Annotated in this window: 45 protein-coding genes and 1 pseudogene; 21 read left to right on the top strand and 25 right to left on the bottom strand. The window is 63.7% G+C overall.

Going from position 1 to position 52,795, the window contains the following annotated elements:
- Positions 1-225: 225 nt before the first annotated feature.
- Positions 226-1,701, bottom strand: a complete 1,476-nt coding sequence (locus QQL28_RS41610; protein WP_284275101.1) for an amidase — start codon at positions 1,699-1,701, stop codon at positions 226-228.
- Positions 1,702-2,120: 419 nt separating this feature from the next.
- On the opposite strand from QQL28_RS41610, the gene QQL28_RS41605 reads away from it, so the two are divergent.
- From QQL28_RS41605 to QQL28_RS41590, 4 genes are all read left to right on the top strand, one after another.
- Positions 2,121-4,457, top strand: coding sequence for a Tex family protein (locus tag QQL28_RS41605; RefSeq protein ID WP_284275100.1), 2,337 nt, complete (start codon positions 2,121-2,123; stop codon positions 4,455-4,457).
- 129 nt (positions 4,458-4,586) lie between these two features.
- Positions 4,587-5,123 carry a hypothetical protein gene (locus QQL28_RS41600; protein ID WP_284275098.1) on the top strand — a complete coding sequence of 179 codons (537 nt, stop codon included), beginning with the start codon at positions 4,587-4,589 and terminating at the stop codon, positions 5,121-5,123.
- A 98-nt stretch (positions 5,124-5,221) separates the two neighbouring features.
- Positions 5,222-5,914, top strand: a complete 693-nt coding sequence (locus tag QQL28_RS41595; RefSeq protein WP_284275096.1) for a response regulator transcription factor — start codon at positions 5,222-5,224, stop codon at positions 5,912-5,914.
- A complete protein-coding gene (locus tag QQL28_RS41590) occupies positions 5,901-6,977 on the top strand; it encodes a sensor histidine kinase (protein ID WP_284275093.1) in 1,077 nt (358 codons plus the stop codon). The genes QQL28_RS41595 and QQL28_RS41590 overlap by 14 nt, the downstream gene beginning before the upstream one ends.
- 103 nt (positions 6,978-7,080) lie before the next feature.
- Here the strand turns inward: QQL28_RS41590 and QQL28_RS41585 are convergent, their stop codons facing one another.
- Both QQL28_RS41585 and QQL28_RS41580 read right to left on the bottom strand, forming a co-directional pair.
- A complete protein-coding gene (locus QQL28_RS41585) occupies positions 7,081-7,446 on the bottom strand; it encodes a response regulator transcription factor (RefSeq protein ID WP_284275091.1) in 366 nt (121 codons plus the stop codon).
- Complete coding sequence (locus QQL28_RS41580; protein ID WP_284275089.1) at positions 7,443-8,309, bottom strand: S1C family serine protease; 867 nt, start codon at positions 8,307-8,309, stop codon at positions 7,443-7,445. Before QQL28_RS41580 ends, QQL28_RS41585 begins: the two co-directional genes overlap by 4 nt.
- Positions 8,310-8,493: 184 nt before the next feature.
- On the opposite strand from QQL28_RS41580, the gene QQL28_RS41575 reads away from it, so the two are divergent.
- Positions 8,494-9,459, top strand: coding sequence for a VOC family protein (locus QQL28_RS41575; protein WP_284275087.1), 966 nt, complete (start codon positions 8,494-8,496; stop codon positions 9,457-9,459).
- Between the two features lie 9 nt (positions 9,460-9,468).
- On the opposite strand, the gene QQL28_RS41570 is transcribed toward QQL28_RS41575, so the two are convergent.
- Positions 9,469-9,741: a hypothetical protein gene (locus QQL28_RS41570; protein ID WP_284275085.1), complete on the bottom strand. Its 273-nt coding sequence runs from the start codon at positions 9,739-9,741 to the stop codon at positions 9,469-9,471.
- A gap of 18 nt (positions 9,742-9,759) precedes the next feature.
- Positions 9,760-10,086, bottom strand: coding sequence for a YbjQ family protein (locus tag QQL28_RS41565; RefSeq protein ID WP_284275084.1), 327 nt, complete (start codon positions 10,084-10,086; stop codon positions 9,760-9,762).
- A gap of 161 nt (positions 10,087-10,247) precedes the next feature.
- Here QQL28_RS41565 and QQL28_RS41560 point away from each other — a divergent pair, with 161 nt between their 5' ends.
- The 7 genes from QQL28_RS41560 to QQL28_RS41530 all read left to right on the top strand — a co-directional run bounded on the left by QQL28_RS41560 (position 10,248) and on the right by QQL28_RS41530 (position 19,107).
- Positions 10,248-11,123: a dihydrodipicolinate synthase family protein gene (locus tag QQL28_RS41560; protein WP_284275082.1), complete on the top strand. Its 876-nt coding sequence runs from the start codon at positions 10,248-10,250 to the stop codon at positions 11,121-11,123.
- A gap of 160 nt (positions 11,124-11,283) precedes the next feature.
- Entirely contained in the window at positions 11,284-13,608 is a 2,325-nt protein-coding gene (locus tag QQL28_RS41555; protein ID WP_284275081.1) for a xanthine dehydrogenase family protein molybdopterin-binding subunit, read from the top strand.
- A 273-nt stretch (positions 13,609-13,881) separates the two neighbouring features.
- The gene (locus QQL28_RS41550) at positions 13,882-14,484 is read left to right on the top strand and encodes a LemA family protein (protein ID WP_284275079.1); all 603 of its coding nucleotides are present in this window, start codon (positions 13,882-13,884) and stop codon (positions 14,482-14,484) included.
- Between the two features lie 137 nt (positions 14,485-14,621).
- Positions 14,622-15,551 (top strand): TPM domain-containing protein, encoded by a 930-nt coding sequence (locus QQL28_RS41545; RefSeq protein WP_284275078.1) that lies wholly within the window; start codon positions 14,622-14,624, stop codon positions 15,549-15,551.
- Positions 15,552-15,554: 3 nt separating this feature from the next.
- On the top strand, positions 15,555-16,052 hold the full coding sequence (locus QQL28_RS41540; RefSeq protein WP_284275076.1) for a TPM domain-containing protein: 498 nt from the start codon (positions 15,555-15,557) through the stop codon (positions 16,050-16,052).
- 355 nt (positions 16,053-16,407) lie between these two features.
- Positions 16,408-17,478, top strand: coding sequence for a hypothetical protein (locus tag QQL28_RS41535; RefSeq protein ID WP_284275074.1), 1,071 nt, complete (start codon positions 16,408-16,410; stop codon positions 17,476-17,478).
- Positions 17,479-17,571: 93 nt separating this feature from the next.
- On the top strand, positions 17,572-19,107 hold the full coding sequence (locus QQL28_RS41530) for a hypothetical protein (protein ID WP_284275071.1): 1,536 nt from the start codon (positions 17,572-17,574) through the stop codon (positions 19,105-19,107).
- Between the two features lie 7 nt (positions 19,108-19,114).
- Here QQL28_RS41530 and QQL28_RS41525 read toward each other — a convergent pair whose 3' ends face one another.
- The 3 genes from QQL28_RS41525 to putA all read right to left on the bottom strand — a co-directional run bounded on the left by QQL28_RS41525 (position 19,115) and on the right by putA (position 24,303).
- Positions 19,115-19,762, bottom strand: a complete 648-nt coding sequence (locus QQL28_RS41525; RefSeq protein ID WP_284275069.1) for a glutathione S-transferase family protein — start codon at positions 19,760-19,762, stop codon at positions 19,115-19,117.
- 231 nt (positions 19,763-19,993) lie between these two features.
- The gene (locus tag QQL28_RS41520; protein ID WP_284275067.1) at positions 19,994-21,199 is read right to left on the bottom strand and encodes a CaiB/BaiF CoA transferase family protein; all 1,206 of its coding nucleotides are present in this window, start codon (positions 21,197-21,199) and stop codon (positions 19,994-19,996) included.
- A gap of 104 nt (positions 21,200-21,303) precedes the next feature.
- Entirely contained in the window at positions 21,304-24,303 is a 3,000-nt protein-coding gene (gene putA / locus QQL28_RS41515) for a bifunctional proline dehydrogenase/L-glutamate gamma-semialdehyde dehydrogenase PutA (RefSeq protein ID WP_284275065.1), read from the bottom strand.
- A 112-nt stretch (positions 24,304-24,415) separates the two neighbouring features.
- Here putA and QQL28_RS41510 point away from each other — a divergent pair, with 112 nt between their 5' ends.
- Positions 24,416-24,877 (top strand): Lrp/AsnC ligand binding domain-containing protein, encoded by a 462-nt coding sequence (locus QQL28_RS41510; RefSeq protein WP_284275063.1) that lies wholly within the window; start codon positions 24,416-24,418, stop codon positions 24,875-24,877.
- A gap of 174 nt (positions 24,878-25,051) precedes the next feature.
- Here the strand turns inward: QQL28_RS41510 and QQL28_RS41505 are convergent, their stop codons facing one another.
- The 4 genes from QQL28_RS41505 to QQL28_RS41490 all read right to left on the bottom strand — a co-directional run bounded on the left by QQL28_RS41505 (position 25,052) and on the right by QQL28_RS41490 (position 28,949).
- Entirely contained in the window at positions 25,052-25,252 is a 201-nt protein-coding gene (locus QQL28_RS41505) for a cold-shock protein (protein ID WP_027527932.1), read from the bottom strand.
- A gap of 210 nt (positions 25,253-25,462) precedes the next feature.
- Positions 25,463-25,768: a SorB family sulfite dehydrogenase c-type cytochrome subunit gene (gene sorB, locus QQL28_RS41500; protein ID WP_284275055.1), complete on the bottom strand. Its 306-nt coding sequence runs from the start codon at positions 25,766-25,768 to the stop codon at positions 25,463-25,465.
- A gap of 13 nt (positions 25,769-25,781) precedes the next feature.
- A complete protein-coding gene (gene sorA, locus QQL28_RS41495) occupies positions 25,782-26,981 on the bottom strand; it encodes a SorA family sulfite dehydrogenase catalytic subunit (protein WP_284275052.1) in 1,200 nt (399 codons plus the stop codon).
- Positions 26,982-27,218: 237 nt separating this feature from the next.
- Positions 27,219-28,949 (bottom strand): adenylate/guanylate cyclase domain-containing protein, encoded by a 1,731-nt coding sequence (locus QQL28_RS41490; RefSeq protein ID WP_284275051.1) that lies wholly within the window; start codon positions 28,947-28,949, stop codon positions 27,219-27,221.
- Between the two features lie 185 nt (positions 28,950-29,134).
- Here QQL28_RS41490 and QQL28_RS41485 point away from each other — a divergent pair, with 185 nt between their 5' ends.
- The 3 genes from QQL28_RS41485 (at position 29,135) to QQL28_RS41475 (ending at position 31,466) form a co-directional block, all read left to right on the top strand.
- The gene (locus QQL28_RS41485; RefSeq protein ID WP_284275103.1) at positions 29,135-30,709 is read left to right on the top strand and encodes a glycosyltransferase family 39 protein; all 1,575 of its coding nucleotides are present in this window, start codon (positions 29,135-29,137) and stop codon (positions 30,707-30,709) included.
- Between the two features lie 137 nt (positions 30,710-30,846).
- A complete protein-coding gene (locus QQL28_RS41480) occupies positions 30,847-31,281 on the top strand; it encodes a DUF3551 domain-containing protein (RefSeq protein ID WP_284275050.1) in 435 nt (144 codons plus the stop codon).
- Positions 31,278-31,466: a DNA ligase-like domain-containing protein gene (locus QQL28_RS41475; RefSeq protein ID WP_284275049.1), complete on the top strand. Its 189-nt coding sequence runs from the start codon at positions 31,278-31,280 to the stop codon at positions 31,464-31,466. The genes QQL28_RS41480 and QQL28_RS41475 overlap by 4 nt, the downstream gene beginning before the upstream one ends.
- Before the next feature lie 177 nt (positions 31,467-31,643).
- Here the strand turns inward: QQL28_RS41475 and QQL28_RS41470 are convergent, their stop codons facing one another.
- Together QQL28_RS41470 and QQL28_RS41465 are read right to left on the bottom strand one after the other, a co-directional pair.
- Positions 31,644-32,672 (bottom strand): YcjF family protein, encoded by a 1,029-nt coding sequence (locus tag QQL28_RS41470; RefSeq protein WP_284275046.1) that lies wholly within the window; start codon positions 32,670-32,672, stop codon positions 31,644-31,646.
- On the bottom strand, positions 32,669-34,138 hold the full coding sequence (locus QQL28_RS41465) for a YcjX family GTP-binding protein (RefSeq protein ID WP_284275044.1): 1,470 nt from the start codon (positions 34,136-34,138) through the stop codon (positions 32,669-32,671). The genes QQL28_RS41470 and QQL28_RS41465 overlap by 4 nt, the downstream gene beginning before the upstream one ends.
- A 196-nt stretch (positions 34,139-34,334) precedes the next feature.
- On the opposite strand from QQL28_RS41465, the gene trhA reads away from it, so the two are divergent.
- From trhA to QQL28_RS41450, 3 genes are all read left to right on the top strand, one after another.
- The gene (gene trhA, locus QQL28_RS41460) at positions 34,335-35,030 is read left to right on the top strand and encodes a PAQR family membrane homeostasis protein TrhA (RefSeq protein ID WP_284275042.1); all 696 of its coding nucleotides are present in this window, start codon (positions 34,335-34,337) and stop codon (positions 35,028-35,030) included.
- 34 nt (positions 35,031-35,064) lie between these two features.
- Positions 35,065-35,859, top strand: coding sequence for an SDR family oxidoreductase (locus QQL28_RS41455; protein ID WP_284275040.1), 795 nt, complete (start codon positions 35,065-35,067; stop codon positions 35,857-35,859).
- 393 nt (positions 35,860-36,252) lie between these two features.
- Positions 36,253-36,888, top strand: coding sequence for a tyrosine-type recombinase/integrase (locus QQL28_RS41450; RefSeq protein WP_284275038.1), 636 nt, complete (start codon positions 36,253-36,255; stop codon positions 36,886-36,888).
- Between the two features lie 185 nt (positions 36,889-37,073).
- Here QQL28_RS41450 and QQL28_RS41445 read toward each other — a convergent pair whose 3' ends face one another.
- The 11 genes from QQL28_RS41445 to QQL28_RS41390 all read right to left on the bottom strand — a co-directional run bounded on the left by QQL28_RS41445 (position 37,074) and on the right by QQL28_RS41390 (position 50,089).
- Positions 37,074-38,060: an ABC transporter substrate-binding protein gene (locus QQL28_RS41445; RefSeq protein ID WP_284275037.1), complete on the bottom strand. Its 987-nt coding sequence runs from the start codon at positions 38,058-38,060 to the stop codon at positions 37,074-37,076.
- A 222-nt stretch (positions 38,061-38,282) separates the two neighbouring features.
- Positions 38,283-38,663, bottom strand: a complete 381-nt coding sequence (locus QQL28_RS41440) for a carboxymuconolactone decarboxylase family protein (protein WP_284275034.1) — start codon at positions 38,661-38,663, stop codon at positions 38,283-38,285.
- 210 nt (positions 38,664-38,873) lie between these two features.
- On the bottom strand, positions 38,874-39,776 hold the full coding sequence (locus QQL28_RS41435) for an ABC transporter substrate-binding protein (RefSeq protein WP_284275032.1): 903 nt from the start codon (positions 39,774-39,776) through the stop codon (positions 38,874-38,876).
- A gap of 511 nt (positions 39,777-40,287) precedes the next feature.
- Positions 40,288-40,911 (bottom strand): glutathione S-transferase family protein, encoded by a 624-nt coding sequence (locus tag QQL28_RS41430; protein WP_284275031.1) that lies wholly within the window; start codon positions 40,909-40,911, stop codon positions 40,288-40,290.
- A gap of 28 nt (positions 40,912-40,939) precedes the next feature.
- Positions 40,940-41,641 (bottom strand): DUF899 family protein, encoded by a 702-nt coding sequence (locus QQL28_RS41425; protein WP_284275030.1) that lies wholly within the window; start codon positions 41,639-41,641, stop codon positions 40,940-40,942.
- 334 nt (positions 41,642-41,975) lie between these two features.
- Complete coding sequence (locus QQL28_RS41415) at positions 41,976-42,566, bottom strand: ABC transporter substrate binding protein (RefSeq protein ID WP_284275029.1); 591 nt, start codon at positions 42,564-42,566, stop codon at positions 41,976-41,978.
- A gap of 263 nt (positions 42,567-42,829) precedes the next feature.
- Positions 42,830-43,876, bottom strand: a complete 1,047-nt coding sequence (locus QQL28_RS41410) for a substrate-binding domain-containing protein (RefSeq protein WP_284275028.1) — start codon at positions 43,874-43,876, stop codon at positions 42,830-42,832.
- A gap of 223 nt (positions 43,877-44,099) precedes the next feature.
- Positions 44,100-45,083, bottom strand: coding sequence for an ABC transporter substrate-binding protein (locus QQL28_RS41405; RefSeq protein WP_284275027.1), 984 nt, complete (start codon positions 45,081-45,083; stop codon positions 44,100-44,102).
- 254 nt (positions 45,084-45,337) lie between these two features.
- Positions 45,338-46,690 (bottom strand): transposase, encoded by a 1,353-nt coding sequence (locus QQL28_RS41400; protein ID WP_284275025.1) that lies wholly within the window; start codon positions 46,688-46,690, stop codon positions 45,338-45,340.
- Between the two features lie 236 nt (positions 46,691-46,926).
- Positions 46,927-48,333 (bottom strand): FAD-dependent oxidoreductase, encoded by a 1,407-nt coding sequence (locus QQL28_RS41395; RefSeq protein WP_284275023.1) that lies wholly within the window; start codon positions 48,331-48,333, stop codon positions 46,927-46,929.
- Positions 48,334-48,442: 109 nt separating this feature from the next.
- Positions 48,443-50,089 carry an ABC transporter substrate-binding protein gene (locus QQL28_RS41390; RefSeq protein WP_284275021.1) on the bottom strand — a complete coding sequence of 549 codons (1,647 nt, stop codon included), beginning with the start codon at positions 50,087-50,089 and terminating at the stop codon, positions 48,443-48,445.
- 91 nt (positions 50,090-50,180) lie between these two features.
- On the opposite strand from QQL28_RS41390, the gene QQL28_RS41385 reads away from it, so the two are divergent.
- Together QQL28_RS41385 and QQL28_RS41380 are read left to right on the top strand one after the other, a co-directional pair.
- Positions 50,181-51,938, top strand: a complete 1,758-nt coding sequence (locus QQL28_RS41385) for a winged helix-turn-helix domain-containing protein (RefSeq protein WP_284275019.1) — start codon at positions 50,181-50,183, stop codon at positions 51,936-51,938.
- A 50-nt stretch (positions 51,939-51,988) separates the two neighbouring features.
- Positions 51,989-52,702, top strand: a pseudogene (locus QQL28_RS41380) (IS5 family transposase); the annotation flags it as partial.
- Between the last annotated feature and the right edge of the window lie 93 nt (positions 52,703-52,795).

Genomic DNA, 52,795 nt, shown 5'->3' with positions numbered 1-52,795 from the left:
TGACAGCCCTCAAGGCTTCGGTGGGTACCGATCCGATCGAACGGCGACCCAGCTCGGGCCGTCACCCGGGCTGGGCCATTCCTCACGGAACGGCACCCATCATAAGCGATCGCGCTAATACAAGGGTGGGTTAGCGAAGCGTAACCCACCACCTCTCTCGCCCCGTGGCATGGTGGATTACGCCTGCGGCTAATCCACCCTACGCAAGTTCAAGCAGTCGCCCGCTCACCCCTTCGTCACGTGCACCTTCGGTTTCTTGCCGGCATTCCACTTCCCGTCGATGGCGCGCTCGATTTGCGCGGCGAGTTGCAGCAGCAACCCGTCATTGGCCTGCTTGGCGATGGCCTGGATGCCGAGCGGCAGGCCGTGCTCGTTCTCGGCGAGCGGCAGCGAGATCGCCGGCATGCCGCAGAGATTGGCCAGCGGCGTGAAGGCGAAATTGCGCCAGAGATTGCCGAACCAGTCCAGCACATCCGGATTGTCGGAGATCGTGAGATATTCCTTTGTGCCGACCTTCGGCGTCGGCAGTGCGGTGACCGGCGTCAGGATGACGTCCCACTGCTCGAAGAAGCCACCGAAGCCGCGCGATGTCGTGTTGAACACCGCCTGCATCTTCGCCCGTTCGGCAAAGCTCGTATGGCGGCCCGCCTCCCAGATCCGGATGTTCATCGGCTCGATGAGATCCTCCGGCGGCCGCTCCAGCCCGCGCGCGGCGAGCATGTTTGAGATCACGACGGCGAAGTTGGAAATGTAGCATGTGGTCTGCGCGTCGAAGGCGGCGCGGAAATCGAGCTCGGGCAGGGCAAAGTCGACGTGATGGCCGAGGCCTTCGAGGAAGCGGCCGATCTTCTCCAGCTCGGCGGCGATGTGCGGCGTCGCGCGATAATCGCCCCATTGATGCGACAACGCGATGCGGAGCTTGCCGGGGTCGCGCTTGATCATCTCGGTGTAGGGTTGCGCCGTGGTCCAGAACGGCATGAACTCGCCGGGCGCCGGCCCGCGGGCATGATCGACGAAGGCCGCAGTATCGCGCACGCTGCGCGACTGGCAGCCCTGGATCGAGACGAGGCCGGTGAGATCGGACATGTGCGGTGCGAGCGAGAACACGCCGCGCGACACTTTCAGCCCGATATTGCCGTTGACCCCTGCGGGAATGCGGATCGAGCCGCCACCGTCGGTCGCATGCGCAATCGGCACGATGCCGGCCGCCACCGACGCGGCGCTGCCCGCCGACGAGCCGCAGGTGGTGTAGTCGGTATTCCAGGGATTGCGCGTGACATAGACGGCCGGATTGTCGGCCGAGCTGCACACGCCGAACTCCGGCGTTGTGGTGCGTCCGATCAGGTTCAATCCGGCCTGGCGGAATTTCGTCGTGAGGAAAGTGTCAGCGCCTGCGCGATTGCCGCGCATCAACAGCGAGCCCATCTCCTGAAGGCGGCCTTTCATGGTGGGTCCGAGATCCTTCATCAGGAAGGGCAGGCCGGCGAACGGGCCGCTGAGATTGGCGCCGTCCTTGGTGGGATCCGCGATCACGTCGTCGAACAGCTCGACCACGCCCGACAGCGCGGAATCGACCTTCGCCACGGCTGCCGCGGCCTGGCGCGCCAGTTCGGCAGGCGTGACCTCGCCCTTTTTGACGCACGCAGCCAGCCCCACGCCATCATGCTGCGCCCACTCATTCCAGCTCATCGGCAAAGTCATGTCGGTCCCTTTCGTGCGGGCGGCACCATAATTCCGCCGGGGACTCTGTCAACAAACCGGGCGCGCAGGGCTGCTGCGCTGAATTTGGAAGGCGCAGCCGCCTCATGACGTCCCATAGCCCGGATGGAGCGAAGCGTAATCCGGGGCGGCAAGCACCGGCCAATACGTCTTCCCGGATTGCGCTCCGCTCGATCCGGGCTACGATCCAATGTTTGCCCGACGCACTCCATGATCGTGGCGCGCGGAAATCGAACGAATGTGGCGGGAAGGCGGACCAATAAATCGACTCGGCGCAACAAAAAACCTCTGTCGACGGTTCCGCGCTGCACCTTGATGAATCAAGTCGGGTTGGTCCATAAGCGGCGTCCCGCGACCGGTGGTTCGGTTCGCGTCGCGTGCTTGGATTAGAGGAAACTGGCGTGGCAAACATCAACCAGAAGATTGCGCAGGAGCTCGGGGCCCGTGAGGAGCAGGTCGAGGCGGCGGTGACGCTGCTCGACGGCGGCGCCACGGTTCCCTTCATCGCCCGCTACCGCAAGGAAGCCACCGGCGCGCTCGACGACGCGCAGCTCCGCACGCTGGAAGAGCGGCTCGTCTATTTGCGCGAGCTCGAAGACCGCCGCAAGGCGATCCTCGAATCGATCCGCGAGCAGGGCAAGCTCGATGCGGCGCTGGAGGCCACCATCATGGCGGCCGACAGCAAGGCGCGCCTGGAAGACATCTACCTGCCGTTCAAGCCGAAGCGCCGCACCAAGGCTGAGATCGCCAAGGAGGCCGGCCTCGAGCCGCTCGCCAACCAGTTGATGGCGGAGCCCACCAACGATCCGAAGGTGGTGGCCGAAGCGTTCATCAACGCCGAGAAGGGCGTCGCGGATGCTGCCGCCGCACTCGATGGCGCCCGCGCCATCCTGGTCGAGCGCTTCGACGAGGACGCCGACCTGATCGGGAGCTTACGCGAGGAAATGTGGACCAATGCGCGCATGGCCTCCAAGGTGCGCGACGGCAAGAAGACCGAGGGCGAAAAGTTCGCCGACTATTTCGAGTTCTCCGAGCCGCTGACCAAGCTGCCGTCGCACCGCATCCTCGCGATGTTCCGCGGCGAGAAGGAGGAGATCCTCGATCTCCAGATCCAGGCCGAGGCCGAAGTGCCGCCGGCGGGCGTGCCGAGCGCCTATGAATTGAAGATCATGAAACGGTTCGGCATCGCCGACCTCAAGCGCGCGGGCGATCGCTGGCTGATCGACACCGTGCGCTGGGCCTGGCGCACCAAGATCCAGGTGCATCTCAACATCGATCTGCGGATGCGGCTGTGGAACGCGGCCGAGACCGAGGCTGTGCGCGTGTTCGCCTCGAACCTGCGCGACCTGCTGCTCGCGGCACCTGCCGGCACCCGCGTCACCATGGGGCTCGATCCCGGTTACCGCACCGGCGTCAAGGTCGCGGTGATCGATGCGACCGGCAAGGTGGTCGACACCACCGCAATCTATCCGCACGAGCCGCAGCGGCAGTGGAACGAGTCGCTCGCGATCCTCGGCAGGCTCGCGCTGAAGCATCGCGTCGAGCTGATTGCGATCGGCAACGGCACCGCCTCGCGCGAGACCGACAAGCTCGCGACCGAGCTCGTGAAGGGCCTGGCTGAGCTGAAGATGAACAAGATCGTGGTGTCGGAAGCGGGCGCGTCGGTCTATTCGGCTTCGGCCTTCGCTTCGGAAGAATTGCCGGGCCTCGACGTCACCCTGCGCGGCGCGGTCTCGATCGCGCGGCGCCTCCAGGATCCGCTCGCCGAGCTCGTCAAGATCGAGCCCAAGGCGATCGGTGTCGGCCAGTATCAGCACGATCTCGGTCAGGCCAAGCTCGCCAAGTCGCTCGATGCTGTGGTCGAGGACTGCGTGAACGCGGTCGGCGTCGACGTCAACACCGCCTCGGCGCCGCTGCTCGCGCGCGTGTCGGGCGTGGGTAGCGGCCTTGCGCAGAGCATCGTGCAGCATCGCGACGCCAACGGCCCGTTCAAGTCGCGCAAGGCGCTCAAGGACGTGCCGCGGCTCGGGCCGAAGGCGTTCGAGCAGTGCGCGGGCTTCCTGCGCATCCTCGGCGGGGAGGATCCGCTCGATGCCTCCGGCGTGCATCCGGAAGCCTATCCGGTGGTGCGCCGGATTCTCGCGGCCACCAAGAGTGACATCAAGGCGCTGATCGGCAGCAGCGAGATCGTGCGGACGCTGAAGCCGAAGGATTTCGTCGACGAGACCTTCGGTCTGCCGACCGTCACCGACATCCTGCGCGAACTCGAAAAGCCGGGCCGCGACCCGCGTCCGGCGTTCAAGGCGGCCGTATTCAAAGAAGGCGTCGAGGAGATCAAGCATCTCCAGAAGGGCATGATTCTCGAGGGCACCGTGACCAACGTCGCCGCCTTCGGCGCCTTCGTCGATATCGGCGTGCACCAGGACGGCCTCGTGCACATCTCCGCGATGTCGAAAAACTTCATCAAGGATCCGCGCGAGGTGGTGAAGCCGGGCGACATCGTCAAGGTGAAGGTGCTGGACTTCGAGGTCGCCCGCAAGCGCATCTCGCTGACGCTGCGCCTCGATGACGAGGTCGGCACCACGAAGGATGCGCCCGGCATGCAGCGCGACAATTCGCGCAACGCCGGCCGCATGACTTCATCGGCGCCGCGCAAGCAGGAATCCTCCGGCGGCGGCGCGCTCGCCGAAGCACTCCGCCGCGCCGCCGAAAAGAGCGGCCGCGGCAAGCCGGTGTAAGGCACTCTGGCAAACTAACATCCGCGTCAGAATCTGGCGCATTTGTAAGTTGAAGGATGGCCTCCCGTCACATCATCTGATCCTCCGAGTGCGGCGAGGCTACAGCCGCACTGCAAGGAGGATCTTCCGATGAACAACAGGCTTCTCACAGGCCTCGTCGCAGCGGCAGTCGCCGCGACGCTGGCGGTCGCGTCGCCCGTCCTCGCCCAGCGCGGTGGCGGCGGCGGACATGGCGGCTTCGGCGGCGGTGGGCATATGGGTGGTGGCGGCATGGGCATGGGTGGCGGCATGCGTGCTGGTGGCATGGGTGGCGGCATGGGCGGCGCTCATTTCGGCGGCATGGGCGGTGCTCGTTTTGGCGGAGCGAGCTTTGGTGGCGCGCGCTTCGCAGGCAGTCCGATGGCTGCCCGGGCAGCTTTCGTCGGGCCGCGTTTTGCAGGCAGCCCGATGGCCGCCCGCGCGGCCTTTGTCGGGCCACGCTTTGCCGGCGCCGGCTGGCACGGCAGGCCTTTCATCGGCCGCCACGCCTTCTTCCGGCATCACCATCGCTTCTTCTTCGGCGGCGCCCCCTTCATCTATGCCGGCTACTACGACGGTTGCTGGCGGCAGACCTGGACGCCCTATGGCTGGCAGTGGGTCAATGTGTGCGGGGACGATTGGTACTAGCATGACGTGACCGCACCGTTGTCGCGATCGCCGCCGGGCAGTTCCGCCCTGCCCCGGAACGGGATAGTCTGGTGGCGATCGTCGCGCGGAGTTAAACCATGACCGGAGGTCACCGCCGCATTCTCGTCGTCGAGGACGACCTGGAGACCGCAGGCCAGCTCGCCGAAGAGCTGACGACGAGCGGCTACGAGGTCGATCTCGCCGCGACCGGCCGCGAGGCGCTCAGCCGCGGCAGTGAGCGCGACTATGCCGTGATCACCATCGACCGCATGCTGCCCGACATCGACGGCATCACGGTGATGCGCCAGCTGCGCGACGACGGCATCGTCTCGCCCTTCCTGATCATCTCCGCGCTCGGCGAGGTCGACGACCGCGTGCGGGGCCTGCGCGCCGGCGGCGACGACTATCTGGTCAAGCCGTTCTCCTTCGTCGAGCTGCTCGCGCGCCTCGAGGCGCTCGGACGCCGCAGCGAGACGATCGCAAAGGAGACGATCCTGCGCGTCGGCGATCTCGCCGTCGATTTGATCTCGCGCAGTGCCAGCCGGCGCGGCAAGAAGATCCCCTTGCTGCCGCGCGAATTCCAGCTGCTCGAATATCTCGTCCGCAACGAGGGCCGCGTCGTCTCCCGCGCGATGCTGCTCCAGCACGTCTGGGACCTGCATTTCGATCCCTCCACCAACATCATCGACGTCTATGTCGGCCGCGTCCGCCGCAAGGTCGACGACAGCCAGGCCTATCCGCTGATCCACACCATCCGCGGCATCGGATATTGCCTCCGTGCTCCTGGCTAATACGCTTAAGTCATCGACGTTCCGCCTGGCGCTGATCGCGATCGCGATCTTCGGCCTGATCGTCGCCGCGATCATCGCCTGGGTCTATTACGGGACGCTGGCCTATGTGCAGAGCCGAGTCGGGGAGGTCGGCGATCACGAGGGCTTCACCGCGATGATCGAGCTCGCGATGATCGCGGTCGCCCTGCTGCTGCTGGTGCTTGCCGCGGTGGCCGCCGTGCTGGTGACGCGGCGCACGGTCGGCCGCATCGAGCAGATCAACGCCACCAGCCGCGCCATCATGCTCTCGGGCCTCGACCAGCGCATCCCCTTGCGCGGCAGCCATGACGAATGGGATCGCGTTGCGGAAAACCTCAACCAGATGCTCGACCGCATCGAAACCCTGATGGGCGAGGTCAAGCAGGTCAGCGACAACGTCGCGCACGATCTGCGCACGCCGTTGACGCGCATGCGCGGCCGGCTGGAAAAGGCCTATCATATCCCGCGCAACAGCGAGAATGATGCGGCGCTGATCGGCGATACCATCGCCGATCTCGATGCCGTGCTCGGCATGTTCGCTTCCATCACCCGGATCTCCGAGATCGAGACCCGCGCCCGCAAGGGCGCATTCCGCGAGCTGAACCTCGTGGAGATCGCCGGCGAGGTCGTCGAGCTCTATGATGCCGCGGCCGAGCAGGTCGCGACCCGCCTCAGCTTGACCGGCGACCGCGAGGTCAGGGTCACCGGCGACCGCGACCTGCTGTTCGACGCCATCGCCAACCTCGTCGACAACGCGATCAAGCACGGCCGCGCAAGCGGGCAGGTGAGCGTGACCTGCACCGCCAAAGACGGGGCCGCGAGCATCGCAATTGCCGACAACGGCCCGGGTATTCCGAGCGACCAGCACGACCAGGTGTTCAAGCGCTTCTATCGTCTCGAGCAGAGCCGCTACACGCCCGGCAATGGCCTCGGCCTGAGCCTCGTCGCAGCGGTTGCGCGCCTGCACGGCGCCGAGGTCTCGCTGCGCGATAATGCGCCGGGACTGACCGTCGCGCTCAGATTCCCGCCGCCGTCCGCGCTCTGATCCTAGAGCATGATCCGGAAAAGTGTGAAGCGGTTTTCCGAAGAGATCATGCTCAAACAATAACCTAAAGCGCGACGACAATTCATCGCAATCTCATCGCGCTTTAGAGATTGATAACGCCCCGCCGCGCGGCATGTGCGACCGCGTCGGTGCGGCCGGTGGCATCCAGCTTGTCGAGCAGCGAGCCGACGTGGAACTTGACGGTGTGCACGGAGATGCCGAGCTGGCGCGCGATCATCTTGTTCGAGGCGCCCTCGGCCATCAGCGCGAGCACGTCGAGCTCGCGCGCCGTCAGCTCGATATCGGCCGGCGAGGGCTGTCGGTCGCGTACGACCACCGCGGCAGGATCTCCAGGCGCGACGAGCCGCAGGCCGGCGACGCCGCCGAGCAGCGACGCCAGCCGGTCGGCGAGCGCGGGATCGCCGATCTCCAGCGCGATCGCGATGTCCTGCGTCGTGTCCTCGCTCACGCCTCCGGCCTTTCGCCGATCGTGACCTTGAAGCTCACCGGCTCGCCGCCGCGCCGCACCGCGACGTCGACGACGGAGCCCACGCTCGCAGGTCCGAGCGAGCGCGACAGCGCGCGGACGCCAGCGAGTTTCTCGTCATTGACGGCTACGATGACGTCGCCCTGCCTGATACCGGCGGCGGCAGATGGTCCGGACTTGTCGACATTCATCACCATCGCGCCGACGCCGTCATCGAGCCGCACCGGTTGCAGGCCGAGCCCGAGATAGCCGCGCGCGATCCGGCCGCGCGTCTCGAGCTGCGCCGCGACGCGCTCGATGGTCGCGGCCGGGATCACCAGCACGCGCCGCGGTCCCTGCACCGCCATGCCGAACGGTTCGCCCTGTGCATTCAGCGCGAGCCCGCCCTCATGGCTATGGCGTAGCCGCACGTCGAGCTCGATCCGCGCATCGATGTCGCCGCCGCGAAGGCTGCGCCAGCGCGGGCCAGCGAGCGACACCATGCCGAGAGATGCCGTGGGTGCGCCGCGGTCGGCTGCAACGACGATTGCGAGCGAACCGAGCGCTGGGGCGGCGGACGTCAGCTTCACCGGCGGGATGTCGGCATCGACGCGCAGCAGCGCGATGTCGGTGGTGTGGTCGCGGCCGGCAATCGTTGCCGTCCGGGTGCTGCCGTCGGCGAGCCTGATCTCGACTTCGCCCTCATCGGCCAGCGCCTCGTCGGCCGTGATGATGAGGCCTGCCTTCCAGACAAAGCCGGAAGCGCGCAACCGATGCGAGTGGACGGAGACGAGCGACGGCGCAGCACGCGCAGTGACATCGGAAAGCGCTGATGAGAGCGCGGCGAGGGGGGTAGGGTCGGTCATGGAGGGCTCCTGTCGGTTGTCCCAAATCTGGGATGCCGCGGCCGATCCGGAAACTGGCCTGATGGGCAGGAGCCTCCGTATTGTCCCGGCCGACGAACATGTGATTGGGAGGCGGTCACGGGAACGTGTAGCAATCGGCCCGCCATTGCGCCTCAGAGCCCCACGCATTTTCGGAAGACCCCGGATGACCATCGACCTGACCCGCCGCATGCTGCTCCATCTCGCCGGCGCCACTACGCTCGCGGCAGCCGCCGCGGCTGCGGCGCGTGCCGAGGGCAATCCGGTCAGCGTCGGGCCGACCTACGCCAGCCGCACGCCGATGCGCGTCGGCATGGTGACGCTGCGGGTCAAGAATCTCGATACCGTCGCCGACTATTATCGCGACGTGCTCGGCCTCACGGTGATGGAACGCTCGGCGGGTTCAGCGCAGCTCGGCGCCGGCGGGGTAACGCTGCTCGTGCTGGAAGCGTATCCCGATGCCACGATCGAGCCGCGCAACGCGGCCGGTCTCTATCACACCGCATTCCTGATGCCGACGCGCAAGGATCTCGCGCGCTGGCTGGTGCACGCCGCCTCGCATCGTGTGCCGCTGTCGGGGTTTGCCGATCATCTCGTCAGCGAGTCCGTCTATCTCGACGATCCCGAAGGCAACGGCATCGAGGTCTATGCCGACCGCGATCCCTCGCAATGGCAGTGGAGCGAGGGCTCGGTGAAGATGGCGACCGACGAGCTGAACATTCCGGACCTGCTGTCGCTCACCAATACCCGCGTCAGCGATTACGCCAAGGCGCCGGAGGGCTTGCGCGTCGGGCACATGCATTTGCGCGTCGGCGACCTCGCGAAGGCCGAAGGCTTTTATCACGGCACCGTCGGTCTCGATCCGACCCGCCGCCGCAACGGCGCCGCGTTCCTCTCCTCCGGCCGCTATCACCACCATCTCGGCATGAACGTCTGGCAGAGCCAGGGCGCCGGCCGCCGCGACGATACCACGACCGGGCTCGCCTGGTTCTCGCTGGTGACGGAGAAGCAGGACATCCTCGCCGCCCAGGACGAGCGCCTGCGCAAGGCGGGCGCGCAGGTTACGGCGCTTGCCAATGGCGTCGAGGCCGTCGATCCCTGGGGCACGCGGGTGCGGCTCATCAAGGTGTGAGGGCGCGAGCTAAAGCTCGATATATTCCCGCTCGCCGGTCTCGGGCCGCGTGAACACGGCCACGCGCCGCTTGGTCTCGGGATCGATGAAGCGCTCGCCGGTGTCGACCCAGCCGGGACCTGCCGGCCGCCTCGACGCCGGCTTGTAGCGGGTGTCGTAGATGAGGCTGAGGATGAGACCGACGCCAATGAAGGTGAGGGGAACGCCGAACGGAAAGAAGTGGCCTGCGATCAGGAGCACGGCGGCAACCACGAGTGCGGCGATCGCGCATCCCAAGGACATGTTTCTCTCCGCAAGTCGCTAGCGCGAGGCCGGCTCGATCTCGACCGCGGTGCCGTAGGCGACGATCTCGCTCATGGTCTGGCCGATCTCCGCGGAATCGAACCGCATCATCACGATCGCGTTGGCACCCATCGCGGTGGCGTTCTCGACCAGGCGGTCGATAGCGTGGCGGCGCGCATCTTCGAGCAGCCGCGTATATTCGGGGATCTCGCCGCCGACGATCGACCGCAATCCGGCGATGATATTGCCGCCGAGCCCGCGGCTGCGGACGACGATGCCAAAGCACTGGCCGAGCGTCCTGACGACGCGGTGGTTCGCTACGTTCTCCGTCGTGACGATCAGCATAGGGGCTTCCTGGTTGGTTCGCGGCGACGTCCCATTAGTCCCTCAATGCAGCAGGCCGGTTCATTCGCCGGCTTGCTTGTCGGCCTCACGGGCGCGTGTTAGCACCCGCGAAACCATACGGGCGGACCTGCAACGCCCGATCTGCCGCAGGGTTGCCCGACATGCCAGATTTCCACGGCGTCTTCCCCTATCTCGTCTCGCCCGTCGATGCGGACGGCACGGTGCGCACCGGCGTGCTCGCCCGGCTCTGCGACGACCTGATCGGCGCAGGCGTGCACGGGCTGACGCCGCTCGGTTCGACTGGAGAATTCGCCTATCTCGATGCTGTGCAGCGCAGGGCGATCGTGCAGACCACGATCGAGGCCGTGGAGGGCCGCGTGCCCGTGGTGGCCGGTGTCGCCTCGACCTCGACTGCCGATGCGGTCGCGCAGGCGAAGGCGTACCAGAAGCTCGGCGCCGACGGCATTCTGGCGATCCTGGAGGCCTACTTCCCGCTTACTGAGGCCCAGGTCGAATCCTATTTCCGTAGCATTGCGGACGCCGTGGATATTCCCGTCGTCATCTACTCCAATCCGCAATTCCAGCGCTCCGACCTCACGCTCGACGTCATCGCGCGCCTCGCCGAGCATCCGCGCATCGGCTACATCAAGGATGCCTCGACCAACACCGGCCGGCTTCTGTCGATCATGAACCGCTGCGGCGACAAGATCCGCGTGTTCTCGGCTTCCGCACATATTCCCGCCGCGGTGATGCTGATCGGCGGCCTCGGCTGGATGGCGGGACCGGCCTGCATCATCCCGCGCCAGAGCGTTCAGCTCTACAATCTCTGCAAGGAGGGACGCTGGGATGCGGCCATGGCGCTCCAGCGCAAGCTGTGGCGCATCAACGAAGCCTTCGCCCGCTTCAACCTCGCCGCCTGCATCAAGGCAGGGCTGGCGACCCAGGGCTACGACGTCGGCGACCCCGTCCCGCCTCAGGCCGCATTGACGGCCGAGCAGCGCAAGGTCGTCGAGGCGGCGTTGTCGGAGCTTGCATAGTCGTCATTCCGGGTTCGATGCTGCGCATCGCCCCGGAATGACGAACATATCTCGGGCATGACGAATCTGCAGGTCCTGCCCGCACAAAACGTCGGCTGGCCTCATGTGCCTCGATCCGCTAAAAGGCGGCCGCACTTTGAGGCTTAGAGGACCCATTGGAATGAACATTCTTCCCGGCAATTTGCGTTTCGGGGCGGGCAAGCCCGTCAAGCGTTTGGAAGACCAGCGACTGCTCACCGGGAAGGGACAGTTCATCGACGACAAGCCGGAGGACGGTGCGCTGTGGCTGCATGTGCTGCGCTCGCCGCATGCCCACGCCAGGATCGCGTCGATCGACACCAGCGCCGCGGCGGCGATGCAAGGTGTGACCGCGGTCTATACCGGCGCCGATCTGATCAAGGACAATATCGGCGAGATCCCCACGCTGAACATCTTCAAGCGTCCCGACGGCAAGCCGATGACGGTGCCGCCGCGCCGGCTGCTCGCCCATGAGGTCGTGCGCTATGCCGGCGAGGCCGTTGCGGCCGTGGTCGCCACCTCGCGCGTTCTGGCGCAGAGCGCGGCCGAAGCGATCGTGGTCGACTACGACGTGCAGCCCGCGGTCGTCGATCCCGTGGAAGCGGTGAAGCCCGGCGCGCCCGTGGTGTGGCCGGACGCACCCGATAACGTCGTCGGCGCGATGGCCTATGGCGACGCAGCCAAGGTGGATGAGGCCTTCGCCAAGGCGGCGCATGTGGTCGATCTCGATCTCGTAAGCCAGCGACTCGTGCCGTCTGCGATGGAGCCGCGCTCGACCATTGCCGAGATCGAGAAGAAATCCGGCCGGCTTCTCCTGCACGTGCAGTCGCAGACGCCGGCCTCGACCCGCGACGTGCTCGCGGGTGCGGTGCTGAAGCGGCCGGTCGAGAGCGTACGCGTGCTGGTCGGCGACATCGGCGGCGGCTTTGGCCAGAAGACCAACCTCTATCCGGAGGACGGCATCGTCGCTTATGCCGCGACCAAGCTGAACAAGAAGATCCGCTGGCGCGGCGACCGCACCGACGAATTCGTCGGCGGCACCCATGGCCGCGATCTCACCTCGACCGCCTCTTTCGCGCTCGACGAGAAGGGTAAGGTGCTGGCCTATCGCGTCAAGTCGATCGGCTGCACCGGCGCCTACTCGTCGGGTGCCGCCAACATCATCCCGCTCGTGCTCGGTCCCTTCGTGCAGACCGGCGTCTATGACCTGCCGTTGGTGCATTTCGAGATCAAGACGGTGATGACCCACACCGCACCCGTCGGTGCTTATCGCGGCGCAGGCCGGCCTGAAGCGGTCTTCATCGTCGAGCGCCTGTTCGACGCTGCCGCGCGAAAAATCGGCATGGATCCGCGCGCGATCCGCAAAGCGAACTACATCAAGCCGGCGCAGCTGCCCTACACCAACGCTGCCGGCCAGGTCTACGATTCCGGCGCCTTCGCGCACATGCTGGACCGCGCCGCGAAGCTTGCCGATTGGGACGGCTTTGCCGCACGCAAGCGCGTCGCGAAGAAGAAGGGCCTGCTCTATGGCCGCGGGCTCACCTCCTACATCGAGTGGACCGGTGGGCGCGCGCACACCGAGAAGGTCAGCCTGCATGCGACCTCGCAGGGCCGCGTCATCCTGCATTCCGGCACCATGGCGATGGGGCAGGGACTGCAGACCACCTACACCCAGATGATATCCGATACGCTCGGCATTCCCCTCGACAAGATCGACGTGGTGCAGGGCGACACCGACCTTGCGACCGGATTCGGCAGCGTCGGTTCGCGCTCGCTGTTCGTCGGCGGCACGGCGGTCGCGGTCTCCTCGAACGACCTGATCCAGAAGGCGCGCGAGAAGGCGTCGAACGTGCTGGAGACCGCGGTCGAGGACATCGAGTATCAGGACGGAATGCTCACCGTGGTCGGCACCGACCGCCGCATCAGTCTGTTCGAGATTGCTGAGAAGGAGCAGGGCGCCAAGCTCAGCGTCGATTCCGAAGGCGAGGTGGACGGTCCGAGCTGGCCGAACGGCACGCATGTCTGCGAGATCGAGATCGACCCCGAGACCGGCGTGTCACGCGTCGTGCGCTACACCACGGTCGACGACGTCGGCGTTGCCGTGAACCCGATGCTGGTCACCGGCCAGATCCACGGTGGCGTCGCGCAGGGCATCGGACAGGCGCTCTACGAGGGCGTGGCCTATGATGCCGAAGGCCAGCTCCTCACCGCGAGCTACCAGGATTATTGCATCCCGCGCGCCGACGACGTGCCGCCGATCGAGGTGACGCTCGACGACTCCGCGCCCTGCCGCACCAACCCGCTCGGCGCCAAGGGCTGCGGCGAATCCGGCGCCATCGGCGGCCCGCCTTGCGTCACCAACGGCGTGATGGACGCGCTCAGCGAACTCGGCATCACCCAGCTCAACACACCGCTGACGCCGCAGAAGATCTGGCAAGCGATCCGGGACGCGAAGGCGGGAGCGTAGGCCTGCATTGTTGCGTCGCATGTCGCCGCAAACTCAACTCGTCGTCCCGGGGCGCGCGTTAGCGCGAGCCCGGGACCCATAACCACAGGAAGTAGTTTGGCGGAGGTCGGTGATTGCCAGCCTCGCGTTACAACTTCTCCCTTGGGTTGGGTCCCGGCCTTCGCCGGGACGACACCGAATGTGTGCCGTTGAGATGCTCCGCCACCCCCGCCAGCATGTCCTCCGCGAGCGCAATCTGATATCTAGGCTCACGAGTCCACCGGGAGAAATATCATGCGCAAGATCCTGACCGTGCTGGCGGCGCTTGCCTGCCTCAGCCTGACCAATTGCGGCTACAACGCGATCCAGAGCCAGGATGAGCAGATCAAGGCCAACTGGTCGGAGGTGGTGAACCAGTATCAGCGCCGCGCCGATCTCGTGCCCAATCTCGTCAACTCGGTGAAGGGCTTTGCTCAGCAGGAGAAAGACGTGCTGCTCGGGGTCACCAATGCGCGCGCCAAGGTCGGCAGCATCCAGGCAACGCCCGAGGTGCTCAACGATCCCGCCGCGTTCCAGAAATTCCAGGCGGCACAAGGCGAGCTCTCCAGCGCGCTGTCGCGGCTTCTCGTCGTCACGGAAAATTACCCGCAGCTCAAATCGGATGCGCTGTTCAAGGACCTGATGTCCCAGCTCGAGGGCACCGAGAACCGCATCACGGTGGCGCGCAACCGCTACATCAAATCGGTGCAGGATTATAACGTCACCATCCGCTCCTTCCCGACCAACCTCACTGCAATGATGTTCAGCTACAAGGAGAAGCCGAACTTCAGCGTGGAGAACGAGAAGGAAATCTCGACCGCGCCGAAGGTCGATTTCAACCCGGCGCCGTCGAAGTAGACGCATTCGATTTTACGATGCGCTTTGCCCCACCCACCGCTGTCATTCCCCGCGAAAGCGGGGAATCCAGTACGCCGCGGCCTCTCCGCATCCGATCGGCGTCTCTGGAATACTGGATCGCCCGGTCAAGCCGGGCGATGACGGCGAGGTTGTTGCGCGTCTGTTCTGCCTTCGCATCGCGCGGCGTCCTCCTGATTGCACTTCTCCTCGCCTTTGTCTTTGCGGCCGCGGCCGACGTCGCCGTGCCGCAGCTCACGGGGCGCGTGGTCGACCAGACCGGGACGCTGTCGAGCAGCGACGTCGCGTCGCTGAGCTCGCGGCTGCGGGACTTCGAAAACCGCAAGGGCAGTCAGATCGCCATCCTCATCGTGCCGACCACGCAGCCGGAGACGATCGAGCAGTATTCGATTCGCGTCGCCGACGCCTGGAAGATCGGGCGCAAGAAGGTCGACGACGGCGCGATCCTCGTGGTTGCCAAGAACGACCGGCATCTGCGCATCGAGGTCGGCTACGGGCTCGAAGGTGCGCTCACCGACGTGACGTCAAGGCGGATTATCGACGAGGTCATCACACCGAAGTTCAGGAGCGGCGACTTTGCCGGCGGCATCGCCGATGGCGTCGACCGTATCGTGCGCGTGATCGACGGTGAGCCGTTGCCTGCGCCTCAGCGCAGCACGAGTTTTGGCAACGAGGTTGATGATCTCGGACCCCTCCTTCCCTTCGGCCTGTTCGCCTCGCTGTTCGTCGGCGGCATCCTGCGCACCATGCTGGGGCGCTTGCTCGGTTCGGCTGCGACCGGAGGCGTGCTCGCTGCGATAGCCTGGTTCCTGGCGGGATCGTTGGGCCTCGCGCTGGCCGTGGGCGCCATCGCCTTCGCGCTGGCATTCATCGTCGATCTCGTTCCGATGTCGACGGGGCCGGGTACGGGCCGCTCGCGCGGCGGCTCCTGGTCGAGTGGCTCCTCGTCGGGAGGCGGCTGGAGCAGCGGCTCGTCGTCGAGCGACAGCGGCAGCTTCAGCGGCGGTGGCGGCAGTTTCGGTGGCGGCGGCGCCTCGGGGAGCTGGTAGGTCATGGGCATCAGGCGCATCACCAGGCATCTGGTCCAGCACCATTGGCGGGCGAAGGTGGTGTTCACGCCCAGAGTGCTCGACCGCGTCGAGCAGGCGATCAAGCGAAGCGAGACCATGCATTCCGGCCAGGTCCGTTTCGTCGTCGAAGGCGCGCTCGACGGCGCCGCCCTGTTCCGCAACCAGCCGGCGCGCGAACGCGCGCTCGACGTTTTTTCGCATTTGCGGATCTGGGACACCGCGCACAACAACGGCGTTCTGATCTATCTCCTGCTCGCCGACCGCGACGTCGAGATTGTCGCCGACCGCGGCATCGATGCCAAGGTCGGCGCTGCGGGTTGGGAGAAAATCTGCCGCGACATGGAGGCCGACTTCCGCGCCGGCCGGTTTGAGCACGGCGTGATCAAGGGCATCGAGGCGGTCTCGCGCGAGCTGGCGCGCCACTTCCCACCGCGCGGCCCGCATCCCAACGAGCTGCCGGACAAGCCGGTGGTGATGTGAAGGCGAGTGGCCGCCACTCGCTCCGTCATTTGCGAGCGCAGCGAAGCAATCCAGAATCTTGCCGCGGAGATGGTCTGGATTGCTTCGCTTCGCTCGCAATGACGGTTAAGGCGACGTTAACGGGGAAATTCGTCAGGCAAACAACTTCCTGGCCCGATATCGAGGGCTGGCCCCGCCTCTGCCGAACGCAATTTTGCGCCCGGCCTGCCACGCCGGTTCCATGATCCCGGCCCAATTCGGCCGCGGATGAGTTCCTAAAATTTCGGTAAGCGGGTCCAAGGGTAAGGATTTCGCAAGCAATGAAAGTTACCAAAAGGTCAATCCTGACTGGAGTATTTGAGCCGTGAGCGAAGCAATGTCCGAACAGGCCGCTGAACCGCAGCCCGCCGAGGTTTCGTCGGAGGCTGGCCTTCAGACGCGCGCCGACGCCCCGACGATTATTGCCCCCGACCATGAGGCACCCAAGCCGGATGCGCCGATGCCGGATGCCCCCAAGGCCGAAGCGCCGAAGGTCGAGCCGCCGAGGCTGGTGGTGCCCAAGCTCGACGCGCCCGCGCCGGAAGAGCCCAAGCTGGACTCCCCCAAATTGGACGAGCCCAAGTTGGACGAGCCCAAGCTGGACGAATCCAAGGCTGAGCTGAAGCCCGGCAAGCTGATCGTCATGGCGCCCTCGGAACGCGCCTGGGATCACCCGGATCCGCAGGTCAAGGCAGAGGCAAAGGACACGGGCGGCAAGCGCCGGTTCTCGGCGATGGCGGCCGTCGTCGCGCTGGCGGCCGTCGTCGGCGCGATCAGCGGCGCGCTCGCGACCGCAGGCGTCACGCATTTCGCCGCCAACCAGGCCGCTGCGCCGGCACAGGTTGCCGATACCAGCGCGCTGGAAGCCTCCGTCGCGCGGATCGATGCCGACGTCGTCGCGCTGAAGGCCGGCCTCGATCACACCTCGAAGTCCACGACCGGCCAGTTCAACAAGACCACCGACCGCCTCGACAAGCTCGAGAAGGCGCAGGCTGAACCGGCCGCCAAGCTCGCAAAACTGTCCGATGCCGTCGACAAGCTGCGCTCGGCGCAGGCCGCTGCTCCCGCGCAGACCACTGCGGCGAAGGAGACAACCGGCTCGATCGCCCCGGCCCAGGCCCCTGTCCAGGTCGCCGCCGCGACGCCCGCCGCAGCACCGGCCGCGGCTCCTGCACAGGCCGCGGTACCGCTCCCGGTGCCGAAGCCCGAGATTGGCCGGCTGCCGACCATCGAGGGCTGGCGCCTGCGTGACGTCGCCAATGGCGGCGCGCTGATCGAGGGACGCAACGGGCTGTACGAGGTCTATGCCGGCGATCCCGTGCCGGGTCTCGGCCGGATCGATGCGATCCGCCGCCAGGACGGCCGCTGGGTCGTCGTCACCAGCAAGGGCCTGATCGTCGCGCGCTAGCCAAACGACTCCGAGCTCGAAGAAAGGCGCCTCACCACGATGTGAAGCGCCTTTTTGCTTGAATAGGCCTCTTCCCGCGGTGTTAGTGGAGGCATGAGCCATCGCTGTCTGCGAATTCTCGTTGCCCTCGTCACGCTATGCAGCGGCGCACTGTCGCTGTCGGCTGCGGAGAACGCAGGCCTCGATCGCGGCACGGCGATCATCAATCCGGATGCGCTGCGCAAGCTCGATCAGCATGACGTGCTGACGATCTCGCGACTGCTATGGAGCGAGCGGAACGCGAATTTTCCGCTCACAACGGACATTCTGTTCGCGCAGCTGCCGCAGCTTGCGCAGATCCGGCCCAAAATCGACGCGGAGTTCGATCGCTACATTGCGCGCCACAAGGTGGATGCGCCGAACGAGACCATCGGCGTCGGCGAAGGCTTTGACGTTCAACTGTTCGACCGGTCCGTCCTCGAGTCCCGCGACACCCGCTTCGTGCTGGCGGGCATCGTCAACCGCATGGACCGCGCCTACGTGTCGGAGGCCTCCTGCGGCGAGATCCGGCTGATCTATCGTCTTGCCCGTTTCGAGACGAATCCGGATGGCGGCCAGACCGCAACGCGCCTGCCGATGACGTTCAACCTGGTGCTGAAGGCGCGGGACGAGCGGCAGACCGTGCCGAGCGGAAAGCAGGTGACCTGCGCGGAGATCGCGCGGCGCTGGCTCGCCAACGACAATCCGCTCGATCTCGTCGAGCAACTTCCGTTTCCCTACGATGCGATGCTCGACCGCATCGAGACCAACATCCAGATCGCGGTCATGCCGAAATCGGCGAGCCACGATTTCCGCACCGACTATCTCCTGAAGGTGTTCAAATATAATTCCGATACCAAGCTGTTCGAGGAATCGACGCTGGAGAACCAGATTGACCGCGATCGCATTCTTGGCGATGACGCGCTCAGGCGTGACTTCAGGGACTGGCTGCTCGCGCCCGAGCATTTTGCCGAGTTCGATCGCGGCACGGTCCTGATTCCGGAAAAATTCCTCGCGAGAACCGCTCTCGCGCCGACGCCGGCCGGCCTCGATGCATCACAGCTCCAGCCCGAATTCGGCCTGATGCAGGGCGAGGGAAAAGGCGATGGCGTTTTCACCGGCAGCGACGTGGTCGGCGCGCTGAAGGCGGCGGCCGAGCGTGGCATCAGCTTGCAGAACATTCGCTCGGTTGCGGGCTTCCAGCGCCGGCTCAACGACATCACCTGCGCCGGCTGTCACCAGACCCGCGGCATCGGCGGCTTCCATTTCCCGGGTGTCGACTGGCTCGCGGACAAGCCGTCCACCATCGTGCCGGCCTCGCCGCATTTCTTCGGCGACCAGGTCCGTCGCCGCGACATCCTGACCGCGTTTGCGGAGGGCAGGCGTCCCGACTTCTCGCGCGGCTTTGCCAGCCGGCCGCAGCTCCGCGGCAGCACCGAGCTTGCAGGAACCGAATATCAGGACGGCTGGGGGGCACATTGTTATTTGCAGCCGCCGGGATCGGTCGGCGCTGACAAGAGTTTTTCGTCATGGACCTGCGCCAAGGGTCTCGCCTGCCAGGCTGCGGCCGCATCGAGCCCCATAGGCATGTGCTTTGTGAAGACGCGCTAGCTCTCGATCACGTCGCGTAGTGCGTCATCCGCGGTCCCGGCAGCAGATCATACGCCGACCGCCAGCCAGGCAGCGCGGCCATGCGGCCGAGCCAGGCGTGGATGGCGGGATGGCTCTCTCCGAAATCGTAGCCGTGCTCGTCGCTCGGATAATGCAGATAGGCCATCATCGAGATGTCGCCGATGGTCGGCTTCTCGCCGATCGCGAATGCATTCCGGGACAGATGCTGCTCGATAATGCCGAGGAAGTCGTCGAGCCGCCGGCGGAAATGCTTGAGCACTTGAGGGTCGCCGTTCGGCGTGAATGTCCGCATGAAGCGGTAGGTTGCCATGTAGCCGGTGAGCTTGTGGTTGTCCCAGAACAGCCAGCGCAGCAGCTCGAACTTCTCCTCGGCCGTCGTGCCGCCGAAGCGGCCATATTGCTCGGAGAGTTTCAGCAGGATCGGTGCGGTCTGCGTCATCTTCACGCCGTCGATCTCAAGCACCGGGATCTCGCCCATCTCGTTGACCGTCTGTCGCCACTCCGGAGTGCGCGTGACGCCGCCGGCAAAATCGGTCCAAACGGGCTCGAAGGTCTCACCGCACAGCGTGAGCATCAGCGCCAGCTTGTAGCTGTTGCCGGATTCGGGGAAGTAGTGCAGGCGGTAGCTGGGCATGGGACCTCACAGAGGACGCGATTTGTTGAAGCGAGTTACCTCACCGAGGGTCGTCCCGGACAAGCGAACGCAGTGAGCGCCGATCCGGGACCCATAACCACAGGGAGGAGTTTGGCGAAAATTGTGGCCACGATCTAACGTCACAACATCTGCCTGTGGTTGGGTCCCGGGCTCGCGCTACGCGCGCCCCCCGGGACGACACGGGAGTTTGCGGCGCCGGCGTGCCGCCCCTTACGCCACCGCCCCCGACGCGCGCAGCGTCTTGATCGTCGCCTCGTCGTATCCGGCATCGCGCAAGATATCGTCACTGTGCTCGCCGACCGCGGGCGGCTTGCGCGGCTGGACCTTTCTCGTGCCGTCGACCCAGATCGGGCTGTTGATGGTCAGCATGGTGTCGTTCTCGAACGGCACCAGCACCTCGTTGTCGAGCATCTGCTGGTCGTTCGGGATGTCGTCGAGAATTCCGACGACACCGAACACCAGCCCGTTGCCGTCGAGGATCTTGCGCCATTCGGCGAGATCCCTGGTGGCGAACACCTCGTCGAAGATCCTGATCAGCTCGATCGAGCGCGCATGGCGATCCGGCTTGCTGGCAAAGCGCGGATCGTCGATCAGGTCCTCACGCCCCATGCAGCGGGCGAGCGTCGGCCACTGCCGGTCCTCGTTCAACAGCGAGAGGATCAGCCAGCGGCCGTCCTTGCACTGGTAATGGTTGGCCACCGCGTTCAGCGCACGCTCGCGCGGCCGCCGCTCGCCGAACTTGGCGCCGCAGAGCTTTGCCTGCGCCAGCACGCTCGCGGCCCACACGCCGTTGGCCATCAGATTGGAGGCGACATGCGCGCCCTTGCCGGTCTTCTCGCGCTGATAGAGGGCGGTGACGATCGCGCTATAGAGCGCCATGGCGCAGGGATGATCGCCCATGCCCGCCACCGAACGCGCCGGCGTCGTGTTGGTGTCGGCGCGCACGAGGTCCATCAGGCCGGAGCGCGCCCAATAGGCGTTGCTGTCGAAGCCGGGCTTGTTGGCCTCCTCGCCCTTCTCGCCGTAACCGGTGAAGGAGGCGTAGATCAGCCGCTCGTTCAGGTGCGCGAGATGATCATAGGTGATGCCGAGCTTGGCGCGCACCTGCGGCGGCATGTTGGTGATGAAGACGTCGCTCTCGGCGACCAGCTTGTAGAGCACGGCTTGCGCGTCCGGCTTGGTGAGGTCGAGCGCGAGGCTCTTCTTGTTGCGCGCTTCCAGCAGCCAGGCGAAATTGTGCTCGCTCGCGGGATAACCCGGCAGGTTCGGCAGATTGCGGTAAGGATCGCCCATGCCGGGCGGCTCGATCTTGATGACATCGGCGCCGAAATCCGACAGCACGGTCGCGGCAGCGGGCGCCGCGATGAAGCTTGCGCAATCCAAAACCTTCAGGCCGTCGAAAATGCCCTGCTGCATCGTGCCGCCGCTCCCGCTTGTTTCCCGCACGCTGGAATTCGCGCGTGCTCATCTGTCAACCATTTGACCGATGTTTTGGCGGGATGCAACGCCGCAGGCCGTGCCTACTCCTCCCCCGCGAGCAGGGCAGCGTTGCCGCCGGCGGCGGCTGTGTTGATCGTGACCGTCTGCTCCGTCGCAAAGCGCGCGAGGTAATGCGGGCCCCCGGCCTTGGGGCCGGTTCCGGACAGGCCGTTGCCGCCGAACGGTTGCACGCCGACGACGGCGCCGATCATGTTGCGGTTGACGTAGACATTGCCGACCGACAGCCGTTCGACGATGGCATCGACAGTGTCGTCGATGCGCGAGTGGACACCGAGCGTGAGCCCATAGCCGGTGCGCGCGATCGCGGCCAGGATGCGCTCGAGATGTTCGGCGCGGTAGCGCACGACATGCAGGACGGGGCCGAACACCTCCTCGGTGAGCTTGCCGGCATCGGCGAGCTCGAAAATATGCGGTGCCACGAAGCAGCCCGCGGGCGCACTGCCTGCAAAATGCAGCCGCGCCTCCGTCTTCATTCGGGCGATGTGTGCGTCGAGCCGCTGCTTGGCCTCATTGTCGATCACCGGGCCGATATGGGTCGCGACGTCGCTGGGATTGCCGATTTTCAACTCTCGCGCGGCGCCAGCAATCATCTCGATCATGCGGTCGGCGACGTCCTCCTGCACGAACAGGAGCCGCAGTGCCGAGCAACGTTGGCCGGCGGAGCGGAAGGCGGAGGTGACGACGTCATCAGTGACCTGTTCGGGCAGCGCGGTCGCGTCCGCGATCATGGCATTGATGCCGCCGGTCTCCGCGATCAGCGGCACGATCGGGCCGTCCTTCGCGGCGAGCGTCCGGTTGATCGTGCGTGCGACCTCGGTCGAACCGGTGAAGACGACGCCGGCGATGTCGGAATGCGCGGTCAGCACTGCACCGATCCGGCCATCGCCGGTGACGAGGTGCAGCGCATTTGCGGGAACGCCCGCCTCGTGCAGCAGCCGCACGGCCTCGCGCGCGATCCGTGGCGTCTGCTCGGCGGGTTTTGCCACCACGCTGTTGCCGGCCATCAGCGCCGCCGTCACCTGGCCGAGGAAGATCGCGAGCGGAAAATTCCACGGCGAGATCGCGACGAATACGCCGCGGCCACGCAAGGTCAGCACGTTGCTCTCGCCGGTGGGGCCCGGCATCGCCTCAGCCGTGCCGAACAGCTTTCGGCCCTGCGCAGCGTAGTAGCGGCAGAAATCGGCGGCTTCGCGTAGCTCCGAGAGCGCGTCGTCGAGCGTCTTGCCGCCCTCGCGCTGGAGCAGCGCGATGAAGTGGGGCGCCCGCTGCTCCAGGAGATGCGCGGCCTGCTCCAGCGCCGCCGCGCGGGTGCCGGCGGACGTGCGGCTCCAGGCGGCAAAGCCCGTGCGCGCCGCGGCGACCGCTGCGTTCGCCTGCTCGGGCGTGGCGTCGGCGATGGGCGTGAGATCGGTTGGCTCGGCCGCGATCTCGGCCAGCAGGTGATCGAGCGCGGCACGCTCGCCGAACTCGACGCCGCGTGAATTGCGCCGCTCCGGCGCGAACAGATCGCGCGGCAGCGGGATCTTCGGGTGGTGCGCAGCTTGCGGCTTGGCAATGATGTCTGCGGGGCGTTGCAGCAGGGCGGTCATCGCCACGCGATAGTCGGCGGCCAGCGCCACGAACGACGAGTTGGCACCGTTCTCCAGGAGGCGCCGCACCAAATAGGCGAGCAGGTCGCGATGGCTGCCGACCGGCGCATAGGTGCGGCAGGCGAGTTTTGGGTGATCCTGCGCGAGCTGCTCGTAGAGCGCCTCGCCCATGCCGTGCAGCCGTTGAAACTCGAATCCGCCGCTCTCGCCAGCAAGCTCCAGCACGGTCGCAACGGTCAGCGCGTTGTGGGTCGCGAACTGTGGGAAGATGCGCGGCCGCAACGCGAGCAGCCTCGAGGCGCAGGCGACGTAGTTGAGGTCCGTCATCGCCTTTCGGGTGAAGACCGGATAGCCATCGAGCCCGCGCTCCTGCGCGCGCTTGATCTCGGTGTCCCAATAGGCGCCCTTGACCAGCCGCACCATCAGCTTGCGGTCGAGCAGGCGGGCGAGGCCGTCGACATAGTCGATCACGGCGACCGCGCGCTTCTGATAGGCCTGGATCGCGAGGCCAAAGCCGTCCCAGCCGGCCAGCGAGGCATCGGCGAGCGTGGCGGCGATCACGTCGAGCGACAGCTCCAGCCGGTCGGCTTCCTCGGCGTCGACGGTGAAGTTGAGATCATAGGCCTTGGCGCGCTGGGCGAGATCCAGGAGTTGCGGCACCAGCTCCTTCATCACGCGCTCGCGGCTGATCACCTCGAAGCGCGGATGCAGCGCCGAGAGCTTGACGGAAATGCCGGGACGGTCGGGCAGGGGACGTTCGCCCGCCGCCTTGCCGATGGTCAGAATCGCACTCGCATAGGCGTCGAAATAGCGCTTGGCGTCAGAGGCGGTGCGGGCGCCTTCGCCGAGCATGTCGAAGGAGTAGCGCGGCTGCTGGCCCGAGCGCGGCCGGGCGCGCTCCAGCGCCTGCTCGATGGTCTCGCCCAGCACGAAATGGTTGCCCATCAGCCGCATCGCCTGCCGCGTCGCCGCGCGCACCGCCGGCGCGCCTAGCCGCTTCACCAGCCGGCCGATGGTGCCGTCCGGCGTCTCGCCGGGCTGGATCACCCGCGCAGACAGGCCGAGCGCCCAGGCCGAGGCGTTGACCAGGAAGGCGCTGGATTTCGTTTCGTGGTGGACGAAATCGCCCTCGCCAAGCTTGTCCTCGATGAACTGGTCGGCGGTGCGGGCATCCGGCACACGGAGCAGGGCTTCGGCCAGTACCATCAGCGCGAGGCCCTCCTTGGTCGAGAGCGCGAACTCGCGCAGCATGTCCTCGACCCCGCCGAGCCGGTCGTCACGCTTGCGGACAGCCTCGATCAGCCGCGTGGCGGTTCGGTCGATCCGCGCCTCCTGGGGAGGGGTGAGGTGGGCCGTCCGCAACAGCGGGGCGGCAATCTCGGCATCATCGGGCGCGTAAGCTGCGGTGAAGGGGGAGGAAATGTTCGGCATGGCGTGTCCTGTGTCGCCTGGAAGGTAATCCGCACATCGCCGTAGTTCGATAGACAAGATAACGATTTTGCCTTAGATAATAAAGCCAGATGGCAGAAATCCCGTGGATAGTATGGAACTTGACAAAATCGACCGGAGAATCCTCTCAATCTTGCAAGAGGACGGGCGTATCGCCAATGTCGAACTCGCCGAACGCATCGGCCTGTCGCCGACCTCGATTGGCGAGCGGCTGAAGCGGCTCCAGCGCGAAGGGTTTGTCGAGGGCTATGGCGCACGGCTCAATCCGCACCGCCTTGGGCTCGGGCTGCTGGTGTTCGTCGAGGTGCTGCTCGACAAGACCACGCCGGACAATTTCGAGCGGTTCGCGCGCGCGGTGAAACTCGCGCCCGAAGTGCTCGAGTGTCACATGGTTGCCGGCGGATTCGATTATCTCGTCAAGGCGCGCCTTCCCGACATGGCCGCGTATCGGCGCTTTCTCGGCGAGACCTTGCTGTCGATGCCGGGCGTGCGCGAGACACGCACCTACGCGGTGATGGAGGAGATCAAGCGCGACGCACCTCTGCCTGTCGGCTGAAATGTGCCGTCGCGATTGTCGGGGAGGTCTGTCGATCGGGGGTCTTTACGCGCAAAAAAGCTTACCCCTCGCGCAATCGCAACACCTGTCGTCGAATGCACTTGATCGTCTTCTAAATTTTTTTGGCCCGTGCTCCCGGATCCGATCCGGGAGGCGGCAAAATGCCGGAGGGGCTTATACTTTGAGGTTTTCTGCGGACGTCTTGCCCCGGTTTGCGATCTCTTCATACTCCACCGTCTGACCCTCGTTCAGGGTGGACAGACCGGCTTTCTGCACTGCCGAGATATGCACGAACACATCCTTGCCTCCCGACGCAGGCTGGATGAACCCATAACCCTTCGTCGGGTTGAACCACTTGACCGTACCTTTGGGCATCACGTCTTCTCCGCGGGACTTTCCTCCACAAGCACGAGCCGCCAGTCCCCGCAAACCGGCCGGCTCGGTCCAAGCAGGATACACCGGAATGTTACGGGCTTGGTAGCTCAAACCATGCCGGTTTCCTGCGGAAATTCGCTCAACTTCGCAGCGTTTTTGCCAGTTTTGCCCGTTTCGCGGTCATTTGGCCAGCCGGCGGCGGGTAGCCCCTCAATAGGTCGCCGCGAGATAGTCGACGATCTTGCCGACATCGGCATCGTCGATCGGCGCGCCATAGACCTTGATCATCTTGGTCACCTCGGCCTGCCAGAAGGCTTTCCTGTCCTTCACCGGTGGCTGGGTGTTGACATAGTCGGCCGAGTGGCAGGCCGTACAGTTGTTCGTGACCACGTCGAGATTGGGACCGGGCTTGAAGGCGGCGACCTCGTCCGGAGTCTGGTAGCCGATGGGGGCGGCGGTGACGGAGCCGAGCAGGCCGGTCGCGAGAGCGAGGGTGAGGAGAACGGTGCGCTTCATCGTCATTCTCCCCTCAGGCCACCGTGACACGGACGGTTTCGACGACGTTGCGCAAATAGCCGGCCGGGTTCCAGCGCGGCGTGTCCGGCTGGGTCTCACCGCCATTGCTGGTCGCGCGTACCTTCAACTCGACAGGACCGGCCGCGAGCTTCACCGGCAGCTTCCATTCGCGGAAGGAGTATTTGCCGAGATCCTTGCCGAGCTTGGCTTGCGTCCAGCTTTTCCCGCCGTCGATCGAGACCGACACCTCCTTGATGCCCTTGCCGCCGTCGAAGGCGATGCCGCGCAGCGTCGCGCGGCCGGCCTTCAGCTTGGCGCCGTCGGCGACGCTGGTGATGAAGGAGCGGATGGTGAAGCGGTTGATCGGGATCGTCGCCTTTGGCGCGGTTCCCGGGTCGACGCAATTGCAGGGCGTGTCGGGGATGCGATAGGCCGACTTCATCCAGAAGCCGTCGTAGACATTGTCGATGACGGTGATCTCGTTGAGGTGCTTGACCCAGTAGGTGCCGTAATAGCCGGGCACGATGAGGCGCAGCGGGAAGCCGTTGAGGAACGGCAGGTCTTCGCCGTTCATGCCATAGGCCAGCATGACCTCGCCGTCGGTCGCGTGCTCGATATCGAGCGCCTTGACGAAGTCCGGCGTCTTGTCACTGACCGGGCCGTCCATGCCGTTGAACGTGACCTGCTTGGCGCCGGTCTGTACGCCCGCCATCTCGAGCACGGCCTTGAGCGGCACGCCGCGCCAGCGCGCGTTGCCCATCGCGCCGTTGCCGAGCTGGCCGCCGGCGACGCGCGGATCGGAGAAGCCGCGGCTGTTGCCGGAGCACTGGTTGACGGCGACGATCTCGGTCGCCTTCATCTTGCGGATATCCATCAGCGACAGCTTGAGCGGCTTGTCCACCTTGCCCTTGACCTCGAGCGTGAACTTGTCGGGATCGACATTGTAGGGGAGGTCGGAGAGGTGATAGCGGACGAAGAACGCGTTGTTCGGTGTCAGCGGGCCGTCGTTGAAGATCGCGAACGGCGTCTCGAGCTGCGGCGGCCGGCTGGTCAGGCCGATCATCGGCCGCTTCTGCGGATACTTCACCAGCGGCCGCTCGCCATTGGTGAAGGGCAGGGTCACGGTGTCCAGCGCCAGCGCCCTGGTCGAGTTCAGTGTGGCCGCGGCTGCGGCAAGTCCCGCTCCTTTGAGCAGGTCGCGTCTGTCGATCATTATCTCCTCCCGGAGCATTTTGTTGGCTGGCGGTCATCACCGCGAGACCCGTCCTCATCTGTCGCATCGGCTCAGGTGAAGTCAATTCGTGCTTTCGCAGCAAGCCCATGCCGCTGCGCAGCAAAAAGGCGGTGTTACGCTGCGAGGCGCTCGTTCGCCGAATCGATCTCGCCGCGGGTTCGCTGCACCTCTCCCGCAAGCGGGAGAGGTAGCGCACCTCGCGCGTGGCTCGCGCCTTTATGCCGCGGCGCGTTCGTCGCGGTCGACGAGGCCGGCGAGCTGCCTGGCATCGGTGATGACGCGCACGGTCATCGGCTCGTCGCGGCCGCGGATCGCGACCTCCTGCTGCGGCAGCGCGTCCTCGGCAAGGCCCGCGGTGAGGCGGACCTCGTCGGAGGCGATCGCTTCGCAGGCAAGCGTCTTGGTCATGTCCTGCAAGCGCGCCGCGACGTTCACGGCGTCGCCGAGCGCGGTGAACACGATGTGGTCGCGATAGCCGATGTCGCCGATGATCACCTCGCCGCCGTGAATGCCGATGCCGAAGCGGATCGGCTGGCGCAAATCGTGGCTCAGGAGCTCGTTGAGCTCGTCGACATGGCTGGCGATGCTGCCGGCCGCGCGCAGCGCCTGGCGGCAGGCGGTCTGCGGATTGGCCGACAGGCCAAACAGCGCCAACATGCCGTCGCCGACGAACTGGTTGGGCTGGCCGCCATTCTCGATCACCGCCTGCGAAACCGCTCCTAAGAAACGATTGACGATGAAGACGGTGTCGAACGGCAGCCGCTTCTCGGCGAGCTGGGTCGAGCCGCGCATGTCCACGAACAGGCTGACGAGATAGCGCTCCTGGCCGATTCTGGCGGGCCCTGAGCCTTCCGTGCTCGCCGTAGTGTGCGGCGTGAACAATTGAAAGAAGGAGAGATCGCAGGTTGGCCGCAGCTGACAGGCGAGGCGGATCGAGGGATCGGTGGTGCCGACGCGCGCAAGCACGAAGGCTTCGCGCTGCGACGGCTCGGGGAGGACGCCATGATCGCCGATCACGCGGATGCGGCAGGTCGAGCAGCGGGCGCGGCCGCCGCAGACGCTGGCATGCGGCACGTTGTGGCGCAGGCTTGCCTCCAGCACGCTGAGGCCCTTCGGCACGCGCACCGTCTTGCCGTTGCCGTAGGACAGCGCAATCATGCCGCCGCGGCGCTCGCGCAGGCCCCGCACGCCGCGCGCGAGCAGCACGATGCCGAGCAGGCCGAGATAGCCGAACGTCAGCCCGCCGGTGATGCGGGCGAGCGTGTGCTCTTGCGCGACGGTGCCGACCTGGCGCTGGGTCAGATTGGCCGCGCGCCAGTCCGCATCGTCGCTGTCGGCGGCGACGCTGCGCCCGCCCTGGTAGATGCCGAGCATCGCCAGCGTCGGGATCAATACGGCCGCAGAGAGCAGCCAGGGCGCGGCGCGCTGGAAGAACGGCTTCATCCGCAGCCAGAAATAGAGCCCGATGCAGCCATGGACCCAGGCGACGACGAGCAGGATCGTCATCTGCCACAGCCGGGCGGAGGATGCGACGAAGAACAGATAGAGCTCCTGCGGATAGAGCTTCTCATGTCCATACAGCGTCTCGGCGAGCCGCACGCCGATCAGATGCGCCATCACCAGCGCAGGGATGCTGAGGCCCAAAACGAGCTGGAGCGGTTCGACCGTCTTCCAGCGGAACTGGCGGCGCTGATAGAGCGCGAAGACGCCGAGCCCGGCATGCACCAGCGCCGCGGTGTAGAACGCGATCGTGACCGGCAGGAACTGCCAGAACAGGACGTGATAGTAGACGCCCGCCTGCATGGCCTCGACCGAGATATTGCCGAGCGCATGATTGAGGAAATGGCTGACCACATAGGCAAACAGGATGACGCCGCAGACCAGCCGTATCTGGCGAATGCCGGTGCCGCGGAACAGTTCGGAAAATCGTGCGAGAGCGGTTGCCATGATTCGGTTTGTATCAGCTCGTCCTGTAGATCAGCTATCGTAGAGTTTAATTCCAGGCCAGAACAGCTCGCCCGATCACTTGCGCGGCATGGGGCCGCACGACAGCGGAGAATGAGGCGTCCACCCGCACATTGACTCCCCCTCCCAAGTCGGGGAAAAGCGCGGCCGTGACGACCGCCCCCGACATGACAGCCAAGCCCGACGGCGCCGCGCGCCGGCACCTCATCATTGCCGCGCTCGTGATCGCGGCGATGACCGCTTTGCGCATCGTCTATGCCTCGACGCTCGAGCTGCGCACCGACGAGGCCTATTACTGGACCTGGTCGAAGGAAGCTGCGCTGAGCTTCCTCGATCATCCTCCGGGTATCGCCTGGCTGATCCGCTTCGGTACCGCGATCTTCGGCGATACCCAGCTCGGCGTCCGCTTCGGAGGCATCGTGGCGATGCTGGTCACGCAGTGCCTGCTCGCCGATATCGTGCGCCGTGTCACGCGCGATGCGCGCGCGATCGTGTTCGCGTTGTTGATGCCGGAGGCGGCGCTCTATTACGGGCTGCTGATGTCCAAGGTCGCGCCCGACGTCGCGATGATCCCCGTCGCGGTCGCGATGTTCTGGTCGCTGGTGCGGCTGACGCAGTCCGGCGACGGCCGCTGGTGGCTCGCGGCTGGCTTGTTCGCGGGGCTCTCGCTGCTCTCGAAATTCACCGCGATCATGTTCCTGCCCGCCGTGATCGCCTTCGTGCTGGTGCCGGATTGGCGCTGGCGCTGGCTGCGCAGCCCCTATCCTTATCTCGCCGCGCTGATCGCAATCGCCGTGTTCTCGCCGGTCCTGATCTGGAACGCGCAGCACGACTGGGCCTCGTTCCGCTTCCAGGGCGTGCGTGCGACCGCGAATTACGGCGTCTCCTGGCGCACCATCGGCGACTATATCGGCCTGCAATTCGGCCTTGTCGGCTTCGTCATGCTGCCGGTGGTGCTGTCGGGCCTGACGTTGACGGCGTGGCGCGGTTACCGCACGCGCGAGCCGATCGCGATTCTGCTTTCGACCGCGGTGCTGGTGCCGTTCCTCTACTTCCTCTGGAAATCGCTCACCTTGCGGGTCGGCGACACCTGGCCGATGTTCATGTGGCCAGTCGGGTTTGCCGCCGCAGCCATCAATCTCGTGATGCTGCCGCGCGAGGGCTGGTCCGGGCGGATGACGAGGTCGGCGACCTTCTGGGCCAACACGGCCGTCACGACCGGCATCGCCTTCGTCGTCGCGGTGTTTCTCTACTACATGGTCGCGCCCTGGAATTTCCTCGGCAAGATCGATCCGATCGGCGCCGAAGCCGGCTATGATGAGGTCGCTGCGCGCGCGCAGGCGCAACTCGACGAGACCGGTGCGACCTGGATCGCGACGACGGATTATCGCACCTACGCCATGCTGCGCTGGCTGTTTCGCGGCCGCGTGCCGGTCATCGAGATCAACGAGCGCGGCCGCTTCCAGGATTTTCGCGATCCCGGCGTCGACCGGATCGGTGGCCATGCCGGCCTCTATGTCGGACGCGAACCCGACAGTCATTTGTCGCTGTGGAATTCATTGCCAGTCACGCGTGAGCCGCTCGAACAGGTCGACCGCCGCTGGCGCGGCTTCGTGATGGACACCTACGCGCTGGAAAAGCTCACCGGCTGGACTCCGGAGCTGTCCCCGCCAAAGGACTCGCCGCTGTTCCAGTGGCGCGTGCTGGCAGGAGATTTTGTCTCGCTGTCCGAGCTCGGGTAGTTAGTGACGCGATGAACTCTCTCCTTGTGGGAGCTCCTCACTGCACGCGCGTGAACCTATTCCGAGAACATTGACTTGGATCAACACTGCCTACGGTCTGAGTGCACCGGTGTTGTGCCGACTTGGAGGAAGTTCCAATGCGCACATTGGCTATCACGGTTCTGACGATGGGTATCGTTTTAACAGCAGGGCACGTCCAGGCTCAGAGATATGATCCGGCTTTTCCCGTTTGCTTGTACGTCGTCTCTTTCGGAACGAGCCCTTACTATAGATGCAGCTACACGACGATGGACCAATGCAGGGCGTCGGCCAACGGTCAGATGTGCGTCCTCAATCCATATTACGCTGGCGCGACGGCGCCGGTGAGACGGGACAATCGGCGTCATTCTCGCCAAGTCGGATCAAGATCGACCGCGCACGCCGAGACCAGATCGTACACGCCACCTGGGCCGCCGATCCACTACCGGGCTGCACCGTACAATCAATACAATGAACCGTATTATGGAGCTTCCCAAGGTTACGCACCTGGCGAAAAACAAAGATTTCTCGAAAGCGTGAGACGATACATGTGACGGATGACGGCCCGACCGTGTTCGCGCACGTCTGCCGCATGGAGCTGGAGGGCGTCGTGTCGAAGCGGGTGGATGCGCCCTATCGCAGCGGGCTGTCGAAGACGTGGCTCAAGGTGAAGAACCCGGCGAGCGAGGCGGTGCGCCCCGGAGTGATCCTTTCGGCCTTCCATTCTTTCCATTGCTGAAAAGACAAGACCAGCGCCGTGGGAGAAGGTGGCGTGAAGCGCCGGATGAGGGGTCGTTTCCGCGAATACCAATGCAAGAGATTCACTCGCGGAGAGAACCCCTCCCCCGGCTTTGCTTCGCAAAGCCACCCTCTCCCACAAGGGGAGAGGGTGCAGTGTCCGAGCGGCGCAAACGCGCTACTCCTCGTCGTCCTTCTTCCGCAGCAGATCCGTCGCGAGATCCGACAGCTTCGGCTGCGGCAATGCCGCGAATGGCAGCGGGCGCGTGACGTCGATGGCGGCGAGCCCGAGCCGCGCCGTCAATAGTCCATTGAGCACGCCTTCGCCCAGCCGCTGCGACAGTTTTGCAGCGATGCCGTGGCCGAGCATCTGCTGCACCAGGCTGTCGCTCGCGGCCATGCCGCCGGTGATGGCGAGATGGGCGATGACGTGGCGCAGGAGCCGGATCATGCCGAGCGCACCGGGGCGGCCGCCATAGAGCCGGGCGAGCTGCCGGATCAGGCGCAGCGAGGCCACGAACACGAACAGCACGTCGATCAGCGCACGCGGGCTCACCGCGGTGACGATCGACACCCGCTGCGCGGCCGACGACACCAGCCGCCGCGCTTCCGCATCGAGCGGCGTCATCAATTCGCGCTCGGCGAGGCGGATCATGTCGGCGCCGTCGATGATTTCGCCGGCGTGGTTTTGCAGCGTCGCGCGGGCGCGTGCGAGCTGCGGGTTTTGATGCGCGATGCGCAGGAGATCCTGCACGATGATGCGGCTCTCGGCGCGGTTGTCGCTGGCAAGCACGCTGGCGGCGCGCTGGTGCAGCTTCTCGATGGTCGCGAGCCGGATCAGGCCGAACGCCTCGCGTCCGACCACCACGGCGAGTGCGAGCGTGGTGACGAAAGCCAGAGCGAGACCGACGATGCCGAGGCCCTCGCTGCGCGCAAAGAGATCCTCGATCAGATGCACGACGCCAAGTCCGACCCCGAGCAGCGTCAGGCCGGCAAGGCCGGACCAGAACAGCGTGCCCCAGGGGAAGCCGCGCCGCACCACGACCGGCGTCTCGACCGGCACGGGCAGCGCCAAAGGATCGGGCTCGGGCGTGATCTGGATCGCGCCGCGGCTGAGCCGTGTGGGCTCGTCGGCTTCCGTCACGACGACGCCGGGGTCATCCAGCCGGAACGTCGCGGGCCGCCGTTGCTGGTCTCGCTCGTTCATTCCAACCTGTCTCCGATCAGGAACTGCAAGGCACGGTCAAGGCGGATGTGAGGCAGCGCCGGCTCCTCGGTCCCCTCGCGTTCGAGCTTCGGCGGGCGGAAGCGCAGGAAGCGGAAGTCGCTGGTCTCGGCAGCTGCAGTCGATAGCCCGCGGAAGGAATCGACACCGTTGAACAGCGCTTCCGGGTCGGCCGGCAGATCGCCCGGAAAGGTCGCCACCTCCGTATTGCCGTCGAAGAATTCGCCGCCGGCACTTTCGCCAGCCGCAGGCGTGCCGAGGATCGACGGCAGTCTGTCGCGGCCGCGCGCGACCTGCGCCTCGCGCGTCGCGCGGACGGCGGCGAGCGCCACCACGTCGATCTCGGCACCGGTGCTTTCGGCGCGCGCGACGGCCCGCGAGACCGCGCGCCGCAGCACGGCTTCGAGTCGGTCGTGACTGGAATGATGCAAATGATCGGCCTTGGTCGCCGCGAACAGGATGCGGTCGATGCGCGGGCGGAACAGGCTGGAGATGAAGGTGCTGCGCCCGATCCGGAAGCAATCCAGAATGCCGGCGAGAGCGGCTTCGAGGTCATGCAGCGCTTCGGGGCCGGAGTTGAACGCGGCGAGCGCATCGGCCAGCACGATCTGGCGGTCGAGCCGGGCAAAATGGTCGCGGAAGAAGGGACGCACCACGACGTCCTTGTAGGCCTCATAGCGGCGCACCATCATCGCCCAGAGCGATCCCTCCGGCGCCTGTCCCTCGATGGGCACATCGAGCGGTGCAAAGGTCAGGGCCGGGGAGCCGGCAAGACTGCCGGGCATCAGGAAGCGGCCGGGCGGCAGCAGGCTCATGGCGAAGCGCTCGTCGCGGCAGGTGCGCAAGTATTCGGTGAACAGCCTCGCCGAGGTCAGCGTCGCCTGCTCGTCCTCGGCCGCCTCGGGCTTGAGCGTTGCCAGATGCGCGTGCCAGCCGGCTGCCAGATGCACCCGCGGCGCCGCGCGCGACAGCGCCAGGCTCTCCGCCGACCATTGCTCGTAGCTCTTTTGCAGCAGCGGCAGGTCGAGCAGCCATTCGCCGGGATAGTCGACGATGTCGAGCGTCAGCGTACGGTCGGCGCCGTTCTGGCGCTGGTAGTCGATGACGAGGCGGAGCTCGCTGATGTCGACGGTGGAGTTCGGCCAGCGCCGGTCCTCGGTCAGCGCGCGCAGATGGTTCTCGTAGTCGAAGCGCGGCACGGCATCGTCGGGCTGCGGCGCGAGTTTTGCACGTGCGATGCGGCCGGAGGCAAAGGCCTCGAACACGGGAAAGCGGCCGCCGCGGGTCAGCCCATGGATCAGTGCGGTGATGAACACGGTTTTACCGGCCCGCGACAGGCCGGTGACGCCGAGCCGGACCGTGGGGTTGAAGAAATGCTCGCCATAGTCGAGGAGCGCCCGGGCCGACAGGCGCGCCTCTTCGACCATTTCCTGGAAGCTGAATGCCATGGGGGGAGGCGAGGGGATCTCTTGCCGGTTTCTTGCCGCCGGAATAAGCAAATTGGACTAGTCACAAAAGTGGCAACGGCCTGACGAAAATCAAGCTTCATACTTCCACCGCGTTTTCGGGCGAACCAGCCCTTGAACGCCATGCCGACCACGGAAGACCCACATAAGAGTGCCACAGCGCCGCCTTCGAACTGCCATGACCGTTTTCAGATTGAAACAACTCGCGTCGACCTCCGTCCATGCCGCAGCCGATGCCATCGGCTGGGACTATGATCGCGCCGAGCTGATCGCCGACGGCGTCGTCCACGCCATCGGCCTGCTCCTGGGCATCGTCGCCGCGACCGTGCTGGTCGTGCTGACGGTGCTCTATGCCAGTGCGGTCGATATCGTCGGCGTCTCGATCTACGTCGCCGGCCTGCTCTCGATGCTGGTGCTGTCGGCGACCTATAATCTCTGGCCGGTGTCGCCGGCCAAATGGATATTGCGGCGCTTCGACCACTCGGCGATCTATCTCCTGATCGCGGCGACCTACACGCCGTTCATCCTGGAACTGAAGGACAGCATCTTCGCGCTGGCGCTGCTCGTCGGTGTCTGGTGCGTTGCGATCTTGGGCATCGTGCTCAAGCTCGGCTGGCCCGGCCGGTTCGACCGCCTCGCCGTCGGTATTTACCTCGCCATGGGCTGGAGCGGCCTGATGCTCTACGACGCCGTGGTCAAGGCGCTGCCGACCATGGCGCTGTGGTTCGTGGTCGCGGGCGGCGCGCTCTATTCCTTCGGGGTGATCTTCCACGCCTGGCGGCGCCTGCGTTTCCAGAATGCGATCTGGCACGGCTTTGTCTTGGCCGGCGCGGCGTGCCATTATACCGCGGTGCTCGATCTCGTCCTGAGCTGAGCGCTAATAAACGCGGCATAAGAGGAGACGTCTGATGCAGGTGACCGGCAAGGTCGTGGTCGTCACCGGCGGCGCCAATGGCATCGGCAAGGCGCTGTGCGAGGTGTTTCATCAGGCAGGCGCAGCCAAGGTCGTAGTCGCGGATATGGAGGCCGCTGGCGCGCGCGCGGTGGCGGCGATCGTGAACGGCGCCGCCTTCAAATGCGACGTCGCCCAGGAAAAGGATATCGCCCACGTCATCGAGGAAACCGAGCGGCAGTTCGGCCCGATCGAGCTGTTCTGCTCCAATGCCGGCATCGGCGGCGGCTTCGATCCCATGTCGGCGAACGCCGGCGGCTCGTCGGACGAGCCCTGGCAGCGGAGCTGGGCGATCCACGTCATGGCCCACGTCTACGCGGCGCGGCACCTCGTCCCGCGCATGAAGGCCCGCGGCGGCGGCTATTTCCTCAACACGATCTCGGCCGCGGGCCTGCTCTCGCAGGTCGGCAGCCCGGCTTATTCGACGACGAAGCATGCCGCGGTCGGCTTTGCCGAAAATCTCGCGATCTCGCACAAGGCCCACAACATCAGGGTGTCCATCCTCTGCCCGCAGGGCGTCGACACCAACATGCTGCGTTCGATTCCCAAGGGCCCGCAAAGTGGTGACGGCGATTTGTCGCCTGAGCAGGTCGCAAAGGACGCGCTCGCTGGTATCGCGCAGGAGACGTTCCTGATCCTGCCGCATCCCCAGGTGCTCGGCTACATGCGCAAGAAGACCGAGAACTACGACCGCTGGATCGGCGGCATGGCCAAGATCCAGGCCAAGATGCGGGAGGAGTTCGGGAAGTGAGCGAAGGTCGGTCCTGCTTCTTGGTGCGATCTTGAGGCGCAACACAGTCCGCCGTCGTCCCGGCGAAGGCCGGGACCCATAACCACAGGGAGTAGTTGTGGCACGAGATCGGGGTCATCAATCTTCGCCAAACCGCATCCTGTGGTCATGTAGTCCAGTACTTTTTTGGTCACTCAAAGAACGAATAAAACGCTTTGAAACCAAAGACGTAGGTGACGTTAGCTGACAAACGACAAGGCTGCCCGAGTGGCCCGGGCCCCAATAGGCCCTAGACCGTTCGTCTTTTGAAAGCTGGCGTCGGCGCTCCGCCGGTTCACGTCCGGCAGGGTCTGAAAGCTGACGACAAACTTAGCAGGTTGAGCATGGGCCACCTCACTAGCTGAGGAGGTTACCATGACCGAAGATTCAAGCATCATCGCAGCAGCCTCTAGGCGTGTCCCTTGGAACAAGGGAAGGATTGTCGGAGCGAAGCCGCCGCTTCGCCCCAAGCATGTCTGGTCGATCCGGACCAAGCTTCAAGTCGAAGGTCGGGTTCGGGACCTTGCTCTGTTTAATCTCGCTATCGACAGTAAGCTCCGTGGTTGCGATGTCGTGGCGCTCAAGGTCGATAACATTGCGCCGACCGGCTACGCAGCCGATCGTGCGAGTGTTCGACAGAAGAAGACCGGCCGGCCGGTCAAGTTTGAGCTGACTGAGGCAACTCGAAAGGCCGTTGACGACTATCTGAAGGCTACCGGCAAAAAGCCGGGCGACTATCTGTTCACCGGCCGGCGCGGATCGAACTGCAGTCTGACGACCCGGCAGTACGCGCGTTTGCTCGCTGGGTGGATTGTCAGTGTGGGCTTAGATCCGCACCTGTTTGGGACACATTCGCTGCGCCGAACAAAGGCGACCCTGATCTATCAGCGCACGGGCAACTTGCGCGCCGTCCAGCTCCTATTGGGTCACACGAAAATCGAGAGCACTGTCCGGTATCTCGGGATCGAGGTCGACGACGCGCTGGCAATCGCAGAACAAGTTGACGTCTGAACTAACGGGGCGGAGCGGATGAACTCCGCCCCACTCAGACAGGCAGCTCATGGGCAGATTCAAAATTGTCTGACCGCACAAGCGTTGGTCCGCTTCTCCTCCAATACCGGACGTAGCCTCGACTAATACAGACGGCAGCGATGGGCCACTTCCGGACTCATGCACCGCACCAAAAGAGCACGCCCTCATTCGATCACCTCGTCGGCGCGAAGGACCAATGACGCGGGAATCGTAATGCCTTGCATCTTGGCGGCTTTGAGGTTGATGATGGTCGTGTACTTGTCCACCTGATAGATCGGTAACTCGCTGGGTTTTGCGCCCTTAAAAATCGCATCAATATAGCGAGCGAATCGGCGGTTTACGTCTTGTCTATCAATGGCATAGGCCATCAAACCTCCGATCTCGATATACTCCCGGTAAGGATAGATCGCTGGAAGTCGAGCCCCCTTTGCGAAGTCCACAATAACATCTCGGTGGGCCAAGTGTTGTGGCCCATCAGTCACAAGCAGGCCATCGGCGTGTTCACGTTGGAGAAGATCTAGAACACGTAGATACTCGGCTTCTTGAGCTAGCCCCTGCAACGGTGAACCCACAACTTTGACTGAGAAATTGTGAGCTGCCGCGCGCATTGCGTCACCACCGGCGCTATTCCAGAATGCTTCTGTACAAAGAAATCCCACGCGACTAGCTGTCGGAGCCACCTCCAGAAGTATCCCGAGCCGCTTGCCGAAAATTTCGATGCCGGCATCGACGCTGATCCCGGTTATATTTCCTTCCGGTCGAGCAAGATTGGTGACGATCCCAAGTGCAATGGGATCATTCATCCCCCCGACGACGGGAATGGAGCGTACAAGCGCTTTCACTCGAAGAAGTAAATGGCTAGTCCCTGAAACGAAAATGAGATCCGGGGACGAGCTGACGGCATCGCGAACCGTTTCGTCGTAGCGCGAGGTATCTCCCTTTGTCGAGAAGCGCAGAACAACGAGGTTCTCTCCTTCGACGTAACCAAGTCGCCGCAACTCGACAAACAACGGCTTGTACATACCGGTCTCGCTTAAGTCGGCAACCGTTGACACAATCGCAAGCCGATAGATCTTGTTCGGCTCAGCAGCCCGCAGCGCGCTCGCCGTTGTGGTGGCCAACAAACCTGCAAGAAGGTCCCGCCGTCGCACGTGCCCCTCCCTGGACCGCGCCTGGGGAGGCGGAGCCTAGCACTTTGTTATGGGGCTGTGAGGTACTTTGAAGGACCGCTTCGGGTCACTCGCGTCGGTTTGCACGTAGGCCGAAGAATTCCGGTCCTCCCCTGACAACGGACGTCGTGACCTGGGCCCGGCAGGTCGGTTTCGTGCCAAAGAAGCGGGCGTAGCTAGAATAGAGGTTCGTCAAGGGGCGCGTTAGTCCTTAGGAGACTTTAGAGCTTCATGCGCTGCTAAGAATGCTTGGCGGCCCGCGGGGGTCCCGCAGTAGACAGTAATCTGAACCAAGGCTTCTTTGATCTCATCGACCGTTACACCGCTGGCAACCGCGGCATTCGTGTAAATGCCCAGCTCTTGAAAGCGGCCGAGCCCTGCGAGGATTCCAAGCGTCAGGATACTCCGTGTCTTTTGGTCAAGCCCAGAACGACTCCACGCATAACCCCACGCCAGTTCGGTAACGGCCCGTTGAAACGTCATCATGAACTCATCAGAACCGGCGAGGTTTGCATCAACATACTTCTCGCCGAGCACCTGTTTCCGCGTCTTGAGACCCCTCTGAAACAATTCGCTATCCGCCACTGATGCCTCCTCTGTCCAGACTGACGACGAGCGTAACGGTTTTCGAGAGATAAGGCCAAGCTGTCTGGGGGCCGGTTGGGTCAAAATGCGAACAACTCAGAGTGAGCAAATCTAGTCCGCTCCGCCCCAATAAGCAGACCTCAAGGTGGGGTTGTCGCCACTTCGCTGATGGGCCACTTCCGGACTCGTGCGACGCAGCAATGGCCCGGCTTATTCGATCACCTCATCGGCGATGGCGAGCATTCTGTCCGGAAAGGTAAGCCCGAGCGCCTTCGCAGCCTTGAGGTTTATGACCAACTCGAACTTGGTCGCCTGCTGCACCGGCATATCAGCCGGCTTTTCTCCTTTGAGCACCCGACCGACATACATGCCGGTGAGACGATAAGCGTCAGCGACGTTACTTCCGTAGCTCATCAAGCCGCCGGCCGCTGGATACTCGCGCCAATGAGCCATGGCGGGTATGGCGTAACGAGCGGCCAGCATAGCGATTTGGCTGCGTTGATTGAAAAAGTACGCGTCGGTTCCAATCATGATCGCGCGGGCTCCTCGGCCGATCAAATTCGGAAACGAGGCATCAATTTCATCTTGCCATTTCGCGGCGGCAACTTGCAGTTCCAGTCTTAAATCCCGCGCCGCAGCTTCAGCTTCGCTACGCTCCACCTGCCCGAAAGGATTTTCGGGGTCTATCAGCAGCGCGATGGTCGTCGCTGTTGGTATGAGCTGATGCAATAGTTCGACCCGCTTCGCGATCACGGGAGTCTGCAGTAGGCACACTCCTGTGATGTTTCCTCCGGGGTGAGCAAGACTTGCGACCAACCCGAACTCGACCGGGTCAGCACCTATCATGAACACGATTGGAATGGATCGCGTGGCTGCTTTTGCAGCGAGCACTGACGCTGTCGCTCCGGGCAAAGCGATGGCGGCAACGTGACGATCGACCAGTTCGGCTACCAGCCCTGGTAAGAGTTCGTAGCGACCCTCCGCCCATCGCCATTCTATAGCGACGTTCTGATGCTCAATGTACCCGGCTTTTGAAAGCCCTTGACGAAATGCGTCATCAAGATGCGGAGTCTCTCCCCGCTTTCCAATACGCACAACGCCGACCATCGGCATAGGCTGCTGCTGCGCGGATACAGTCAGCGGGCACGCTACCGCGGTAGCGAGAAGCCGCCCTATCAATTCGCGCCTTCCAATCGCGGCTGGCATCTGCACGCCTCTCCACCGAGGGCTGCTTACTGCAAAAATGATTACCACGGCGCGACCAAACTGTCTTCAGGGTCAAACCGGGCTGGTGCCGGTGCAATGTCCGCTGGGGGTCACTCACGTCATCTTTGGGCCGCTCGACGGATGTCTGCTTCTCCTAACAGCGGCGGAATAGCAGACATTCCCCAACCGCCGCTTGGGGCCAACAGGCGACATCGTAGTTTTACATGTGGCGGTTTCAGGTCGATGTAGCACGGTACTTGGAGTGGTGCGCGGTCGCGGATCCGCTTGATGAGGTTTCCAGGATACGTGCCCTGGCGCCGCTGACGCGGGAATTGCGACGCAATCACATTCACTCAGCTGCGACCGACCGGTCGCGCAACGCCGACGCGCTGAAATGCCTCTGCGGCTCGCGCGCCGTTCAAGCCGCCGCCGCTGTCGTTTTCGGCCACGGGTCGGCCCAGGCCGGCAGGCGTGCCAGCGTATCGAGCCAGCGCACGACGCTGGGAAAGTCCGCAAACGGCATCTCCGCCTCGCGCCAGTCGGCGGCCATCGACGCCAGATGGAAGTCGGCGACGGTGAGCCGGTCGCAGGCGACGAAGCTCCGGCCTTCAAGGTGATCGTCAAGAATCTTGGCATATGTTTTCAGGTTCGGAACCTTCTCGACCAGCGCTGCGCGGTCCGGCGGGCCGATGTTGAAGGTCTTCTTGACGATATGCTCGAAATAGAACGGGCCGACGGCTGACAGCCAATGGCAGTTGTCCCACGACAGCCAGCGCAGCACCTCGACCTGCTCCTGCGGATTGTCGGCCGGCCACATGTCCGATCCCTGCTTGATGCAGAGATAGGCCATGATCGCCGAGGATTCCCATAATACCACCTCGCCATCGACCAGCGTCGGCGCCCTCATATTGGGATTGAGCGCCGCGTAGTCGTTGGTCTTCAGGCCGCGGCTGATCTCGATGAACTCGGCATTCACCCCGAGATGCCCAACAAGCGCCAGCACGCGACGGGGCGCCTGCGCCTTGATCCAGTAGATCTTCATGTCGGTTCTCCTTTGCGGCTAGCGCGCGTCAATAGCTCAGCTTTGGATACCAAGATGGGTCACGGCCGGCAGGCGTGAGATCGAGAATGTTCCACAGTGGCGCGAGGTCCGGAGCGCCCCTGGGATCCTGCCCGGGGTCGGCCATTGCCCCACTCATCTCGCCGGCCCAGAACAGACGAACGTCATGTCCATCCCGCCGGTAGACCACGAGCGCGGGCCATTCCAAACCCTCTGGCGTGAGCACACCAAGATCCCGGGCATAATCGTTGCCAACCGTCTGAACGAAATCCAACTGCGTCCAGCCGCGTTCCTGGGCGAATGCGATCTGGCGGCTGACAGCGGAGCGGCCGAGCACTTTCAGCGCTGTCCGTTGCTTGATATCAGCAGCATTGCCGTTCAAAGGTCCGAGTAGGTTGGTGCACATCGGACAGGGTCGTTCCCGCTGCGGACCGTACATCCAAAAATAGGTCACCAGCGTGTCGTGCGCCCCGAACAGATCGGTCAGACCAAGCTCGGTGCCGTTCGCATCGACGAAGCGGTAGTCTTTCTTGATCACGGGGCCGGGCGGAAGCGCCCGACGCCGTTCGGCAACCCGGCTGATATGGCGGCGAAGCTCGATCTCCTCGGCCAGCAGCGCTTGCCGCGCGTTCGCATAGTCAGCACTTTCGCCGGGAAACCGAGGGTGCCGTCCGGCAGCCAAGTCTCGGGCAGGGACAAGGGTATCAGTCATGTAAGTCACTCCGCAAAATCGAAGAATGAAGCGCTGAGCGTTGAAACGCCATCGGCGGCAATCCGGTCCACTTGGCGCGCCTCCCGACTCAAGGACGAAGGAACCGGGATCAGACCGACATTAGGTGATATAAAATTTTCAGCCGCGCGAGGCTCTTGGAGGGCGGGCTGCGCATTCCCGCCCTTGTCTTTTGGCCCGCGCGCATTCTCGCCGGCCTAGTTAGTCAGCAGGTGACCGCGAATATGGACTGGCTTCCGACGCTGCTCGCCGCAACTGGCGCAGCACAAGATCCGGCCACGGACTCGTGCAGTGCAACAACATGGGCTCTGTTCGATCACCTCGTCAGCGCGGGTGAGCAGCGCCGGCGGCAGGCGCAAGCCGAGTTGCCTTGCTGCTTTCTGATTGACGACCAGCTGGAATTCGGTTGGGACTTGAACTGGCAGTTCGGCTGGTTAGCGCCACGCAATATCCGGTCAATGTAGGTGGCAGCACCGACGAATATTTGGTTGATGTCGACGCCGTACGACCATTTGCCCCCGAGTGACGGCACGAATGGCGTAAAGCCTGTCACGTTGCGACCCGGTCTGGCAAAGCTATCGACGTAGTGTTTCCCGACCGGATCGCTGACCATCGCAAAGACGGTCGGAATAGTTGAGCCTTCAAGTTGAAGTGCCGCCATCGAGGTATTGGTTACAGCGTAAAGTGCATCTGGCTTTAAGGAGATTAGCTCGCGGGCATAACGATGCGCGAGATCGGTATCCCCATTGTAAATCCGATATTCGATCTTGAGATTTTGACCGACCGCCCAGCCCCGCTGTTGGAGGGCTTGTTCCAGAAGCCGCGTTGCCGGCCCTTCCAAAGTGAGCACACCAATTCGAGAAACTTGGACTTGGGCTCGCGTCAGCTTCGGAAGCGCGGCGGACAAGCCCAATCCAGCGATGAAAATTCGCCGTCGCGTGCCAGACCCCATAGTTCACGACGAGGATAGTATGAGACGGGATAGCCATTTTGGAAGAGCCCGAACGCGGAAGTTCGCTCAAATCTCGTTGGAGCGTCAACTTCGGCTTCGGGTCCATCGCGTCGTTTTGCAATCAGACAGCTACTTCCGGTCTCCCATTAACTTCGGACATTCGTTGCACTGCGCCCACCGGCGCGACGGGCCACAAGGCGACGTTCCATCCTTAAAAATCAGCCGAGCGCCAAGGACACTCCAAACTCATTGTCATTCATAGGCGCAAATTCATAGCGGGGGTACACGTCCTTTGCTCGGCCGAAGAAGAACTCGTCGAACGCTTTCGTAGCACCGGAACGCAGTGGATTGTTGACGCGGGCCAAAGCGATCTGGGTGAAGAACGGCTCAGCGCCCGGAACGGCAACAAACTCAAAGTGATTTGGGAATATCTGCGCCCAGTGCGAAACGAGATGATACCACGTGAAGGCTACGTCCGCGTAGCCGCGGGCGACCATTTCAGGAAGGTCGCGATGCATGATGCCAAGGCGACCTCGAAAATTTACCTCAGCGGCGACGAGAGCATCGGCAGCTGGCTTTCCAAGCAGCGCCTCCGCGGCAGCAAGACATTTCGCACGAACATCGCCCGCATCTGGCAGCGCAACGCTGGTACCCGCATGGATCACATCAGCCAGGCCACGAATGCCGAGTGGGTTGCCTTTGCGGACAAGCAACGCCACACCGCGATTCCTACAGAAGAAGCGCGCCTGAGGCTCGACCACGCCCATCTGATGCAACTGCCGCAAGGGCTCTGGGTAGCCCATGAAGATATCAGGATAGAAACCAGAGGTACGGCTGACCTCGAGCGAGAGGTTGCCAAGCGCAACTGCTCCGGTGCGAATCATCTGGACAAGGATGGGCTGAGGCAATGTGACCAAAATGACGTTGGTTAGATCGAGATTGGCGTATTGCGGCTGGGATTTAGCCCATGATGGAAATGCGCCGACGATATCGTTGCTCGAAAGCACCATCAGGTGATTGCCTTCGGTAAAGATGACCAAGCTCGCCGGCGCTCCGACCCGGCCAATGACGTCAAGCACCGTGTCCGCGTGACCAACGAATGATCGAACGCCCTCGGGTAGCCTCGTTGTAATTGGCCAGACAAGCGGCTCAAACCTAGTGGAATCGACCGCATTTTGTGTCGTGGCCGTTGCTGATTGCGCTTTTGGGGCCCCCAAAGTTAACGCGCTGAGTGTACTGCCTAGGAAAGCGCGCCGCTTCATCATGTCGGATCTCCCACAGAGATTTGGGGGCAGCCTACCACCTTGTAGCTCCTCTTCTGCGCCACAACAGCTCTTGCGCCGCAGCAAAATTACCGGGGTGATATCGGCTCCGGGTCAATCGCGTCGGTTGAGCCCTCCCGCGATGATTTCCGGTCGGCCCCGGTGAGCAGACATCTTCAGGGCCCATCACAAGGTCTCAAACGGGCCAACATCGGACGGTGCGCTACTATTCAAAGACCTCATCTGCACGCGCGAGAAGGGAAGGCGGGATCTCGATACCAAGCGATTTTGCAGTTTTGAGATTAATGGCGAGCAGATACTTGGCGGGCTGTTCAATTGGCAGGTCGGCCGGTTTGGCGCCCTTCAGTATCCGATCGACATAGTGGGCTCCCCGTCGAGCCTCACCGGGAAAGTCCGGCCCATACGAAATCAATCCGCCCGCCTGTACTAGGTTGCGGACGAGATAGATCGACGGCAAGCGTGCCTGGGCTGCGAGATCTGGCACCCGGTGCGGCGGACTATGAAAGATGGGATCGCCCACTATCCACAAGGCTTCTGCCCCTCCAGCCTTAGCGGCGGCAACTGCGCCTGGAATTTCGTTCGTCTCCTTCACGTTGATGATGTCAAGCTCAAAGCCGAGCTTAGCGGCCGCTGCGGGTGCTTCCCTCGGAAATAAAAGGCGCAAAGTCTCGCTCGAGGGGTTGAGAAAAGCCGCGACGCGCTTCGCGTGCGGGAGAAGCTCCCGAAGCACTTCAAGCATCTTGCCCATGAAAGCGCCTGGAACTAGCGTAGCAACACCCGTCAGGTTTCCGCCTGGATGAGCAAGGCTTGACGCAAGCCCTACACCAACCGGATCAGCCACGAAGAGCATCACGATCGGTATGTCCGAGGTCGCCTCCTTGACAGCGCGCACTGCCTGAGGAGTGAACGCGACGATGAGATCGGGTTTCGATCGCACGAGGTCGGCAGCGAACACCGATAACTGATCGAGCCGCGAACCCGCTTCCTTACGTTCAAGGACGATCGTAGCATTTTCTACCCAGCCGAGATTGCGAAGCTCGTCCAACAAAGCCTCGAAGGTGGTTCCGCTGCACGACGGGACGCACAGGATCGCGACGCGTGGTGCGGTCCCTGCGGCTTCGCTTCCAGCTGGCGCACCGAACAGGAGCAACACTGCCAGAAATGCGATCGCAGCTGTAAACCTTCCCATTTGGTCACTCCGTAGGCGACAAGGTATCCGTGATCGCAGTCTGTACCATAGCGACCAGACCTGCGCAGAGTCCAACGCCTGCTTTGGGTCAACATGAGAAGAACTCTGAGTGAGCAAATCTAGTCCGCGCTCCACGAAGCGGACACCAGCGAAAGGTGTCGCCACTTCGCTTTCGGGCCGATTCCGTTGAAAAAGGCCGGCAGTATTTCGTTGTAATAGCTCCGTCGCGACGTGGCCGAACTGCTCTACCGACCCTATGCGAGCCTCGGGGTGGGCATCGGGATCAGCTTGGCCATCTTTCGAAGGTTCTGGGCGGTGGCTGCTAGGATGAACTCGTCGCGCGCGCCGTTTGGACCTCGTAAACGCAAACGGTCGAGCTTGAGAATGCGCTTGAGATGCGCGAACAACATCTCGATTTTCTTGCGGAGCCGGCGCGAGGTGCCTCCCTCCCACGATCTCGCGATCTGGCGCGCCATGTCGCGAGCGCCCTCGTAGATCGAGCGCGGCACTCTCCGTGAAGCCTGTTTGGGGCAACACCGAGCCTTCAATGCGCATCGATCACAATCGCGCTTGCTGGCGAGGTAAAGCATGGTGGCACCATCATTCACCAACGTTCCAGTCGTGGTAAGAACTTTGCCACCAGGGCAACGATAGATGTCCCCAGCATGGTCATAGGTGAAGTCGTCGCGCGAGAAGATCCCGTCTGTGCGGGCCGACTTGTCGAAGACTGTAACGTGCGGCTCGATGCCGTGCTCATAGACCAGCCAGGCGAGCATCTCGGCCGAGCCATAGCCGCTGTCACCGAGGAGCCGGCTCGGATAGAGATCAAACCGCTCCAGCGAGCGCTCAATCATACGCTTAGCGGCCAATACCTCCGCCTGCCGGATTGCCGTCGTTGCCTCAACATCGACGATGATCGCGTTCTCGATGTCGACCAGGTAGTTCGTCGAATAGGCGAAAAACGCTTGGCCGCCGTGTGCCCCCGTCCAGCGCGCCGCCGGGTCGGACGGCGAAACGAACTTCGGGGTAATCTCGGTCGCGGCTCCGAAAGCGGCATCATCGAGGACAGCCAGATACTCATCGATTGCTCGGCCGGCAGCCTCCGGCGGAAGTCCCTTATCGCCTTCGATCCCCTTCTGCCGATTGGCATCGGCCTTGATTAGGCTCGCATCGACCGCGAATCCTTCACCGCCGACCAGTCGTTCCTCGATGCAGCGGCGCAGCACGCTCTCGAACACGCGACGGAAGAGGTCGCTCTGCCGGAAGCGGCCATGCCTGTTCTTGGAGAATGTCGAATGATCCGGCACCGCCCCATCCAGACCGAGCCGGCAAAACCACCGGTAGGCCAAATTGAGGTGAACCTCATCGCACAGGCGCCGCTCCGATCGGATGCCAAAGCAGTAACCGATCAGGAGCATCCGGATCATCAGCTCGGGATCGATCGAAGGCCGACCGATGCTGCTGTAGAAAGGCGCCAGATCCCGCCGGACCTGTTCAAGATCGACAAACCTGTCGATCAACCGCAGCAAGTGATCAGTCGGGATGTGTCTTTCGAGCGAGAACTCATAGTACAACGCAGCCTGTTCGACTTGCCGATGCCCCATCATGATCTTCAGTCCTGCCAACTAGGCCGTGAACCCATAAATCTGCCGAGCGGACGGCTTGCCAGGGTCCGCAATGCACTGATAGTGACCAAATTCCGCAACGCAGCTGAATACGGGAAGGGCCATGAGCCGACCAACCACGTGGTTCGCTTGGACAAGCGCCATTGGCAGGGGGAACGAATATCGGGTCTCGCCGAGCGATGTGCACGCGCGGGAATAATGGTCGGGCTTCGCAAAGATCAACCCTCTAGTAGTGCTGCCATCCGATGTCGATCGATGATGCCTGGGTCCGGTGGCAACGGATGGCTGTCCAATTCGGCCAACTTTGCAGCTATATTCGGCCTAGAGATGACCTCCTGAGGCAGAGCAACGCACATTGCAATTTCAAGCACGCCACGGAATACGTCGGCATCCCATGATGCAGCAACTAGGAGCCTGGCCGTGATCGGGTTGGGTGCCGGCACCGGCGTGCCCTCTTCCAGAGCGTTCATCTCGGCGATCCGGGCGCGGTCCGCAGCGATCTGGTTTCGATAGAACGGGCCGACCTCGCGCTCGGTCTCCGCGTCGAAGTCCCGGGAGAACGCTTCCGGATCGTTGATGTGCCGGCGAGCAACGTCGCGGAGCACCTGTGCGTGCAGAAGACCGACGCTCAAGCCCCGCCCGGCGGACGGATTGGTGCACGCCCATGCGTCACCGACGGCGGTGAATCCCGTGATGACGGGCTGACCGTCGACGACAAACCGCCGGTACCGGTCGAGAACCCCCGCCAGCAGGCGAACGGGTGTGATCGGCTCGCCATCGAGCCAGTGGGCCTGCTGTGGGCAAGCGGAGACGACGCGGTCAAACGTGGTCGTATCACGCAAGGCTCGCATCGCCCTATTCCTCGACGAGATAAACAAAGTGATCGACCAAGTGTCGTTGTCCCCGTACGCCGTAACGACCGAGAACAGGCCCATCGGCGTGAGCGTGCGTCCGATCCGGCGAGGCCGCTGATGTCCCGAGAAATATCGTGTAAAATAGACGAAGTTGCAGTCTTCGGCTTCCTCGATCGGGCTGCGACCTCCGGCACCGACGATCCATTCGCCGGCCGGGCTTCGTCGTCCCATGGCATCGATGACCAGATCGGCACGAATCGCTTCGCCGGATGTGGTGCGCACGCCGACGACGTGCGGTACACCGGGTATGGCCGATGCGCCCGTGATCAATTCGCGAACCTTGGTCCCCCGACGGATGGTCACGTTCGGTGCGGCTTGCGCCATCCCAGCCACCGTCCATTCAACGATCGGCCTCCGGCCGGCGACGCAACGCATGGCTTCATCGCCCGGTCGCGCTGCCCTGTCCGTTATGGTTGGGGGGAGAGATTGACTGTCGAGAAAATCCACCCAAACGCAGCCGGCACGAAGTAGGTCATCGGTCAGCCCGGGCAATTCGCAATCACTGATCATCCGAAACCGCGAATGGAAACTATGCGGTTGCCTGAATTGGGCAACTCCGGGGCGCTCCCACGAGTCCCATCCCTCGATGCAGGCACCAGGGCGATCTTCCGGGTCAGTCTCCAGAACCGTGACGCGGTGACCGTCGCGACCAAGCATGATTGCTGCACACAATCCAATCATGCCGCCGCCGCAAACCAGGACTTTGCTCATCCCTTTCTCCCCTCCAAAGTCGTCTGGCGCGACGAGCCGCGGAAGCGGCAAGGTTTCGTCGCATGATCCATTCGATGAATTGATGGTTCAGGCCGGTAATAGGCACAGCCTATTTCTCGTCGAAGTCCGGCAAGAGTACCCAGCGATGTCCATCGAAGCGCTGCAGTCGGATCTGCTTGATCGGAATATAATCGGTAGGGCTTGTGCTCAGGGTTATGCCGGGCAAGAGCGCAGGCAAGTGCACTCCTTGAAGATGCGTCGCTACGGCCAAAAGATTCTCTCGCGTCAAATCGTCACCGCAACGACGCAGTACCTCGGCGAACAGCGCGGCGTTCGAATAGCCAAGGAATGCGAACTTGTCGTTGATGTCGCCACCCGGGTAATAGGCGCGCATGAAATCAAGCCACGCAAGATAATCCGGGTCATTTGACCATTGCGGGTCGCCGACGCTCTTGAACGACGTCGTTGTCATGACCCCCTCTGACTTTTCGAGGCCCACGGCCGCAAGCACGTCCGTAACCGACGAAGATGCTTGGCTGACAAACCGCGTCGGGTGCCAGTCGATCTCAGAGACCTTGCGAAGGGCCTGGGCGGTCGATCTGGGAGTTGCCGCGATGAAAATGGTGTCGGCACCCGAAGATCGGAGCAGCACGATCTGCGAATCGATCGTTGGATCAGTTACCTCGTATGAGGCTTTGGCAACGAGCCTGCTGCGCGCCTGCGGACCCAATCCTTCCACAAGGCCGGCAACATAGTCTCTGCCGAAGTCGTCGTTTTGATAAAGCACGGCAATGTGTGCATACGGGTTCGCCTGCATGATGTAGCGGGCGGCGAAGGCTGCTTCCGATCGCGCGGGGTAGATCAGTGACATTGTCCAAGGGAAATGGTCGGGATCGTTCCAGCGCGAGGCCACCGTCTGGATGAAGAGATGGGGAACGTGGTTCGAGTTCAGGTATTTTTGAATCGCTGCATTGGTCGCGGTGCCGAGGGATCCCATGATGGCCAACACGTTGTCCTGCTCAACCAGACGACGGGTCTGTTCCATCGTCTTTGCCGGACTGTAGTTGTCATCGAGCGATATGAACGTGATACGGCGACCATTGATGCCGCCGCGCTCGTTGATCATCTTGAAATACGCGGCCTCACTCTTCCCAAAGACGCTCAAGGCCGAGACTGGCCCGCTATAGGGCATCGTCTGCCCGATCTTGATTTCAACGTCACTCACGCCGGGGCCGTAGTTCCCTTGCGCCTGAGCGATCGAAGTACCGTCGACCCAAAGGAGAGCGATAGCCAATAATAGGATCTCGAACTGATGTATCGCCCATCTCCACGAGGCCATCATTTGATCCTTGCGCCGATCTTTGATTTCGCGGACGCAGCCAGGCACGATGTTCGCGAGCGCGGTCACCAGTGGCGCCGCCCATCGCGAAGCGTCCCACGATGCCGCCCGGATCTCAAATGGACAAGCCGGATCACACTCTCCGGCGCGTTCGGCGCGAGGATGCCCGTGGTGAGCACGCCATGCCGGCCGGTCCGATCGACCAACCTGGCCGCCACTTCCACTGCAAAGCGCGGGAAGGAACGGCAGCGAGCCGATCCAGGCATTGAAGGCTGGATCGCGGGACCGCAACGGCGTCAGCTCCGTCGTCGCCGACCACGCGACAGCGCAGATGGGCCATTGGGCGCCGGTCCGTCCTTCGCTACCCCCTTGATTGGTCCCAAAACCGTTGGCAGTTCGCATGGCCTGCTCGCTCATGGCATTTTACTCCTCGAAGAACGATGGTGTTGCCGCTGCGCTCCAGATGCCGCATGATCGGCGAGGTGCACGACCAAGTCTTGCAGCAGCCATGAAAAACTCTGATGGAGTTCTGAAATCGGCGCCGGCCGCCTTTGTCTTCGGACCATTCCGGCTCGACTGCCGCAGGCGCGTGCTGGAGCGGGATGGAACGGCACTGCCGATCTATCCGCGCGCCTTCGACGCGTTGGTGACGCTGCTGGCGAACCGCGACGCTCTGATGAGCAAGGCGAACCTTCTGGACAGGCTCTGGCCGGATTCGACGGTCGGGGAAAATAGCCTCGCGCGGATTGTGTCCGATCTCCGCAAGCTACTGGGAGATCACGGCGACGTGATCGTGACTGTCCCGCGCCAGGGCTATCGTTTTGACGGCGCGGTGCAAATCGAAGCCCCGACCGCGCCCTCGGCCGAGGCGCGCACCGTCATCGCCGTGTTGCCGTTTCAAACGATCGGCACCGAGGCTGACCCGTTGTTGGCCTTCGGGTTGAGCGACGCGTTGATCGCCCGATTGAGTCAGGCCGAGGCGCTTGTCGTCCGCCCCACCACCGCAGTTGCGCATTACCAGGGTGACGCTGTGTCCTTGATTAACGCGGGACGGGCGCTCGAGGCCGACCTTGTCGTCGCCGGCCATGTCCGCCAGCAAGGCGAGAGACTTCGCACGACCGTGCAGGTCCTGGACGTGGCGAGCGGCGCCACGGTCTGGGCCGAACAGGTGGACGAGAACGGGGCTGACATCTTTCGCCTGGAAGACGCGATCGCGCAGCGGGTCGCCGCGGCTCCGGTGCTCCGGCATCTAGTTTTTCCAGAACGGATCAGGGCCAGCGATGCGCGAGCTTATGAACTCTACCTGCAGGCCCGCGCCCTGATCAGCCAGCGCACCACCGAGTCGCTCACGCGAGCCGGCACGCTCCTGCAGGAGTCGGTGGATCGTGATCCACGATTTGCGCTTGGCCATTCCGCGCTCGCCGAGACCTACCTGCTCCGCAGCCTGGCCAGCATGGTTCGCGGTTCCCGCCCCGCGATCGAATTGATGCCCCTGGCAAAGGCGGCGGTCGGCGAGGCTCTGACGATCGCACCGAACCTACCCGAGGCGCTTACGATCAGCGCTTTTATCGGATTCTGCTATGATTGGAGCTTTCGCGCGGCTGAGCGGTCGATCGCTTGCGCGCTGCAGCTGGCCCCGGCCAATTCACTGGCGCATCATTATTACGCCATCGGCCTAAGCGCGATGAGGCGGCACGACGAGGCGCTGGAGCAAATCCGGACAGCGCGTGAGCTTGACCCGACCTCGACTGTGGTCAACGTCAATGTCGGAATGATCCTTTACTGGGCTGGCCGTTTCGACGACGCGTGTGCCCAGCTCAAGAACGTCGTCGCGATCAACCCCAATTCGGCCTTTGCCCGCTTCCGCTTCGGTCTAGCGCTGGATGCGACTGGCCGTTTCGATGAGGCGCTGGCCTGCTTCGATGCGCTCATCGCCATGCCGGAGTCGAATATGCATGGCACCGTGGGGCGCGGCCATGCGTTGGCCCGTGCGGGACTATCACGCGATGCACGGCGCGACCTCGATCGACTGCACGCCATGGCCGGCGAGTGCTACGTGCCCAGCTCCTATCTCGCGGAGATTCATTGCGCGCTGGGTGAAACGGACCACGCAATGGACCTGCTGGAGCAGACTCTGTTCGAGCGACCGGTGATGATGATCTCGCTGTTGAACAACCCGAAATTTCGACCGCTTGCCGACAATCCTCGCTTTCGCCGGATCGTCGGTGAGGTCGGACTCATTTCACTAGCCCAACCCGGGGCTTGATGCTGTTACCGTGGGCGTGATTCAAGCTCTTAAGACCGGAGCTTCGAATCATGCGCTATGAACTCAGCGATTATGAATGGACCGCGATCAAGCCGATGCTGCCGAACAAGCCGCGCGGCGTTCGACGGGTAAATGACCGTCGCGTGCTCGATGGCATCTTTTGGATCCTGCGTTCAGGAGCGCCGTGGCGCGACCTGCCAGCCGCCTACGGTCCCCGCACCACCTGTTACAATCGCTTTGTTCGTTGGCGGCGGGCTGGTGTCTGGGACCGGATCATGGATGCGCTGGCCGCCGGTCACGACGCGGCGGTGCAGATGATCGACACCTCCATCGTGCGCGTACATCAGCACGGAGCCTGTATCGCGGACAACAATCATCAGGATATGGGCCACTCGCGAGGTGGCCTGACCAGCAAAATTCACGCCGTCGTGGACACCAATGGCTTGCCGGTCCATCTCGCGCTCACGCCCGGCGAGACGCATGACAACCGGTTGTGCTCGGTTCTCCTCAGCGCCTTGCTTCCCCAAACGATGTTGCTCGGGGATCGTGCCTATGACGCCGACTGGATCAGGGAGCTTGCTCAACAGAAAGGAGCATGGGCGAACATTCCGCCGAAACGCAATCGCAAAGACCCGATCTGCTTCAGCCCTTATCTGTATCGAGCGCGCAACCTGATCGAACGGTTCTTCAACAAGATCAAGCAATGTCGGCGTGTTGCGACCCGATACGACAAGCTCGCAGCCAATTATCTAGCATTCGTCCGCCACAAGCAGCGCCAAAGCGGCCGCAAGTTCTTTGGGCTTGGATGGTACCACTGCAGCCAACAATTCAAACGAGAACTCTCGGCCAATGACCGC

Source organism: Bradyrhizobium iriomotense, assembly GCF_030160715.1.
In the GTDB taxonomy this organism is placed as follows: domain Bacteria; phylum Pseudomonadota; class Alphaproteobacteria; order Rhizobiales; family Xanthobacteraceae; genus Bradyrhizobium; species Bradyrhizobium iriomotense.
The sequence above is the reverse complement of the archived record's forward strand: the minus strand, read 5'-3'. Positions and strand labels throughout refer to the sequence as shown.

Coding starts and splice junctions, on each gene's coding strand:
- QQL28_RS41435 (WP_284275032.1), bottom strand. CDS start 39,776: ATGCCGATGGTCGGCGTTGTGCGTATTGGAAAGCGGGGAGAGACTCCG.
- QQL28_RS41600 (WP_284275098.1), top strand. CDS start 4,587: ATGAACAACAGGCTTCTCACAGGCCTCGTCGCAGCGGCAGTCGCCGCG.
- QQL28_RS41395 (WP_284275023.1), bottom strand. CDS start 48,333: ATGAGCAAAGTCCTGGTTTGCGGCGGCGGCATGATTGGATTGTGTGCA.
- QQL28_RS41565 (WP_284275084.1), bottom strand. CDS start 10,086: ATGCTGATCGTCACGACGGAGAACGTAGCGAACCACCGCGTCGTCAGG.
- QQL28_RS41400 (WP_284275025.1), bottom strand. CDS start 46,690: ATGATGGGGCATCGGCAAGTCGAACAGGCTGCGTTGTACTATGAGTTC.
- trhA (WP_284275042.1), top strand. CDS start 34,335: ATGACCGTTTTCAGATTGAAACAACTCGCGTCGACCTCCGTCCATGCC.
- QQL28_RS41580 (WP_284275089.1), bottom strand. CDS start 8,309: ATGACCGACCCTACCCCCCTCGCCGCGCTCTCATCAGCGCTTTCCGAT.
- QQL28_RS41450 (WP_284275038.1), top strand. CDS start 36,253: ATGACCGAAGATTCAAGCATCATCGCAGCAGCCTCTAGGCGTGTCCCT.
- QQL28_RS41490 (WP_284275051.1), bottom strand. CDS start 28,949: ATGGCAACCGCTCTCGCACGATTTTCCGAACTGTTCCGCGGCACCGGC.
- QQL28_RS41610 (WP_284275101.1), bottom strand. CDS start 1,701: ATGACTTTGCCGATGAGCTGGAATGAGTGGGCGCAGCATGATGGCGTG.
- QQL28_RS41405 (WP_284275027.1), bottom strand. CDS start 45,083: ATGGGAAGGTTTACAGCTGCGATCGCATTTCTGGCAGTGTTGCTCCTG.
- QQL28_RS41550 (WP_284275079.1), top strand. CDS start 13,882: ATGCGCAAGATCCTGACCGTGCTGGCGGCGCTTGCCTGCCTCAGCCTG.
- QQL28_RS41480 (WP_284275050.1), top strand. CDS start 30,847: ATGCGCACATTGGCTATCACGGTTCTGACGATGGGTATCGTTTTAACA.
- QQL28_RS41385 (WP_284275019.1), top strand. CDS start 50,181: ATGAAAAACTCTGATGGAGTTCTGAAATCGGCGCCGGCCGCCTTTGTC.
- putA (WP_284275065.1), bottom strand. CDS start 24,303: ATGCCGAACATTTCCTCCCCCTTCACCGCAGCTTACGCGCCCGATGAT.
- QQL28_RS41575 (WP_284275087.1), top strand. CDS start 8,494: ATGACCATCGACCTGACCCGCCGCATGCTGCTCCATCTCGCCGGCGCC.
- QQL28_RS41455 (WP_284275040.1), top strand. CDS start 35,065: ATGCAGGTGACCGGCAAGGTCGTGGTCGTCACCGGCGGCGCCAATGGC.
- QQL28_RS41540 (WP_284275076.1), top strand. CDS start 15,555: ATGGGCATCAGGCGCATCACCAGGCATCTGGTCCAGCACCATTGGCGG.
- QQL28_RS41505 (WP_027527932.1), bottom strand. CDS start 25,252: ATGCCCAAAGGTACGGTCAAGTGGTTCAACCCGACGAAGGGTTATGGG.
- QQL28_RS41530 (WP_284275071.1), top strand. CDS start 17,572: ATGAGCCATCGCTGTCTGCGAATTCTCGTTGCCCTCGTCACGCTATGC.
- QQL28_RS41555 (WP_284275081.1), top strand. CDS start 11,284: ATGAACATTCTTCCCGGCAATTTGCGTTTCGGGGCGGGCAAGCCCGTC.
- sorA (WP_284275052.1), bottom strand. CDS start 26,981: ATGATCGACAGACGCGACCTGCTCAAAGGAGCGGGACTTGCCGCAGCC.
- QQL28_RS41570 (WP_284275085.1), bottom strand. CDS start 9,741: ATGTCCTTGGGATGCGCGATCGCCGCACTCGTGGTTGCCGCCGTGCTC.
- QQL28_RS41425 (WP_284275030.1), bottom strand. CDS start 41,641: ATGACTGATACCCTTGTCCCTGCCCGAGACTTGGCTGCCGGACGGCAC.
- QQL28_RS41595 (WP_284275096.1), top strand. CDS start 5,222: ATGACCGGAGGTCACCGCCGCATTCTCGTCGTCGAGGACGACCTGGAG.
- QQL28_RS41545 (WP_284275078.1), top strand. CDS start 14,622: ATGACGGCGAGGTTGTTGCGCGTCTGTTCTGCCTTCGCATCGCGCGGC.
- QQL28_RS41390 (WP_284275021.1), bottom strand. CDS start 50,089: ATGAGCGAGCAGGCCATGCGAACTGCCAACGGTTTTGGGACCAATCAA.
- QQL28_RS41470 (WP_284275046.1), bottom strand. CDS start 32,672: ATGAACGAGCGAGACCAGCAACGGCGGCCCGCGACGTTCCGGCTGGAT.
- QQL28_RS41430 (WP_284275031.1), bottom strand. CDS start 40,911: ATGAAGATCTACTGGATCAAGGCGCAGGCGCCCCGTCGCGTGCTGGCG.
- QQL28_RS41485 (WP_284275103.1), top strand. CDS start 29,135: ATGACAGCCAAGCCCGACGGCGCCGCGCGCCGGCACCTCATCATTGCC.
- QQL28_RS41520 (WP_284275067.1), bottom strand. CDS start 21,199: ATGCAGCAGGGCATTTTCGACGGCCTGAAGGTTTTGGATTGCGCAAGC.
- QQL28_RS41525 (WP_284275069.1), bottom strand. CDS start 19,762: ATGCCCAGCTACCGCCTGCACTACTTCCCCGAATCCGGCAACAGCTAC.
- sorB (WP_284275055.1), bottom strand. CDS start 25,768: ATGAAGCGCACCGTTCTCCTCACCCTCGCTCTCGCGACCGGCCTGCTC.
- QQL28_RS41465 (WP_284275044.1), bottom strand. CDS start 34,138: ATGGCATTCAGCTTCCAGGAAATGGTCGAAGAGGCGCGCCTGTCGGCC.
- QQL28_RS41560 (WP_284275082.1), top strand. CDS start 10,248: ATGCCAGATTTCCACGGCGTCTTCCCCTATCTCGTCTCGCCCGTCGAT.
- QQL28_RS41410 (WP_284275028.1), bottom strand. CDS start 43,876: ATGATGAAGCGGCGCGCTTTCCTAGGCAGTACACTCAGCGCGTTAACT.
- QQL28_RS41510 (WP_284275063.1), top strand. CDS start 24,416: ATGGAACTTGACAAAATCGACCGGAGAATCCTCTCAATCTTGCAAGAG.
- QQL28_RS41535 (WP_284275074.1), top strand. CDS start 16,408: ATGTCCGAACAGGCCGCTGAACCGCAGCCCGCCGAGGTTTCGTCGGAG.